Annotated in this window: 57 protein-coding genes and 2 pseudogenes (1 of these 59 running past the window's edge); 21 read left to right on the top strand and 38 right to left on the bottom strand. The window is 61.9% G+C overall.

The window, feature by feature from the left end:
• The 7 genes from EAV90_RS40900 to EAV90_RS30100 form a co-directional block, all read right to left on the bottom strand.
• A protein-coding gene (locus EAV90_RS40900; protein ID WP_245163123.1) for a hypothetical protein crosses the window boundary here: on the bottom strand, positions 1 to 176 show its 5' portion. 28 nt of this gene lie to the left of the window's left edge; the window shows 176 of its 204 coding nt (coding positions 1-176); it begins with the start codon at positions 174 to 176; its stop codon lies beyond the left edge, outside the window.
• 513 nt (positions 177 to 689) lie between these two features.
• The gene (locus EAV90_RS39770; RefSeq protein ID WP_164937168.1) at positions 690 to 836 is read right to left on the bottom strand and encodes a hypothetical protein; all 147 of its coding nucleotides are present in this window, start codon (positions 834 to 836) and stop codon (positions 690 to 692) included.
• 72 nt (positions 837 to 908) lie between these two features.
• Complete coding sequence (locus EAV90_RS41975; RefSeq protein WP_488226163.1) at positions 909 to 1,469, bottom strand: hypothetical protein; 561 nt, start codon at positions 1,467 to 1,469, stop codon at positions 909 to 911.
• Positions 1,470 to 1,547: 78 nt separating this feature from the next.
• Positions 1,548 to 2,270, bottom strand: coding sequence for an HlyD family secretion protein (locus EAV90_RS41540; protein WP_312016199.1), 723 nt, complete (start codon positions 2,268 to 2,270; stop codon positions 1,548 to 1,550).
• A gap of 9 nt (positions 2,271 to 2,279) precedes the next feature.
• On the bottom strand, positions 2,280 to 2,483 hold the full coding sequence (locus EAV90_RS30110; protein ID WP_129145532.1) for a DUF1656 domain-containing protein: 204 nt from the start codon (positions 2,481 to 2,483) through the stop codon (positions 2,280 to 2,282).
• A gap of 98 nt (positions 2,484 to 2,581) precedes the next feature.
• On the bottom strand, positions 2,582 to 2,791 hold the full coding sequence (locus EAV90_RS30105) for a hypothetical protein (RefSeq protein WP_129145531.1): 210 nt from the start codon (positions 2,789 to 2,791) through the stop codon (positions 2,582 to 2,584).
• 133 nt (positions 2,792 to 2,924) lie between these two features.
• Entirely contained in the window at positions 2,925 to 5,774 is a 2,850-nt protein-coding gene (locus EAV90_RS30100) for an ATP-binding protein (RefSeq protein WP_129145530.1), read from the bottom strand.
• A gap of 197 nt (positions 5,775 to 5,971) precedes the next feature.
• On the opposite strand from EAV90_RS30100, the gene EAV90_RS30095 reads away from it, so the two are divergent.
• From EAV90_RS30095 to EAV90_RS30070, 5 genes are all read left to right on the top strand, one after another.
• The gene (locus EAV90_RS30095; protein ID WP_129145529.1) at positions 5,972 to 6,391 is read left to right on the top strand and encodes an organic hydroperoxide resistance protein; all 420 of its coding nucleotides are present in this window, start codon (positions 5,972 to 5,974) and stop codon (positions 6,389 to 6,391) included.
• 31 nt (positions 6,392 to 6,422) lie between these two features.
• Complete coding sequence (locus tag EAV90_RS30090) at positions 6,423 to 7,451, top strand: alpha/beta fold hydrolase (protein ID WP_129145528.1); 1,029 nt, start codon at positions 6,423 to 6,425, stop codon at positions 7,449 to 7,451.
• A 72-nt stretch (positions 7,452 to 7,523) separates the two neighbouring features.
• Positions 7,524 to 8,081, top strand: coding sequence for a cytochrome P460 family protein (locus EAV90_RS30085; RefSeq protein WP_122404505.1), 558 nt, complete (start codon positions 7,524 to 7,526; stop codon positions 8,079 to 8,081).
• A 648-nt stretch (positions 8,082 to 8,729) separates the two neighbouring features.
• On the top strand, positions 8,730 to 8,954 hold the full coding sequence (locus EAV90_RS41535) for a helix-turn-helix transcriptional regulator (protein WP_312016198.1): 225 nt from the start codon (positions 8,730 to 8,732) through the stop codon (positions 8,952 to 8,954).
• A 532-nt stretch (positions 8,955 to 9,486) separates the two neighbouring features.
• Positions 9,487 to 9,786 carry a hypothetical protein gene (locus tag EAV90_RS30070; protein ID WP_129145527.1) on the top strand — a complete coding sequence of 100 codons (300 nt, stop codon included), beginning with the start codon at positions 9,487 to 9,489 and terminating at the stop codon, positions 9,784 to 9,786.
• A gap of 1,095 nt (positions 9,787 to 10,881) precedes the next feature.
• Here the strand turns inward: EAV90_RS30070 and EAV90_RS39765 are convergent.
• Positions 10,882 to 11,058 carry a hypothetical protein gene (locus EAV90_RS39765; protein WP_164937167.1) on the bottom strand — a complete coding sequence of 59 codons (177 nt, stop codon included), beginning with the start codon at positions 11,056 to 11,058 and terminating at the stop codon, positions 10,882 to 10,884.
• Positions 11,059 to 11,396: 338 nt separating this feature from the next.
• Between EAV90_RS39765 and EAV90_RS30060 the strand changes: the two genes are divergently transcribed.
• The gene (locus EAV90_RS30060) at positions 11,397 to 11,621 is read left to right on the top strand and encodes a hypothetical protein (protein WP_122404508.1); all 225 of its coding nucleotides are present in this window, start codon (positions 11,397 to 11,399) and stop codon (positions 11,619 to 11,621) included.
• Positions 11,622 to 12,240: 619 nt separating this feature from the next.
• Positions 12,241 to 12,459, top strand: a complete 219-nt coding sequence (locus EAV90_RS30055; RefSeq protein ID WP_129145526.1) for a hypothetical protein — start codon at positions 12,241 to 12,243, stop codon at positions 12,457 to 12,459.
• Positions 12,460 to 12,563: 104 nt separating this feature from the next.
• Here EAV90_RS30055 and EAV90_RS30050 read toward each other — a convergent pair whose 3' ends face one another.
• The 4 genes and pseudogenes from EAV90_RS30050 to EAV90_RS30035 form a co-directional block, all read right to left on the bottom strand.
• On the bottom strand, positions 12,564 to 12,776 hold the full coding sequence (locus tag EAV90_RS30050) for a hypothetical protein (protein WP_122404510.1): 213 nt from the start codon (positions 12,774 to 12,776) through the stop codon (positions 12,564 to 12,566).
• A 111-nt stretch (positions 12,777 to 12,887) separates the two neighbouring features.
• The gene (locus EAV90_RS30045; RefSeq protein ID WP_244607706.1) at positions 12,888 to 13,781 is read right to left on the bottom strand and encodes a helix-turn-helix domain-containing protein; all 894 of its coding nucleotides are present in this window, start codon (positions 13,779 to 13,781) and stop codon (positions 12,888 to 12,890) included.
• A gap of 185 nt (positions 13,782 to 13,966) precedes the next feature.
• Positions 13,967 to 14,856, bottom strand: a pseudogene (gene ku / locus EAV90_RS30040) (non-homologous end joining protein Ku).
• Positions 14,857 to 14,929: 73 nt separating this feature from the next.
• A complete protein-coding gene (locus tag EAV90_RS30035) occupies positions 14,930 to 15,145 on the bottom strand; it encodes a hypothetical protein (RefSeq protein ID WP_122404511.1) in 216 nt (71 codons plus the stop codon).
• A gap of 91 nt (positions 15,146 to 15,236) precedes the next feature.
• Here EAV90_RS30035 and EAV90_RS30030 point away from each other — a divergent pair, with 91 nt between their 5' ends.
• From EAV90_RS30030 to EAV90_RS30000, 4 genes are all read left to right on the top strand, one after another.
• Entirely contained in the window at positions 15,237 to 15,467 is a 231-nt protein-coding gene (locus tag EAV90_RS30030) for a hypothetical protein (protein WP_122404512.1), read from the top strand.
• Positions 15,460 to 15,708 (top strand): hypothetical protein, encoded by a 249-nt coding sequence (locus EAV90_RS30025; protein WP_129145525.1) that lies wholly within the window; start codon positions 15,460 to 15,462, stop codon positions 15,706 to 15,708. Before EAV90_RS30030 ends, EAV90_RS30025 begins: the two co-directional genes overlap by 8 nt.
• 135 nt (positions 15,709 to 15,843) lie before the next feature.
• Entirely contained in the window at positions 15,844 to 16,524 is a 681-nt protein-coding gene (locus EAV90_RS30020) for an isochorismatase family protein (RefSeq protein WP_129145524.1), read from the top strand.
• Positions 16,525 to 17,699: 1,175 nt separating this feature from the next.
• Positions 17,700 to 17,894: a hypothetical protein gene (locus EAV90_RS30000; protein WP_122404516.1), complete on the top strand. Its 195-nt coding sequence runs from the start codon at positions 17,700 to 17,702 to the stop codon at positions 17,892 to 17,894.
• Between the two features lie 334 nt (positions 17,895 to 18,228).
• Here the strand turns inward: EAV90_RS30000 and EAV90_RS29995 are convergent, their stop codons facing one another.
• A complete protein-coding gene (locus EAV90_RS29995; RefSeq protein WP_122404517.1) occupies positions 18,229 to 18,429 on the bottom strand; it encodes a hypothetical protein in 201 nt (66 codons plus the stop codon).
• 180 nt (positions 18,430 to 18,609) lie between these two features.
• On the opposite strand from EAV90_RS29995, the gene ligD reads away from it, so the two are divergent.
• Both ligD and EAV90_RS39760 read left to right on the top strand, forming a co-directional pair.
• Positions 18,610 to 20,433 (top strand): DNA ligase D, encoded by a 1,824-nt coding sequence (ligD, locus tag EAV90_RS29990; protein WP_129145523.1) that lies wholly within the window; start codon positions 18,610 to 18,612, stop codon positions 20,431 to 20,433.
• Positions 20,434 to 20,907: 474 nt separating this feature from the next.
• Positions 20,908 to 21,078, top strand: a complete 171-nt coding sequence (locus EAV90_RS39760; RefSeq protein WP_164937166.1) for a hypothetical protein — start codon at positions 20,908 to 20,910, stop codon at positions 21,076 to 21,078.
• Here the strand turns inward: EAV90_RS39760 and EAV90_RS29980 are convergent.
• From EAV90_RS29980 to EAV90_RS29950, 7 genes are all read right to left on the bottom strand, one after another.
• Positions 21,075 to 22,460 carry an MFS transporter gene (locus tag EAV90_RS29980; RefSeq protein WP_129145538.1) on the bottom strand — a complete coding sequence of 462 codons (1,386 nt, stop codon included), beginning with the start codon at positions 22,458 to 22,460 and terminating at the stop codon, positions 21,075 to 21,077. The two genes, EAV90_RS39760 and EAV90_RS29980, sit on opposite strands and share 4 nt — an antisense overlap.
• Positions 22,461 to 22,509: 49 nt before the next feature.
• Positions 22,510 to 23,451 carry a hydroxymethylglutaryl-CoA lyase gene (locus EAV90_RS29975; RefSeq protein ID WP_122404520.1) on the bottom strand — a complete coding sequence of 314 codons (942 nt, stop codon included), beginning with the start codon at positions 23,449 to 23,451 and terminating at the stop codon, positions 22,510 to 22,512.
• Complete coding sequence (locus EAV90_RS29970) at positions 23,448 to 24,641, bottom strand: CaiB/BaiF CoA transferase family protein (RefSeq protein ID WP_129145522.1); 1,194 nt, start codon at positions 24,639 to 24,641, stop codon at positions 23,448 to 23,450. The genes EAV90_RS29975 and EAV90_RS29970 overlap by 4 nt, the downstream gene beginning before the upstream one ends.
• 108 nt (positions 24,642 to 24,749) lie before the next feature.
• Positions 24,750 to 25,706: a LysR family transcriptional regulator gene (locus tag EAV90_RS29965; RefSeq protein ID WP_244607708.1), complete on the bottom strand. Its 957-nt coding sequence runs from the start codon at positions 25,704 to 25,706 to the stop codon at positions 24,750 to 24,752.
• Positions 25,707 to 26,615: 909 nt separating this feature from the next.
• A complete protein-coding gene (locus EAV90_RS29960) occupies positions 26,616 to 27,161 on the bottom strand; it encodes a 4-hydroxylaminobenzoate lyase (protein WP_129145521.1) in 546 nt (181 codons plus the stop codon).
• A gap of 14 nt (positions 27,162 to 27,175) precedes the next feature.
• Positions 27,176 to 27,874, bottom strand: a complete 699-nt coding sequence (locus EAV90_RS29955) for a nitroreductase (RefSeq protein WP_122406786.1) — start codon at positions 27,872 to 27,874, stop codon at positions 27,176 to 27,178.
• Between the two features lie 5 nt (positions 27,875 to 27,879).
• Positions 27,880 to 29,109: an ABC transporter substrate-binding protein gene (locus EAV90_RS29950; RefSeq protein WP_245509654.1), complete on the bottom strand. Its 1,230-nt coding sequence runs from the start codon at positions 29,107 to 29,109 to the stop codon at positions 27,880 to 27,882.
• 74 nt (positions 29,110 to 29,183) lie between these two features.
• On the opposite strand from EAV90_RS29950, the gene EAV90_RS29945 reads away from it, so the two are divergent.
• From EAV90_RS29945 to EAV90_RS29930, 4 genes are all read left to right on the top strand, one after another.
• Positions 29,184 to 30,314, top strand: coding sequence for a LysR family transcriptional regulator (locus tag EAV90_RS29945; RefSeq protein ID WP_244607711.1), 1,131 nt, complete (start codon positions 29,184 to 29,186; stop codon positions 30,312 to 30,314).
• 263 nt (positions 30,315 to 30,577) lie between these two features.
• Positions 30,578 to 30,874 carry an ATP dependent DNA ligase gene (locus EAV90_RS29940; protein WP_244607712.1) on the top strand — a complete coding sequence of 99 codons (297 nt, stop codon included), beginning with the start codon at positions 30,578 to 30,580 and terminating at the stop codon, positions 30,872 to 30,874.
• A 34-nt stretch (positions 30,875 to 30,908) separates the two neighbouring features.
• Entirely contained in the window at positions 30,909 to 31,208 is a 300-nt protein-coding gene (locus EAV90_RS29935; protein ID WP_129145520.1) for a hypothetical protein, read from the top strand.
• A 323-nt stretch (positions 31,209 to 31,531) separates the two neighbouring features.
• On the top strand, positions 31,532 to 31,705 hold the full coding sequence (locus EAV90_RS29930; protein WP_122406789.1) for a DUF3606 domain-containing protein: 174 nt from the start codon (positions 31,532 to 31,534) through the stop codon (positions 31,703 to 31,705).
• Between the two features lie 223 nt (positions 31,706 to 31,928).
• Here the strand turns inward: EAV90_RS29930 and EAV90_RS29925 are convergent, their stop codons facing one another.
• Complete coding sequence (locus EAV90_RS29925) at positions 31,929 to 33,605, bottom strand: amidohydrolase (RefSeq protein ID WP_347338824.1); 1,677 nt, start codon at positions 33,603 to 33,605, stop codon at positions 31,929 to 31,931.
• 364 nt (positions 33,606 to 33,969) lie between these two features.
• Positions 33,970 to 35,154: an ABC transporter substrate-binding protein gene (locus EAV90_RS29920; RefSeq protein ID WP_129145518.1), complete on the bottom strand. Its 1,185-nt coding sequence runs from the start codon at positions 35,152 to 35,154 to the stop codon at positions 33,970 to 33,972.
• A gap of 219 nt (positions 35,155 to 35,373) precedes the next feature.
• Between EAV90_RS29920 and EAV90_RS29915 the strand changes: the two genes are divergently transcribed.
• Positions 35,374 to 35,967 carry a MarR family winged helix-turn-helix transcriptional regulator gene (locus EAV90_RS29915; RefSeq protein WP_160118850.1) on the top strand — a complete coding sequence of 198 codons (594 nt, stop codon included), beginning with the start codon at positions 35,374 to 35,376 and terminating at the stop codon, positions 35,965 to 35,967.
• A gap of 12 nt (positions 35,968 to 35,979) precedes the next feature.
• Here EAV90_RS29915 and EAV90_RS29910 read toward each other — a convergent pair whose 3' ends face one another.
• From EAV90_RS29910 to EAV90_RS29900, 3 genes are all read right to left on the bottom strand, one after another.
• A complete protein-coding gene (locus tag EAV90_RS29910; protein ID WP_122404529.1) occupies positions 35,980 to 37,218 on the bottom strand; it encodes an NAD(P)/FAD-dependent oxidoreductase in 1,239 nt (412 codons plus the stop codon).
• The gene (locus EAV90_RS29905) at positions 37,215 to 37,571 is read right to left on the bottom strand and encodes a Rieske (2Fe-2S) protein (RefSeq protein WP_122404530.1); all 357 of its coding nucleotides are present in this window, start codon (positions 37,569 to 37,571) and stop codon (positions 37,215 to 37,217) included. Before EAV90_RS29905 ends, EAV90_RS29910 begins: the two co-directional genes overlap by 4 nt.
• A 71-nt stretch (positions 37,572 to 37,642) precedes the next feature.
• Entirely contained in the window at positions 37,643 to 38,866 is a 1,224-nt protein-coding gene (locus EAV90_RS29900; RefSeq protein ID WP_122404531.1) for a Rieske 2Fe-2S domain-containing protein, read from the bottom strand.
• 102 nt (positions 38,867 to 38,968) lie between these two features.
• On the opposite strand from EAV90_RS29900, the gene EAV90_RS29895 reads away from it, so the two are divergent.
• Positions 38,969 to 39,844 (top strand): SDR family NAD(P)-dependent oxidoreductase, encoded by an 876-nt coding sequence (locus EAV90_RS29895; protein WP_129145517.1) that lies wholly within the window; start codon positions 38,969 to 38,971, stop codon positions 39,842 to 39,844.
• A 14-nt stretch (positions 39,845 to 39,858) separates the two neighbouring features.
• Positions 39,859 to 40,370 (top strand): annotated as a pseudogene (locus tag EAV90_RS29890) (cupin domain-containing protein).
• Between the two features lie 249 nt (positions 40,371 to 40,619).
• On the opposite strand, the gene EAV90_RS29885 reads toward EAV90_RS29890, so the two are convergent.
• The 13 genes from EAV90_RS29885 to pdxR form a co-directional block, all read right to left on the bottom strand.
• Positions 40,620 to 41,165, bottom strand: a complete 546-nt coding sequence (locus EAV90_RS29885) for a 4-hydroxylaminobenzoate lyase (protein ID WP_129145516.1) — start codon at positions 41,163 to 41,165, stop codon at positions 40,620 to 40,622.
• 22 nt (positions 41,166 to 41,187) lie between these two features.
• Entirely contained in the window at positions 41,188 to 41,937 is a 750-nt protein-coding gene (locus EAV90_RS29880; RefSeq protein ID WP_244607714.1) for a nitroreductase family protein, read from the bottom strand.
• A 31-nt stretch (positions 41,938 to 41,968) separates the two neighbouring features.
• A complete protein-coding gene (locus tag EAV90_RS29875) occupies positions 41,969 to 42,610 on the bottom strand; it encodes an HD domain-containing protein (protein WP_122404534.1) in 642 nt (213 codons plus the stop codon).
• A 184-nt stretch (positions 42,611 to 42,794) separates the two neighbouring features.
• Complete coding sequence (locus tag EAV90_RS29870; protein ID WP_122404535.1) at positions 42,795 to 43,769, bottom strand: GlxA family transcriptional regulator; 975 nt, start codon at positions 43,767 to 43,769, stop codon at positions 42,795 to 42,797.
• Positions 43,770 to 43,991: 222 nt separating this feature from the next.
• Positions 43,992 to 44,414, bottom strand: coding sequence for a cupin domain-containing protein (locus EAV90_RS29865; protein ID WP_162500623.1), 423 nt, complete (start codon positions 44,412 to 44,414; stop codon positions 43,992 to 43,994).
• Between the two features lie 149 nt (positions 44,415 to 44,563).
• Positions 44,564 to 45,832, bottom strand: coding sequence for an MFS transporter (locus tag EAV90_RS29860; protein ID WP_122404536.1), 1,269 nt, complete (start codon positions 45,830 to 45,832; stop codon positions 44,564 to 44,566).
• Positions 45,825 to 46,496 (bottom strand): HD domain-containing protein, encoded by a 672-nt coding sequence (locus EAV90_RS29855; protein WP_122404537.1) that lies wholly within the window; start codon positions 46,494 to 46,496, stop codon positions 45,825 to 45,827. Before EAV90_RS29855 ends, EAV90_RS29860 begins: the two co-directional genes overlap by 8 nt.
• A 71-nt stretch (positions 46,497 to 46,567) precedes the next feature.
• Positions 46,568 to 47,554 (bottom strand): NADP-dependent oxidoreductase, encoded by a 987-nt coding sequence (locus EAV90_RS29850; protein ID WP_129145515.1) that lies wholly within the window; start codon positions 47,552 to 47,554, stop codon positions 46,568 to 46,570.
• 114 nt (positions 47,555 to 47,668) lie between these two features.
• Positions 47,669 to 49,147 (bottom strand): metal ABC transporter permease, encoded by a 1,479-nt coding sequence (locus tag EAV90_RS29845; protein ID WP_164937165.1) that lies wholly within the window; start codon positions 49,145 to 49,147, stop codon positions 47,669 to 47,671.
• Between the two features lie 31 nt (positions 49,148 to 49,178).
• A complete protein-coding gene (locus tag EAV90_RS29840; protein ID WP_164937164.1) occupies positions 49,179 to 50,066 on the bottom strand; it encodes a metal ABC transporter substrate-binding protein in 888 nt (295 codons plus the stop codon).
• Between the two features lie 62 nt (positions 50,067 to 50,128).
• Entirely contained in the window at positions 50,129 to 51,469 is a 1,341-nt protein-coding gene (locus EAV90_RS29835; RefSeq protein ID WP_122404541.1) for an acetamidase/formamidase family protein, read from the bottom strand.
• A gap of 155 nt (positions 51,470 to 51,624) precedes the next feature.
• Complete coding sequence (locus tag EAV90_RS29830; RefSeq protein ID WP_245509656.1) at positions 51,625 to 52,152, bottom strand: cupin domain-containing protein; 528 nt, start codon at positions 52,150 to 52,152, stop codon at positions 51,625 to 51,627.
• Positions 52,153 to 52,420: 268 nt separating this feature from the next.
• On the bottom strand, positions 52,421 to 53,920 hold the full coding sequence (pdxR, locus tag EAV90_RS29825; RefSeq protein ID WP_129145535.1) for a MocR-like pyridoxine biosynthesis transcription factor PdxR: 1,500 nt from the start codon (positions 53,918 to 53,920) through the stop codon (positions 52,421 to 52,423).
• 365 nt (positions 53,921 to 54,285) lie between these two features.
• On the opposite strand from pdxR, the gene EAV90_RS29820 reads away from it, so the two are divergent.
• Positions 54,286 to 54,861 (top strand): LysR substrate-binding domain-containing protein, encoded by a 576-nt coding sequence (locus EAV90_RS29820; protein ID WP_129145512.1) that lies wholly within the window; start codon positions 54,286 to 54,288, stop codon positions 54,859 to 54,861.
• Positions 54,862 to 54,965 lie beyond the last annotated feature (104 nt).

Raw genomic sequence — 54,965 nt, 5'->3', positions numbered from 1 at the left:
CCAAGCTGCGCCAGGTAATCCTGCAGCGGCTTCGGTAGCCGGTTAAACCAATCGGCCTCTTCACGCGGCTGCGGCAGCACGTGACCGTATTCCAGCATATCCGTCGGCTCCAGATTGCAGAGGTAAACCCAGATCTCCTCCTCCTTTGCATTGGTGATCCGCGCAACCTCCTTCATTATGCGCAACATCATCGCCTTCCGCTGAGCTTGGGTTCGGCCAGCTCGGATATCGCCTCGGATCCAGATCTGTCCTGCGGCGCGCGAACCGCCAAGGAAACGATCAGCAGGTTTCTTTTCCTCGATGACGACCTGTACAAAGTAACTTGGCGCGCCGGTCTCCTCTGTGAATCCGTGTCACGGCCTCGGCGATCGCGGCTTTTTGGCTGTCGTTCACGAAGCCTTCCGCGAGTGAGCACACATATGTTGGCATTTTGGCCTCCTTGCTGGCTTGCTTCATCATCCCAATGCGGGTCGCCACGACGGACTTGGTTGATACGAACCCGCGTCAAATAAAAGAGCCGAACCGACCGGGATCAGAACGCGTCCTGGGCGATCCCCTGGGCAAGCGATCAGTTTCCTTCGCCACTTCGGCCATATCGATGACGATGCCTAAGATGCGTTCATAACTTCCGCTTGTGCGCTCATGCAGAGCATTTCCACGAGTTCTCGTGACGAGAAGAGACTCCTGCGTTATGCAGCAAACGTCGTACGCGGAATCATCCATGTCGAAACCGTTCGCCAGACGCCATCGCCGAAATGTAGCTGATAGGCAATGAAGTCGCTATCCTCACCGTGCACCAGCTCGTAGCGATGGGACTTGGCAAGTTGCGTGGTCATCGGGTTCTCCTTTGTCGAACATGCTGACTAATCATTTGGTTGCGAAGCCTCGTTCGATCAATGCAATGACGATCATAATTTCATCAAGTTTACGAGAGGGCCGGCGCACAGAGATCGGCCTGCCGGGTCAGCTGATCCAGAAAGACGTGGAGAAACGTCAATACCCGGAGCGAGGCCAGGTTCGACCGTTTCCGGAGACGGTACAGGAGCCACCTTCGAGTACGGAATTGCGTCCACTTCACCGGACGCACTGGACCCAGATCGAAGGCAATCTGTCCGCGCAATGCGAGCTTCGCCCGACAACTCTGTTAGCGGACTAAGGATAATAGCCCGCGCTCGCCCGAACAAATCCGCGCGATCCTCGGGGGTCGAATCCAAAACCGTAACGGTGGCCGTCATACCGGAGATGAGCGGTACACCTTCGGGGACCTGGTCGATGGCAACGCGGACCGGTACTCGCTGTGCTAGGCGTACCCACGTGTAGATCGGGTCTACGTTCGGCAATCCCTGCGGTCCGCTTGCCGCATTCGAAACGCTGATACCTCGAGTGATGGTCTTCACATGACCCAGAATCGGCTGCGCGTATCCCATAAGGTGAGCTTCTAGCCGCTCCCCGATGCAGACACGTGCCATCTTCGTCTCTTCGAAATAGCCGTCTATCCAAAAGCTGTTCGCATCGATCACCGAGATATTGCTTGCGCCGGCGACTGCCTAGTCTCCGGCCCGCAGCAGGAGGTTGGTGACATAGCCGTCGACGGGACTCAGCACTTTAGTACGTCGGAGGTTCAGTTCTGCCTGGGCCAACTGGTGCTGAGCGGCGTCGTACGCCGCCTTTGCCTCCGCTGCACTCCCCGCATAGATCTGCTGCTGCTCAGGCGTCGTGGCCAAGCTCGACAGATTTTGCCGTCTGGCTGCTTCTGCCTGTTTGACTTCTAGGTCCGCAGCTCTTTGTTCAACCAATGACCGGGTCGTGCGCACGGCTATGTCGAAATCGAAAGGATCGATGACGTAAAGAACGTCACCTCGGTGGACGAACTGGTTATCTGCCACCTGGACTGAGACGATTTTCCCAGAGATCTGCGGCGCCACGTTTGCGACTTGGACGCGGACGCTTCCGTTTCGGGTCCAAGGAGCGGTCACGTAGTAGTGCCATGCGACTAAAGAGATAAAGATTGCGATCAACACCAATATGAACGTGGCTACTCGCCTACATGCTGAGACGAAGATCCGTCTGACCTCGTCGTGCAGCATGGGCTCGGCATCCACCACTCGCCAAGTTTCATTCTCGCTCTCAGCGCACAGATTGATGCCATCCCGCGTCGCAGCTGGCGACATGTCAGGATCCGGACCTGTTTCCGTGGGACCGTTGAAAGAGCCGGCTCGGCGATCCTCGTCGCGAGGGCTGTCGGGTTTTTTAGGAGCAGCAGCTTCCATGGAGATTTCCTAGAAGAACAGCACAAGCAATCCGAACATCGTGATGTATAGACAGAACTCGGCGAGTGGCGGATTGCTGAATAGCCGTTCAAATCCCAGCCCGGATAATAGCGGCCGCAATAGCAGCAAAAGCAGCAGCGCCATTACTCCGAACGCGACGATAGGCGAGATCAACAAGCAGCCTACTATGAAATCGCGGTGTACGTGAGTCATAGCCGAGCAGAATCTTGATCATCTGGATGCAGCCGTAGGCACGACGCACCCGCGGCTCCTCGCCGGGCGAAGCCGGCTCCCGCCAAGCCCTGTAGCAACTATTTCGCGGTCAGCGCGTCGATCCGGCGAATTCCGATCGTCTCGCGAATGATCTTCAGCCAGTCCTGGTATGAGCTTTGGGTGTTCTCCTGAACGTCCGCGAAACCGCTCTCCGGGTCTGACTCGTACATGAGATGCGCAAAGGCGCGCTCGATATCAGCCTTATTGCCGAGCTGCGATCGCGTGCAGACCACGACTAGCGCCTGCATCAATTTTGTTGATCGCTTGAGGCTGCCCGAGCCACGCCGAGCATCGAGGCGCTGCCGCTTTCGGCCATGCCAGGCTGAGCGGTGATCGTCCCCGCGCACATCGTGGCGGCTGGGCCAACGACGAGGCGCTTCACTACTCCCGCGCCAGCCTGCCCAGCAGGTCAGCGGCGCTCCTGATATCCGCCGTGTCCGATCCTTCGGCAAAGCCCTCCAGCGCTGATTCGAGCAATAGCCTTGCGTTCCTGCTACGACGCCGTTCAGCGAGAAGCTGCGCAAGATCAATCGCCGACCGCAGTTCCCACCCTTTCGCGCCCTTGTTGCGACTCAGCTTCAGTGATTGCAGTAGACAAGCTTCCGCGTCATCGATCCGCGGCTCCGGCATATGCAATTGGACGTTGCCCTTCATTCGCAGCAGCTCGGGCATGTAGATGTGATCACCGCTTTGCTCGACCAGGCGAATAGCATCATCGACTAGGATTGCGCTCTGCTCTATTTGTCCAAGCTTCAACAAGCCCTGAGCCAACGCGATGTTGAAGGTCGTGGTCAGCAGCTCGTAGCCAGCCTCGTGGAGTTCGCGGAGGGAAGCCTTGATCGTCTCGACCCCGCCTGCGGCATCGCCGCGCCGGATCGCGAGCTCGCCTTTGACGCCCCGGCCGACGGCGAGATAAGGTCCCATCGAGCGCGATTGGGCATGTGCAATGAAGCGGTCGATGTTTTCTTCCGCGCCCTCGAGATCACCGCTCCACAGATCGATCGATACCGCCCAGATCAGCGCAATACAGAGCGTGATTGGGTGGTCCATTTGCGCGGCTTCCGCAACAGTTTGTCGCGCCAGTGTCAGCGCGTCCGCTGGACTGCCCTGCAGCCAAAGCTCGCGCGCAAGCGTGATGCCCGCGCGGTTGCGATGATCGAAGCCATATACCGTGCTGACCCGTTCCGTTCCCGGACCGTTCCAGGCGAGCTCGACCACCTTCAGCGCATCGCGGTGCTCGCCGGCCAGATGCAGCGAGACGCCGAGGAGCGAATGGGCGAGCGCGATCGAGGCAGCATCGCCCAGCGACTTGGCGACCGAGACGCTCTGCTGCGCGTAGTTGAGCGCAGCATCGAACTCGCCCATCCGTTCATGGAAGATATGCATACGCCCGAGCAGCTGGAGCTGGTTGATCTCATCGTCTCGAGCCCTCGCGATGGCAAGGCTGCGGCTCAAGGCGCTGCGCGCCGCTTCGCTGCCGCCCCGCGTGAACATCAGGGTCAGGCCGAGGGCGGCCTGCAGGTGCATCTCCTCGCCGCTGTCGCGTGAGGCCCGATCGATCGCAACCAGCGCCCGTTCCGACCAGCGCCGGCATTCAATCAGCAGGGACATCGCGAGGAAGATCGGCGCCGCCGCAGCGGCGAGCGCGACGCCAATGCTGGCATCTCCGCCCGCGCCGAAGCACCACTCCAGCGCCGCGCGCACGTTGTGAAGCGCGGAGAAATGGACGGCGCGTTCGTCGGCGTTTGGCACGATTGCCCATGTCGTGCCGGCCCGTTCCAGCCAGCGCTGATAGTAAAGTGCGTGACGCGCGGCGAGTGCCGCGTCATAGGGTTCGAGCTCGAGCAGATACGCGCGCGTGGTGTCGAGCAGCCGATAACGCATCATGGCGCCGATCGGCCGTGGTGCGACCATCGATTTGGCGACGAGGCTGTCGACGGCATCGAACAGCCTGCCGCGACCAACATGCTCGTCTGGCACCACTTCGAGCGCTGCGTCGACGGTGAAATGCCCGGCGAAGACGGCGAGCCGGCGCAGCACGAGCCGTTCAACATCCGACAGCAGTCCGTAGCTCCAGTCGAGCGTGGCCTGCAACGTCTTCTGCCTGGGCGGCGCCGTGCGCTGTCCGTGCCAGAGCAGATTCAGGCGGTCGTCGAGCAGGGCGGCCGTCTGCGCCAGGCCGTAGGCCTCGACCCTGCCGGCGGCGAGCTCGATTGCCAATGCCATGCCGTCGAGCTTGCGGCAGATCTGCGCGACGATCGCGGCATTGGCATCGTCGAGCACGATCCGCGCGCCGCCGGCTGAAGCGCGTTCGAGGAAGAGCTGGAGCGCGGGATAGCTCTGCGCTGCAGCAGCCGTCAATCTAGAGTCCTCGGGCGGAACGGCGAGCGGCGCCAATCGATAGACCTGCTCGCCCTCGACGCGCAGGGCTTCGCGACTGGTGGCGAGGATATGGACGTGCGGCGCGGCATGGAAGATCTCCACAGCCAGCGACGCCGCCGCTCCGATCACATGCTCGCAATTGTCAAGGATCAGCAGCATCCGCTTGTCGCGCAGATGCGCCAGTAGCGCGGGCAGTGGATCGTCGCTCTGGGCCGGCAGCCCCAGCATCAGCAGGATCGACGTGATCACGAGATCGGGATCGCTGAGCGCGGCGAGATCGACGAAATGTGCGGCATCGGAGAAGGTTTCGAGCAGGTCGTGCGCGATCGCGATCGCAACTGCGGTCTTGCCGACGCCCCCAGCACCGATGATCGTGACGAAGCGCGAGGTGAGAAGCTTGTCGGAGATGGCGGCAACCACCTCGTCGCGTCCGATCATGCGCTGCAGCCGGTTCGGCAGCTTGACGGGCGGCAGCTCCATCGCTGGCGCGGGGCGCCGCAGGGCCAGAATGTCTCCGCGCGAGATCGGGGCCACGAAGCAATAGCCGCGGCCGGACAGCGTGGTGATGTAGCGGGCACCATCCTTGCCGTCGCCGAGCGCCTTGCGCAGTGCTGCGACATGAAAGCGCAGGTTGGCTTCATCGACGTTCATGCCGGGCCAAACCTGCGCGATCAGATCCCATTTACTGACGACCTCGTTCGGTCGCGACATCAGCGCGATCAGCGCGTCGAAAGCCTTCGCGCCCAGCGGCACCGTAACACCGTCTCGCGTCACTAGCCTTTCATGCGGCGTCACGGTGAACGGCCCAAACGATAATGTGGGGGTGGCAGCGCCGGCTGGCTCGGTCATGGCAAGATCTTAGGTTTCTCCGACAGGATCCGATAACCAGCTGATTGTGGTCCGGCAAGGCCATCCCGGTCGCGACCGCCGGGTCGCATGGGGCCGTTGTGAGACTTGCAAAGCTGGACCTCACAAATTCTCACAAGTCCAAACGGGTGCCTTGTGCGCGCCGCTGCTAGTCGGCTCGCGACGGCAAGGAGACCACAATGACGCAAACGGCTAAACTACTCTACACGGCCAGGACCCACACCTGCGGTGGGCGACACGACGGCACATCGCGCAGTTCCGACGGTCGCCTCGACATCATGCTGTCGCCGCGGGGCGGCGCAGGCATCGGCACCAATCCGGAGCAATTATTCGCGGCTGGCTGGTCGGCGTGTTTCGAAGGCGCGATGGAAATCGCGGCGAGCAAGCGGAAGATCGAGCTTCCGAGGAAGAGCGCGATCGATGCGGAGATCGATCTCGTGCTCGACGAAGGTGCTTACTTGCTTCGGGCGCGCCTCAACGTCAGCCTGCCGGGTCTCGATCCCGAGATCGCGCACACCATCATCGATGAAGCACACCAGACCTGCCCCTATTCCAAGGCCGTCCGCGGCAATATCGACGTCACGGTCGCGCTGATCTGACGCACCACTAACAATCTCAGGGACCCTGCACATGAAGCAGATCATCGACCAGCACCGCCGCAAGTTCTTCGGCATCGCCGCGGGAAGCCTCGCCATCGGCCTCGGCGCCGTCGGCCTCGCTCGCGCCCAATCGGGGGCATCGCGATCGTCCGCATCGAATGCGTCCTTCGGACCGATCAAGCAGATCGACGCCGGCGTTCTCAACGTCGGTTATGCCGAGGCGGGCCCCGCGAACGGTCCCGTGGCCATCCTGCTGCACGGCTGGCCCTATGACATTCACGCCTTCGTCGATGTCGCGCCGATCTTGGCCAAGGTCGGGTACCGCGTCATCATACCGTATCTGCGCGGCTATGGCTCCACGCATTTTCTCTCCAGCGAGACGCTGCGCAACGGCGAGCCGGCCGCGATGGCGCTCGATATCATCGCGTTGATGGACAAGCTCGACATCAAGCAGGCGGTGGTCGCCGGCTTCGACTGGGGCGCGCGCACCGCCGACATCATCGCTGCGCTGTGGCCGGAGCGTTGCCGCGCGCTGGTCTCGGTGAGCGGCTATCTGATCTCGAGCCAGGCCGCCGGCAGCGCGCCGCTGCCGCCGCAGGACGAGCTGCAATGGTGGTACCAGTTTTATTTCGCCACCGAGCGCGGCCGCGCCGGATACGAGAAATATACGCATGACTTCGCCAGGCTGATCTGGAACCTCGCCTCGCCGCAATGGAACTTCGACGATACCACCTTCGCCCGCAGCGCGGCGGCGCTCGATAACAAGGATCATGTCGCGATTACGATCCACAACTACCGCTGGCGGCTCGGTCTTGCCCAGGGCGAGGCGAAATACGAGCATCTCGAAAAGAAGCTGGCGGCGACGCCGGTCATCGACGTGCCGACGATCACGATGGAAGGCGATGCGAACGGCGCGCCGCATCCCGAGCCGGGCGCCTATGCCAAGAAGTTCTCGGGCCGCTACGAGTTTCGTCTCATCACCGGCGGCGTCGGGCACAATCTGCCGCAGGAAGCGCCGCAAGCCTTTGCCAAGGCTGTGATCGAGGCTGACGGCGCCTGAGCATCGCTTGACTTCCTCGGTTCAGCCCCGCTGGCCGAGGATCGTTTTCTGCTCCCAGCCCGGTGAAGAATCATGAATTCGACTGAAACTAACAAGAAGACGTCCCCACTTGCCACGGCCATCGTACTCGCCGTGATTGTCCTTGCCGTTCTCCTGACCTGCGCGCCCTACTTCGTCGCGATCGCGCTCGCGGAGGGACCGACAGAGCACGCCGATGCCTCGCCAATCTTCGGCGTCACCATTCCGCCCAGCTACAAGCAGTGGGAGCTGATCGCCCCTGCCGAGGAGGCGGCTCCGCTTGACGAGCTTCGCGCCGTCGTCGGCAACCAGATCGCCATCGACACCTATAAGGCCGGCAAGCTGCCTTTCCCGGACGGCACCGTTCTGGTCAAGCGCGCCTGGAAGCGAAAGCAATCGCCGGAGTTCGCGTCCGCCACGATTCCCGGCTCGGCCACGACGGTTCAGGTGATGGTTAAGGATTCCAAAAAATATGTCGCGACCGGCGGCTGGGGCTTTGGCCGCTTTGTCGACGGCAAGCCGGTCGACGAGGCCCAGCATCGCACTTGCTTTGCCTGTCACGAAGCTCGCGCAAAGAGCCAAGACTACGTCTTCACGCGGCTCGCACCTTGAGGCGATCTGGAGAACACGTAGTGAGACAAGGAGCACCGACGATGTCGCTGCAGAGGTCATACTCGCAAAACAATCATGTCACCGCCGCAACAGACGTCTTGTCACGTCGCAGCCCGAGATCACCGGATCCGCGTTCGGGGGCCGAGGCAATGATGTTCTCCCTTGTGCATCTTGATGTTTCCCTAGCCATCGAGCCGCCCGCGCCCGATATGCGCACATCTGTCCTCGGCGAGCCGAGCTTCAGGGTATCCGCCAAGCCTCTTGCGCGAGCAGCCATTTGTTCTGATCGGGGCACTGCCGGCGAGGAGATCACAGACCCGGTGATGCAGCGCCTGTCTGATGCGCTCGCGGCAACGAGAGCCATGCACCATCCCGATTACGCCATCCTTCTCGACGCGTTGCGTCTAGCCATGCTGACCCGCAAGGCCAGCTGGGGGACGGTTGTCAGTCGGCCCCGGGACACGCGAGCCCCGGGAGACCGAGAAGGACAAGCCGCTCGGAGAGTGCGGTCGCTGCAGAAATGGCGTCTGAAGCGCGTGCTCGAACATATTGAAGACAATCTGGACGCTAAGGTCACCTTGCAGCATCTGGCCGCTGTGGCTGGCTTGAGCCGGATGTATTTTGCCGCGCAGTTCCGCGGCCGTGGGCATGAGGCCGCACGACTACTTCCTGAAGCGGCGGATCGACCGAGCGAAGGAGTTGATGCAGCGGGCCGACGTGTCGCTCATCGACATCGCCTTGGCCGTGGGGTTTCAGACCCAGGCTCACTTCACGACGGTATTCAAGCGCTTTACCGGCGAAACGCCATATCGATGGAGAAGCGCTCATCTCCTACAAGCCTTTCCGCTGCCGCGGGCCGATGGGAGGCCGTGATGAGCAACCCTGACATTCACTCGTTGCTGCCGCATATAGTTGGCATCAAGCCGGCCGTGGCACACGACGAGATACTGGGATTGTTAGAGATCGTTCGGGGTCTCGGCGCTTCGTATCGTTTCGCATCCGCGGAGCCCGGAGCAGGCGGCTTCCACGGGTGTGTAACGCTAAGGTTTTGTCGGCTTATGGCTGCCAGCATCCCGCATTGCCTAGCTAAGCAGTGTTTGGTTGCTCGAGTCCCGGTACCAAGCGCGACAGTATCGATCTCAGCGCCATCCTTCGTCCGCGTCAGCGTCTTCGAGCACCAGCGGGTGTCGAAACAGATTCTCTGTGTTACCGAAAGGAGCGCCGCCTAGTCCGCCTCCGACGGCTCGGTCATTATGTCCCGCACGGCCCTGCAGCAGAGGAGTAATAGGGCAAGTATCTATCGACGATATCGTTGGGACGTTGTGCGCCTTGGATGAGGGCTCCCGGGGTTTGGCCCGCGCCAAGCCCGTACAGGTCGAACGTGCTGCGGCCTAGGAGGAGGACGATGCAGACGATCGAGTCACACGGAGTGACTCCGGACGCTTTGGAGCGCGATCTCGCGCGCAAGCTGCAGGAGCAGGTCGTCGAATGGAAGACGATGCGGTTGCCGGCGCTGTCGCGCACGGCCGCGGGCGTGCCGGTCAAGCGGCGCTTCACCCGGCGGACCTGCCGGGTCACCCTTCCACCTGATAGAGGCGCAAGCGGCCGGGATCGTGTCGATGGCCTTGGCGGTGCTGCGAATGTCCTGGGCAGACCACAGCAGGGCGCCGGCCTGAGACTTTGCATTGGCGCCCCGCGGGGATAGGAATGTTTCCCACGGGAAAAGCTATGGACGATCTGTGGTTATATTTTCGACCCATGAATCTCAAGCACGATCCCGAGTGCGAGGCGGTCGCGGCGATGTAGCTCGCTGCGGAAGCCAGCGGCGACAAGCGGCTGAACTGGATCCGGGCCGCTTTAGCGTGGACCGAGCTTACGGGTTTGAGAGCCACCGCCGTCCGTGAACTCTGCAGGTCGAGCGAGCCCGCCTAATTGCCCTCTGGCGGGCACTCCGGACAGGTGTCGCCAATCGAGTTCAGCGCATCGCGCACCTCGGCCATGGCCGCTTCCGGAGGGACGTCCGCCTAATAGGGAAAGCGATTACCTTTGAGGTCTATTCGCATCAAGAGGTGCCGGAACCCGCGTCGGGCATAGGAATGCCAGGTACTCCGACTGCGCCGGGAGTCGCTCGAGGTCGAATGGTCGGATTCCAAACTCACACCTCGGGCGACGACTTCATCACCGATTTCAAGTTCATCCTTCTCTCGAAGCCAAGCGACGGTCTTCAGAAGACCGATCGCATCCCTCGGGACGACGCGACAGAGCCTCTTAAATCATTCTTTGCGGATGAATTGGGATAGCCGCAGGCCTGCGGGTCCATCCCGTCGTCGCGCGGGACGAAACGCAGGACCGTGGGCGCAAAGTCGTTTCGTTGCGGGTAGCTCCAAGACACACTTAGTCGCGTCGCCGGCGACGACGAGAACTGGCGGCGTGATGCAGTTCCATCTTGGAGGAAGCCGAAATGACGAAATGGAGACGTCGGATCGCGGCGGTCGTCGCTGCCGGGAGTATGGTCGGATCCCGGACTCATGCAGCTCCAGCCAGCCTCGCTCCTGCGCCGACGCGATTGCGCTACGGAATTTTTCGCCAGTCCCGCCCTGCTTCAAGAAAGGGACATTGATCAGCTCGATGAAGACCCGTCCGTCCTGCACGGGTTGAATGCCGCTGGCAATCTCGATTAGCTTTCGGGCGCCAGTCTCGGGGTCGGCTAAGGGGCCAGCAGATGTGTATTTCATGGTGGCGAGAGATACATTGAGTCGCCGTGCCGACCAACCAAGTGGGCGTCTTGGCTTCTATGAAGTTACTTCGGCTCTTGCCTGCCATCCAATTCGCGCGCGGCCAAGCTAAGCTCCAGCTCTCTGAGCTGTTCGAGCAAATGTTCTACGATCTCCTCGTAGTCAGATGGCGTGAGGGAATGCACGCCGCGCAACGTCAGTTGATTGTGGAGGATTGTCGCCATCATGGCTTTAACGCTCATGACCTCTCGCTAAAAGCTAATCGTCAATAAAAACAATCGGAAGAGTAGGCGCCAAACACTACGGGTGCGCAATGTCGTAGGATTACGGGCATGACGGACTTTTTGCAGTGCAAATGATGCATGCTCGACAAGAACGCTTTGCTCGCGGGGGCCGATCATTGATCGCCGAATGAATGTACTGGATTGCGCCGATTGTGATCGATGCGCGATTTGCAGGCGCAACGAACGCCGAATCGCGCTTCGTGGAGTTAAATTTGGTTCTGAGTCATAACTATAATGACTCCGACGCAAAAATAGAAAATAGGGTGCAAAAAACAAAAAAAGAGTGGGAGGAGTAGATGGATACTGTGTGTCGCCTGCGCGCGATGGCATCGCTGTGCCGTCAGACCGCCGCGCGTAATCCCGATAGAAGTTGGAAACTGCTCGCCGAAGCTGAGTATTGGGAGCATTTAGCGAACGGTGCGCTGCGCGATCACTTCAAACCGTGCACATCTGGCTTCTCGCTCCGAGCAATCGGAGATGATGCGAGCACCACGCAATCGGCGCACGGTATGGCGGCATGAGCGCTTTCGGTGCTCAAGTCGCTCGACGAAACACAGCTCTCACTTTTAAAAGCGTTCTGTTCTGGACGGAGGAGGTCTCGAACTTCCTCGCGGGGTACGAGCGAGTCAGCGGTTGGAATAGCAGAGTACATCACGAAATAAGCTGAACTATTTTTTGGCGGGGGTTGGGTTCATGGATAGCGTAGAGCGGTGCTTCGCCGCAGTGACGGCAATCGGTTTCTTTGTGACCGTCATCGGAGTGATATTGTTGCAAACGATGTGAGTTCTGCTTGGCCAACTCGCGACGAAGGCTCCGCGCAGCGGCAACGCGCCTGCTTCAGCAAGGTGGTGCAGCGATGCGCGGTTGAGGGAAAAGCCTCTAACAAAAAGTAAGGCCGCCTCCAGAGCGGCCTTAACTGTCTCCCTCATCCTTGCCCGCCTAGTCGCGGTCGTCGACAAGCAGCGGGCGAGGACCGGACGTTCGGCTCGTTCCGGCCTGTCATAGGATTGTGGCATAGCCGTTGCATAATAAACGGCAACTGGGATTTCAGTGCTCAGTTTGAAAATAGGCGCTGCCGAGACACGTATTTTGAGCTCGGCACCGCTGTTTTGCTGGTTCTCTTAATTCGGAGCCTCGGCTATGGCCTACGATGCCGTCACGGTGCAAATGCTTCGCGACGTTCTTGATGAGGTTCTTTCCAGCCCGCCATTCACGCTCCAGCAGCAGCGGTCGGCGTTGGAGGTCGCTGAGCGCATTCTCAAGCTCACCCAAGGCGAGCGTCGGCCGGACAATATTAAGCAACACTTGCGTAACGAGTTTTTCACGTCGGAGCTGACCGGCATCGAAATGGAAGACTAGCGCTGACTGCCAGACCGTAGCATCAGAGTCGAATATCCGCGCTATGGGCCGCGATGATTTGCGGACCCTGCCCCTCCACATGCGGAAGGCGAACCTTGCAGCAGCTACTGGCGCGCCGGCCGGACGGCATCAGCGCAAACCCGTCGTGCCTTCGACACGGCGGGCTTGCTTTCGGATGCGGTTCGCGCGGCAGCTTGCGGCACGGCCGCCAGGGATGCCGCTCCCCCGACGGTCAGCAGGAGCGAACGGCGTGATACCCCGCCCGACGTTTCTTCTGTCTCGACGGCGCCGTCGATGAACGGCTCATGGTTGGTCATGGTGGTCTGCCATCCCTCGGATAAGCCTGCAAATGGGCATGTTCCCAAGAGAAGTACCGTTCGGATATTGCGGCGGCTATCGCACTCTTGCGATAAATTGCCGCCGGGCGCTTACAGCGCTCGCCGGAATGCGGAAGGGGTTACTCCCACCCTCCTTCGGAAAGTCGCAGCGAAAGCCGATGGAGTTTCGTAACCGACTGCAAGCGCGACCTCTGTGACGCTCAGCCTCGAGTGGGCGAGAAGTTCGCGCGCGCATTTCATTCGTTGCCCGGTCAACCATGCATGCGGGGTTTGGCCGGTCGACTGCCGAAAGGCTGTGCAGAAGTGAAACCGGCTGAGACCGACGAGGGCGGCGAGTTCATCAAGCCCGACGTGGCGGTTGAGATTCTCCTCGATGAATGCGGTGACGCGCTTCACCTGCCAATCGGCGAGCCCACCCCTTCTGTCCTGAGCAGGCAACCCGCCAAAAGACGAATGCTCCTGGACCAGCCGCAAGCACAGGAGGTCGATCGCTTGCTCCACGAACAGGCGGGACGAGGCGCTGTCCCGCTCCGCCTCATGGCTCAGGACATCGAGCAACCCCGCCGCCGCGGGATCGGCGAAAGCCACACGCGGCAGAAGTTCGACGCGCCTTCCGCCCGCGATCTCATCCGCGCACGCCTGAAGGCGTTCTTGCGTGAGGTACACGTGCGAAACCACGACGGGCCCTGCGATGTTCCAGTGGCCATCTACGCCTTGCGGAATGAAAGTGAACGCTCTCGGGTTTGTCCTGGAGTCCAGGAGTTTGTTCTCGACCCGCCAGGATATCCGATGCTGCCCTTCGTAGCAGCCGACCGCGATGTGTCCGGTCACGCCGCGCATGTAATCCTCTTTCAGGCCTCCGTGCGCCCACTTCGGCGTCAGGCGCGCATCGCCCTTCAGAACCTCGGACAGCAATATGGGCGGCTCGTCCAAGATACGCGCCATCTCGGCGGCCGCATCGGGGCCGAGGTGGTCGGCTTCCACCCGGGACAGGCCAGACGGATTCGCAGTATTGCTTCGGGAACGGAGCAATCGCTGATCCAAACTGACGCCCTCATCTCGGTTGAGTGCTGAACTATGCAAGAGAGACGCCATTATGCAGAAAAAGGTTCGCGACGCCACAAGGGCAGCGCCCGACCAACATGGCAGCCTTCAAATTGATCAGCCGATCATTGGTCGTGGCGTACGCTTTGCGAATATTTTGGGCTATGCGGACTTCCGCTGCGGCCTCCGGCGGACGCCTTCTTCGGCTTCTTGGCCGGCTTGGTCGCCTTCGCCGGCGCGGTCTCCTGACCGACAGACCGGCGCAGCGCTTCCATCAGGTCGACGACGTTCGTCGCAGCGGGCTTGGATTTGGGTGTGATCGGCTTGCCGGCGCGCTTCTGGTTGATGAGGTCGATCAGCGCAGTCTCGTAGTGGTCTTCGAACTTATCGGGATCGAAGCGCCCCGCCTTTTGATTCATGATGTGCTTGCGAGATCCAGCATGTCCTTCGTGACTTTCACGTCTTGGATGTCGTCGAAACACTCCTGCTCGCTGCGCACCTCGTAAGGGTAGCGCAGCAGCGTGCCGACGAGCCCCTTGTTCAGCGGCTCGAGCCCGATGATGTGCTCGCGGTTGGTCAGCACCACCCGACCGATCGCGACCTTGTTCATTTCGCGGATGGTCTCGCGGATCACCGCGAAGGCGTCGTGCCCGACCTTGCCGTCCGGCCTGATGTAGTACGGGCGGATCAAATAGCGCGGGTCGATGTCCGCCTTGTCCACGAACTCGTCGATCTCGATGGTGCGCGTCGACTCAAGCGCGATCTTCTCGAGCTCCTCCTTCGAGACCTCGATGAACTGGTCCTTCTCGAGTTGGTAGCCCTTGACGATGTCCTCGTTCGGCACCTCGTCGCCCGTATCGGCGTCGACCTTCAGGTACATGATGCGATGGCCGATCTGCCGGTTGAGCTGGTTGAACGAGATCTTCTCGGATTCGGAGGTGGCCGGGTAGAGCGCCACGGGACAGGTGACCAGCGAGAGACGGAGGAAGCCTTTCCAGTTGGCGCGGGGTGCCATGTACGCAGAACTCCGTTGGGCCTCGATTCAAGACGAACGGGACGCCTAGGTTCCGACATCTCGCGACGGCCTTCTAGGCATCGATTTCCCGGCGGATCAGATCGCGGTGTCCGATGTGCGAGGCCAGCAGCATCCGGAACGTGCCGAGCACGTCATTGGCCAGCCCAGCCGGATGTCCGGCCCGTTCCAATTCTTCCACGATTGCGAGCTGCCGGGCGACATGGTCCTCCGCAAGCGCGACGTGACGCTCCGCTTCCGCAAGGTGCCGGTGCGCCATCAGCGGGTCCATCCGCGCAGTCTACTCCAACGGCAAGCTGGTCCGGCATTAAAACCCAAGCGAGGCCGCTTGACTCCACGTGAACAAAAAGGGAACATAGCGCATGCCCGCTGCGCCAGAAGCCACAACGCGCGTCGAGGGGGACGTGGAGCTCGCCGCCGACCAGGCGATCACGGCCTGCGGCGGCGATGCGCACAAAGCCGTGAAGGCCCTGATCGTCGCCAACGACTTCCTCGAGGCCCAGCTCGACGAGCTCCGGACGAAGGTGTCGACCGGCTACTCGCGGGGACGGCTCCCAGGAGCCCGAGAACGCAAAGACGAGGCAAATGGCTGATGTGACCTACTATGTCGCTCTACCGTTCGTTTTCTCCGACGAGGGCCTGGCCGCCAGCGAGGCGACGGAGTGCCTCAGCGCCAACGCCGCAGTCATGCGGGCGGAGGCGCTGTCCCGGAAGCCCGGTCACGCCGGCGCAATTGCGTTCAGTCGGACCGGAGACCCCTCTAGCGGCGACTTCAGGCACGCCAAGCTGATCCGGAAGTGCGGCGAGGTGCCCGACGACCTCAGCGCGCTGTGAGGGCCTACGTCTGACGTCGTGCTCCTTCATGATCTGGCCGACGTCCGGCTCGTCGACCGTGGAAGCTCGCGCATCAGCAGATCTTCCTGATATAGATTTGGCGGATCCTTCACTTCCATTCGAAAGAGGAACAACGTGGCAAAGACCCAGCCCGAACCTGTCCGCGATCCGAAGGCCGATCATCTTCTGACCCCGCAAAACTGCGTTCTGGTCCTGATCGACTACCAGCCTGAGCAGTATTCCAGCGTGACTTCATCCTCCCGTGAGGAGATCACCCTCAATGCGGTTGCGCTGTGCAAACTCGCTCAGGCCTACGGCATCCCTGTGGTGCTCTCGACGGTGGCGGTCGATATGGGCGTGAACGAAGGCACGATTCCGGAGATCCGCGCGGCTCTGCCGGGAGTGGAAGAAATCGACCGCACGGGCGTCAATGCATGGGAAGACGATGACTTCCGCAAGGCGGTCCAGGACACCGGGCGACGCAAGGTGGTCATCGGAGCGCTCTGGACCGAGGTCTGCCTCGCCTTTCCGATGCTCGACATGCTGGCCGAAGGCTACGAGGTCTATCCGGTCGCCGACGCGGTGGGCGGCATCTCGCCGGCCGCGTGCCGCGCGTTCGACCGAATGATCCAGGCCGGGGCAAGGCCGATCACGGCGATCTCCTTCGGTTGCGAGATCATGCGCAACTGGGCGCGGGGAGATTCCGACAAGCTGCGAGAAGTCATGCGATGGTATTTCCCTCAGCATCGACGTCTGCACAAGTCGCTTGATGGATCAGGCGGAGCGCCGATCTCGACCGGGCTGACTGCTGCTTAAACCTCCGAGGAGCTTGCCGGTCGTGCTGTTGACGAAGTGAAGCGCCATGCAGGCGGGACACCGCACGGGCATGTAGGTGTTTTGCGGCGGCGCCTCCGGCCGATCGTCTTCCAGCCGCTACTGCACGTTCATGCCGGTGCGCGGACACTTGAACAAAACCTGGCGCTCCATGAAGCGAGCATGCGCCCGCTCGCGAGCCTGCGAAATTGCGGTCGACTACCTAAGGTCCTCCCCTAAGGAAGCGGGACTGGGTTTTGAGATGGCTCAAGGCGCCTAGCCGTCTCTCCCCTAGGATTTGTGCACGCTGGCGCGAAGCGCGCTGGCGCCGTGACGAGCGGAGCCCGGACTCCTAGGCGCTCCGGACCCCGCTTCGCATCAGGGCACCGACCGCGAGGACGGGCCGGCTCCGGAGAGCGGCTCGCCGGCAGTTCGATGGAACGAAGGCCGGGACCGCGGGTTGGAGGGTCACAGCCCCTGGCTAGAAAAGCGGACAATTGGCCCCGGCGATCCTTTGGACGCCGGGGCTGATTTCCGTCAGGGCGCCGAGGAAGGAGCGCTAGAGGAGAGCCGAGATGTCGCCGAACATACCGTCGGATGACCTGGCTGCGCTCGTGCACTACGCGCTCCACACCACGCGCGCCACCACGGTCTGCCCCTCCACGACGACGTCACCATCCGCGTCGGCGACGATGCAGCCGAGAGCCACGCGCTCGAGCGCGCCAAGCGCATCGTCAAAAGCGACGGGACGAGCTGCGAGCCAGAGGTACTCAGGGAGGAAATCGGCCGCCAGCTCTCGCTCACCGCCGATGGGCGATGCCCAAAGTGCGACCGGACTGGTCCGGACTAGGACTCGTTCGGCGGCTTCAGGGGGCCTTCGATCCAGCCACGAACCGTCGGCGAACGCATCGGGTCGCCATCGCAAGTCACGCAAACATACCGCTGCAGCCCCGCTTACCGTCCGCGACAGCCGTCATCGGTTTGCCGCACGTCGGGCACAGCTTCCGGTTCGGAAAGAGCACAGTCATCGGATTTTCCCTGCCGGCTACAGCGTAGTTCCATCCGACCCGCGGGCGCAACAGCGTCGCGGAAAGTTGTACGCGACTGCCGAAGTCCTTGACCTCACCGCCGCCGAATAATGAAATGCAGTTTTCAGTGATTGTTGCGGGGGTGGCGTCGTGGAAGAGTTCTACAGGGGCTTCGCGCAGCGGGCGCGCGATCTGGCGGAGAAAGCGGATCCATTCACCAAGCGGCGGCTGCTCGATTTGGCCAAGCGGTACGAACTCAAGAGCAGCGGATCAAGCTACGGACGCACGCCGCCGCCGCGCGCAACGCCGCCGAACGTGCTGTTCTCCGGCTCGGGCGAAGCATGAGCACCGGCCAGGTCGGCGAGATCAGGTGCGAGGCTTGCAACGGCACCGGCTCCGCCGCCGGTACGCCAGCCGGCGCCGGGCCGCAAGATCTATGCCGGCAAGTGCACGACTTGCAGAGGCGAGGGACGGAGACTCCGCCCCCATGAGCCAACTTTCCTCCGCCGAATAGGAGCCGACGGCACGCACTTGCGTTGCCAGCGATGCGACGACGTCGGATCGTTCTCGGAGGTGAATTCAGGCTGGCTCTGATACTGATCGCAGTCGGACTTCTCCTGATGGCCTCCGGCGGAAGGGCGCTCGCCCATGACCAGTGACGAGCGCCGATCATGGCTCATCACCGCCACATCTTCGGCGCGTCGCTGAGCGCCTTCCGGCCGACCTGCATCAAGCTGTCCGCCGTCGCCTCGCCCTGCCTGGCCGCTTCGAGGATCTTCGCGGCTACGTGCGTGCGGGTGCCGGTTTCGTAACGCGACACGGTTTGACAGACATCGTCGAGGACCGCGCGCAGCAGCGCGGTGGTCTGGGCGTCGAACATCGGAGAGAGCCCCTCAGTCGTTGGAGAATGAGGATAACCGGCGCCGCGCGTTCCCGGATTCAGGAAAATTAAGATGCATCGCAAAAACTTAGCGAGCGCGCCGGCCCAAGAACGAGGCGGAAGCAGGCTCACCAGCGACTGGCGTGAGGGAACGATTCAGGCCTGCCAGGTTGAATCCGCATGTGTGCCGTGGCGTTGCGTCAGTCTCGTTCGGAAGTATCGCGCGTCACCGCCGCCCGCAAAACCGCTATTCCAGGTTACATCGAGCCGTGCGACCCCACGCTGCGCGAGAAACCGCCCCCTGGGGAGGGTTGGGTCTACGAAATCAAAGCGGACGGATATCGCGCACAGCTGCATCTCCATGATGGCGATATCACAGTCTATTCGCGGACGGGGCTCGACTGGACGGAGCAGTTCTCCTCGATTGCAGCCTCGGCTCATAAGGTGAACGCGAAGAGCGCGATCATCGACGGCGAGGCCGTCGTGTACGGCAGCGGCGGGCTGCCCGACTTCCAGCGGCTCCGGCGCGAGCTCGGCCGCAAGCAGAGCGAGCGTGTGCGCTACCACGCCTTCGATCTCCTGTACCTCGACGGCTACGACCTACGTGGCGCGGCCTATGAGGATCGCAAGCGTCTGCTGCAGCAGCTCCTCGCGAACGCACCGGAAACCTTCGTCTATGTCGAGGCTCTCGAGGCGGACGGCGATGAGATCTTCGCGAAGGCCTGTCAGCTCGGACTGGAAGGGCTGGTCGCCAAACGGCTCGGCCGCCCATACCGCTCGGGCCGGCAGGAGACCTGGATCAAGCTGAAGTGCAAGAAGAGCGAGACCTTTCCGATCGTCGCCTTCGTGGAAAAGCTGGGAGCCCATCCGCGCAAGATCGCCTCGCTCTATGTGGGCCGCCACAAGGACGGCAAGCTCGTGTATGCCGGCAAAGTTCGGACCGGATACACTGAGACGACCGCGCGCGAGTTGCGCGAGCGGCTGGATCCGCTGATCCGACGAACCTCCCCGCTCGACGTCCGGATCAGGAAGCCGAAGGCGACATGGGTCGAACCGGCCGTCGAAGCTGAGGTGGAGTATGGTGCGCTGACGGACGACGGCCTGCTGCGGGAAGCGGTGTTCAAAGGTCTTCGGGGCGACCTAGCAGTGCGGACGGTGAAGGCGCCGCGGTCGGCGCCATCCTCCGCCGGATGGCCGAAGCTCGGGGTGCCCAAGGAAAACATCCTCCAGCTTCTTCCCGACGCGGTCGTCCCTTCCAAGGAAGAACTTGCGAACTATTGGAGGCGGGTATGGAACAAGGCGCTGCCGCACCTCGGCCACCGGCCCCTCAAGCTGGTGCGGCACGTGCACGGCACCACCTTCTACCACAAGGGGCCGCTTCCGAAGGACGTCCCGGAAGCCGTGCACCAGCTCCGCATCCAGAAGCGCGATGGCGGGCAAGGGACGCGCCTCTGGGTCGACAGTCTTGATGGCCTTCTCGGCCTCGTGCGGATCGGAACCGTCGAGCTGCACCCCTGGAATTCGACGGTCGAGGACTTCGAGCATGCCGACCGCATCGTGATCGACCTCGATCCGGGCGAAGGCGTGGAGTGGCAGGAGGTCGCCGACACCGCGCTCGAGCTTCGTGCCCTGTTGAAGCGAGAAGGGCTCGACCCCTGGCCGAAGCTGACCGGTGGCAAGGGCGTTCATCTGATGGCGCCGCTCGATGAGCCGATGCTGCACGATCGGGCGCACCGGATCACGCGCGGACTGTGCTCCGAGTTCGCCGCGCGCAATCCCGATCGCTACATCCTCTCAGCGCAGGCAAGGCGCGCTCGGCGGATCTTCCTCGACTATCTGCGCAACGGACGCGGCACGACGGCCGTCGGCACCTATTCGCCGCGGGCGCGGGAAGGATTTCCGATCGCCGCACCCGTGAGCTGGGCGAGCCTGGAGAAGGGCATCAGGCCGGACGCGTTCACGATGGATAGCCCGTTTCGGGTAAAGCAAAGGAGGCCCCCATGACGGACGCGTTCGACCGTTGGATCGAATGGGCCAAGAAACCGCCCGGCGAAAGACCCGGGCTTCCGTCCGAAATCCACGCCACCCTTCGATCGCTCCCGCGAGAGGATCGCGCCGATCGGCAGAAGGTCAATGCCGCAGTTGAACATCGGGCTGAGCTGAGTCGGACCCGAAGGACGGCGTGGGTTTATCTCAACGACTACGAGAGTGGAAAACAGCGGAACGTCGGCGACCAGGAATGGGTAAAGGTGTTTGCGTCCGCAGAGGCGGCCGATAGATGGTTCGACAAGCACGATCCCGAGGGCGTTGCGTGGGAATACGAGATCGAAGGCGGGCAGCGGCAAACTTCCGTTTGGATCTATCTCGCCGATGAGAATTCCAGAGCGATCGGCGACACTTCCTGGGCCAGGCTCTTCGCCTCCAAGCAGGCCGCCGACAAGTGGCTCCAGCACAATGCTCCCAACGATGGCGGAGGCCTTGAGCCGGTCGGCGGACTACAGGGTGCTGCGTCGCCCGGTGCCGCGGTCCGCATCCCAGCGGACCGTCGGGCAGGATTGCAGGACCGGCATCCTTCTGGACACCGAGACGACCAGCCTCGATCACGCCAAGGACGAGATCATCGGGCTCGGGATGGTCAAGTTCGACTAGGATGGTCGGATCGTCGGCGTCCGTGACACGTTCTCGGCCTTCAACGGGCCGAGTGCGCCCGCGTCCGCTTCGGGCAGATCGTTCGCCCTCAACCCGCGCGGCAGCGAGGTCAGCAGCAGGATCGCGCAGAGCACGCAGACGCTACCGATCGCGTAAAGCGCAGGTGTGGTGCTGCCGGTCCAGTCCTTGACCGAGCCGACCATCACCGGGCTCACGATTCCGCCGACTTGGCCGAGCGTGTTGATCAGTGCGATGCCGCTCGCTGCGCCCGCTCCCGTCAGGATCTTTGGCGGCAGGGTCCAAAACGTTGGGATCGCTGCAACCACGCCGGCGCCGAGGACGGCAAGCGCCCCCACCAGCGTCACGACATTCTTGTCGAAGGCTCCGCTGGCGAAGAAGCCGAATCCTGCGGCCAGGATCAAGGCGGCCACGAACTTCGGACGTTCGCCCGAGGCATCGGACATCCGCCCGACCACCAACATGCTGATGGCACCGCACACATAGGGAGCGGCCGTCAGGAAACCGATCGCCGCCGCGCTGCCAACGCCCGCGGCCTTGATCAGATCCGGCGCCCAGAAATTCAGCCCGTAGGATGCGACCTGGATCAGGAAGTAGATGAAGCCCAGCAGCAGCACGCCCGGCATCAGCAGCGAGCGCCACGCCGAGCGCTCGTCGACCTCGCTCTTCTGCCGGTCGAGCTGCACCGAGATGATACGACGTTCGTCGTCGCTCAGCCACTTCGCCTGCTCGATGCCGTCATCGAAGCGGAACAGGACGACCAGGCCGAGCGCAACGCACGGCAGACCGCCAGCCACGAACAGCCATTGCCAGCCGGCGAGACCATGCAGTCCGTTGAGATAGTTGAGAATGAGGCCGGAGATCGGCGCACCGATGATCCCTGAGAAGGCGGTCGCGAGGAAGAATACCGACGTCATGCGCCCACGGTGCGACTTCGGAAACCAAAGTGTCAGATAGTAGAGAATGCCGGGTGCAAATCCTGCTTCCATGGCGCCGATCACAAACCGCAGTGAGTAGAACTGCCATTCGCTGCGCACGAACACCATGGCCGCGGTGGCGATGCCCCAGGAGATCATGATGCGGGCGATCCAGCGCCGCGCGCCGAAGCGATACAGCAGCATGTTGCTCGGCACTTCCAGCAGGACGTAGCCGACGACGAACAGGCTTGCGCCCAACCCATAAGCCGTGTTGCTGAGCCCGAGATCGGCTTGGAGCGCGGCTTTGGCGAAGCTGATGTTGACGCGGTCGAAGAACGCGAAGAAGTAGCAGACTATGATCAGCGGCATCAGCCGCCAGGCAATCTTCCTGATGACCCGATGTTCGGAGATCCCGGTGTCCACATGCCCGATGGCCGCCGCTGTCATGGTCATGGTTTCCTCCTTATGTTATTTGAGATTCTGAGTTGTTGGATGTTCAGCCCGAGTGCCGCAATCGCTCCGGAAGCGGATGCAGGTCCGAGGCGGGGCCGGCCTTGGCGACCTGACCGGGCACGTCATGCCCGACCAGTCCGGTCAAACGGCATGACACGTCAATCAGGCCTCGCAGATCGAGGCCGGTCGCGAGGCCCATCTCCTGGCAGAGATTGACAAGATCTTCGGTACAGACATTGCCGGTAGCCCCGGGTGCAAATGGGCATCCGCCCAAGCCGCCGAGCGCCGCATCGAAGCGTCGCGCTCCAGCATCATGAGCGGCGAGCACATTGACTAGCCCCAGGCCGCGGGTGTTGTGGAAGTGAAGCGTCAGCTTGTCCGCGGGCACCAGCAGCAAGGTCCTGGCCACTAGTTGAGAGACCTGGTTCGGATTGGCCATGCCGGTCGTATCGGCGAGCGTGATGCCGTCGGCGCCGAGAGCGAGATAGCGGCTGACGATGTCCAGCACCTTGTTGATCGGCTGCGCCCCCTCGAACGGGCAACCGAACGCCGTCGCGACGGTGGCGTTGAGCAGAGCGCCAGCTTCGTGTGCGGGCCCTGAGATTTCGGCGAGCGACGCCAGCGAGCGCGCATGCGTCATGTTCATGTTCGCGCGGTTATGGGTCTCGCTCGCCGACATCACGAAGTTGAGCTCGTCGGCGCGTGCCGCCAGCGCCAGCTCGGCGCCGCGCCGGTTCGGGATCAATGCGGTGTAGACCGTACCCGGCCGCCGCGTGATGCCGGCGAAAACCTCGGCAGCGTCGCGCAGCGACGGAACGGCCGCTGGCGAGACGAAGGACGACACCTCGATGCGGGCGAAGCCGATCGCGGACAGGGAATCGATCAGCTTGATCTTGTCGGGCGTCCCGACCCATTTCGGCTCGATCTGCAATCCGTCGCGCGGCGCAACCTCCTGAATGACGATGGCGGGTAGTGCGGCGGTCATTGCACCGCTCCAGTGCGGCGCAGCCGCGCGATGTCAGCCTCCTCGAGACCGAGACCCGACAGAACCTCGTCCGTATGCTGACCGAGGGTGGGGCCTGACCATCTGACGGCGCCTGGCGTGTCGGAGAACTTTGGCGTAATCCCCGGCATCTTTACGGTGACATCACCCGGCAGCTCGGTCGGCAGGATCATCTCGCGCGCCGCATAATGGGGATCGCTGACGATGTCTGCGACCGAGTAGATCCGTCCTGCGGGAACGTCGGCGCCGTCCAAGACCGCCAGAATCTCCTCCATCATCCGCGTCGTCGTCCACGCGGTGATGGCGGCGTCCAGGATGGCGTTGCGGCGAACGCGCCCGTCATTGCTGGCGAGCGATGGATCGTCGGCGAGATCCGGCCGGCCGACGACCTGCATCAGGCGCCGGAAAATCGCATCGCTATTGCCGGCGATGACGACGTGCTGACCGTCCGAACTCGGATAGGTGTTGGAGGGGCTGATACCCGGGAGAGCGCCACCGGTGCGGGTCCTGACATGCCCCATGAGGTCATATTCGGGGACGAGACTCTCCATCAGATTGAACACGCTCTCGTAGAGCGAGACGTCGACCACCTGGCCACGCCCCTGGCCGGTCTTGACCCGCAGCAGCGACAGCAGAGCGCCGATCACGCCGTGGAGCGAAGCAAGGCTGTCGCCGATGCTGATGCCGACACGAGCCGGCGGACGTTCCGGATCGCCCGTGGTGAAGCGGAGGCCCCCCATGGCCTCGCCGATCGCGCCGAAGCCGGACCTGTCGCGGTAAGGGCCGGTCTGGCCGTAACCGGAGATCCGCACCAGCGTCAGGTCGGGATTGAGCCTGGACAGCACATCCCAGCCGAGGCCAAGCTTCTCGAGGTTGCCCGGCTTGAAGTTCTCGATCACGACATCTGCCTGAGCCGCAAGGCGAAGCGCCACTTCGCGGCCTTCTGGCGACTTCAGATCGATCGCGATCGACTTCTTGTTGCGCGATTGCAGGTACCACCAAAGCGAGGTGCCCTGATGCAGCTTTCGCCAGCTGCGCAGCGGATCACCGGTGCCGGGCTGCTCGATCTTGACCACCTCGGCGCCGAACTCGGCGAGCAGCCGCGCGGCAAACGGCGCGGCAATCAAAGTTCCGAGTTCGACGACTCGAATTCCGGACAGCGGTCCATCCATGGCAGGCGCTCCTCGACAATCTGTTTCGTCGAGATGTCGCCGACCAGGAGGTGTTGAGTCCAATAGTCGTTGATGAAGGAGCGTTCGCGGATGACGAACGCCGCAAAATTAGTGGGCGCTGACCGATGGAGAGCGCAGATGCGCGAGCATCAGATGGCTCGTTGCCGACAAGCCCGCAGGATCTCTCGCAACCAGCACCAGTTCGCGGTCGGCCCAGTCGTCGCGCAACGGAACCGCCGCCAGACCCATGCCGTGGCTCAGCACCTCGAACGCACGATCCGGAATGAGACCGATGCCCATGCCTGCCTGCACCATGCGGCAAACCGCATCGAAGCCGGGGACATGAACACGCAGTCTGATCGATTTGCCGATCTGCTGCGCGGTGTATTGCGAGCGCAGATAGATCGAGCTGGTCGCGAACAGGCCGACATGATCGTAGTCCAGCGTATCGGCAAAGGTGACCTTGCCGGACCTCGTCAACGGGTGATCGGACCGCACCACGATGACGAGGCGATCCCTGCGGTATGAGAAGCGTTCCAGCCCGCGGGTCGACACATCCGCTGAGCAGATGCCGATCTCGGCTACGCCCTCCTCGACACCGCGAACCACCTCGGCGCTTGCCCGCTCCTGCAAATCGAGGCGCACCATCTCGTGCGACCGAAAGAATCCCGGCAGATCGTCGGGAAGGAATTCGACGATCGAGGACAGATTGGCCAGCATCCGCACGTGTCCGCGCACGCCTCGGGCGTGCTCGGCCATGTCGACCGCGATCTTCTCGACGTTGAGCAGGGTGACGCGCGCATGATGCAGCAGCGATTCTCCCGCAGGCGTCAGAGCCATCCCGGTCGGGTGCCGCTCGAACAGGGCAACCTCGAGCGCCTCCTCGAGATCATGCATGCGCTTGCTAACTGCGGATGCGGCAATCGCCTCCCGTTGCGAGGCGCGCGTCAGATTACCCTCTTCGCAGATGGCGATGAACAGCCGCAAGGTGGTGAGGTCGATGCGCCGAACGAGATCAATCCTGTGTGACGACGTTGATCGCGGCGGCATTGTTTTCTGTTGCATGGTCGGCTTTCCCAACCTGCAAGATAAGCCCTCCAATGTGGAGCGTTTTCTCAAACTTCACGGCGCCATCGAGCAAAATTAGGATAGAATCTCAAAATGCGTCCAAAAATCTATTTTTTATTTCAACCGAGTTGGTGCCGCTGTGCAGCGCGCATTTAATCCGCATCCACTCAGCTGCGCTGCATCACCCGAGCTGCCGTTGAGGTCATGCCTTAGAACCAGCGCCTGATTCGCGAGGGCGAACAGTTCCGCGCTCTCAATCTTCGCGCTCGCAATCTGCCGAGCTTGCCCGCCCTGTTTCCGGCCTCCGATCGTCCGCAATTAGCCCGAAAGACAAAATCGCGACGGTCTAATTTGGCATGCCCCGTCCGCTGACGCGTCATGAACAGAGATGGCAACCCGCAGCACTCGCGGTAATTAGCTCGATACGATCCTGTATAACGTACGACAAGGCAGCGATCGCATTCCACATGAAATCGGCAATAGTTCAGATTGACATCTCCGCATAAGCGTGTTGCCGGTCGTGAAAGTTGGACCGCGCCTTGCAACGGACAGGCGACTGCGCCAAATCGCGGGCAAGGTCGACACTCCGCTGACCGCGCGAAAGCATTTAGTTCGATTTATGTACTTTGGTTCCGCTCAAATTCCTTATGCCGCTCGTCAAACCAGAGACGAAAGACCGCGTCCTGCATTGACCCCGCCCTGATAGCGAACGCATTGCTTGCGGCCTGATATCGTTCCTGGCGCGTCGGATACTTCTCAAAGATGCCTTTCAATTTATTCTCAGCCTCACGATTGTTTTGCATTAGTCATTACATATCTATCATCGGACGGCTAGGTAGTCCCTATTACGTGGAGCAGCTGGGCTCCAAGTCAAACGCCTTCAGATGACGCGCCCGCGATGCGAACTCAGCGATCGGACGGAGCTTTGAAGTCATACGAGATGCGTCCGGCGGGCAGATAGAACAGGGCAATCACCGCGCCGCCCCTCACCTCCGGATAGTGCCGGCTGCCGGGATCCGGCGCTGTCCAGCCTGGCCCCTGCCAGCCCTGCAATCCCCTCAGCTGCGCCCCCTTGTCGAGAGGAACGACGAGGTTTAGCTCGCCATAAGGATGGCCGTGATATTGCCCGCGCAGCACGTCGTGATCGTCCTCGTCCTTGAAGCGGCGCGGATCGGCACTGTTCATGTAGACTGCGGTGATGCTGAACTGAAACGTCTCGGGGACCGGCTCGAGGATGCGGCTGCGTCGATAGTTCGGTCCGTCCACCTCCTGGTTCGCCGCCCAACCCTCCTCGACTCCAATTTTAATGAGACGAGCGAGATCCTGGTAGAGCGCGCTGTGCTCTCCATAAGTCTCGTTGAGCCATCGCTCCATCGCCGCGCTCGGCGTCATATCCTTCACCTCGCGCAGAAAAGGAATGCTGCGCTCGATCAGCTGTTCACGGCTTCCCATGACTTTCTCCTGTTTTAGTCCTCGAAACCCTTGAAGGAGGCGAATGCCTCCACATCCGCGCGTGGCATCAGCCGCCCGCTCGCCTGCTCCCTGGGGTGCCCGATCGAGATCCCGCAGACCACCATTTGCTCGGGAGGGATGGACAGCAGCGGACGCAAAATCCGGTGAAATTTGGCGAAGGTTTCTTGCGGACAGGATTGCAGCCCACGTCCTACCGCCGCCAGCATCACGTTCTGGATGAACATGCCGAGATCGAGCCAGCTTCCCATGGCCAGGCGCCGATCGATGGTGACGATCAATCCAACCGGGGCGCCGAAGAACGTGTAGTTCTTTGCGGTCTGCCGACTCCTCCCGGCAGCATCGAACTGACCGATCCCGAGCGAGGAATAAAACAATCGCCCGAACTCCTGGCGACGGCCGAGATAGGGCTCAGGCAATGCGGTGGCGTAGTATTGATATTCGGAGAAGTGCTCGTTCGGCTCGTTCTCATACGCATGCAGAAGCGCGGCCGACACTTCGGACCTAGCGGCGCCTGCCAGCACGTAAACGTGCCAGGGCTGGATGTTAGCGCCACTCGGCGCGAACCGCGCCACGCGCAGGATCTGCTCGACGGTCGTCCGCGAGACGGGTCGACCGGAGAACTCGCGACACGAGAGCCGACCGGCGATTACCTCGTCGATCGGATTACGCGCGACTCCGTACGCTGGGTCCATGTCGATCACGACTTCTTCACGAGCGAGCATCCGCCGTCCTCCATCGGTCTGAAAGCCTCGTCCCCCGGGATGGTGGCCAGGAGTTCGTAGTAGTCGAACTGGTACTTGGACTCCTCCGGTGACTTGACGCGAAACAGATACATGTCGCGAACCAGCCGACCGTCCTGCCGGATCCTGCCGTTGCGGGTCATGAAATCGTTCACGGGCAATCCACGCATCTGGGCCGCCACAATCGGTCCATCGAGCGTGCCTGCGGCTTCGACCGCCTTGAGATAATGCATCACCGCGCCATACGTGCCGGCGTGGATCATGGTAGGCACCTTCTTTGTCTTCTCGATGAACCGCTTAGACCACGCGCGCGTCTCGTCGTTGAGGTCCCAGTAGAAAGCCGAACTCAGCATTAGGCCTTGCGCGCTCTGCAGCCCGAGGCTGTGAATGTCGGCGATAAAGACGATCAAGCCGGCAAGCTTTTGCCTGCGCGTCACACCGAACTCGCCGGCTTGCTTGACGGCATTAATGAAGTCGCCGCCGGCATCGGCCAGCGCGATCACGTCGGCTTTGGAGGCCTGCGCCTGCAGCAGGAAGGACGAGAAATCGGGCGTATTGATCGGATGCTTCACTGCACCAACGACCTTGCCGCCGGTGGCGTCGATCACCTTCCGGCTGTCGGCTTCGAGCTGCGCACCGAGCGAATAGTCCGCAGAAAGGAAGAACCAGGACTTGGCGCCGAGACGCGAAATCGCCCTCGTCGTCCCCTGCGACAGTGCGTAGGTGTCGTAGGTCCAATGGATCCCGGTGGGCGAGCACTCGTCACCAGTCAACCGGGACGTAGCGGCCCCGGTGGCAAGAAACACCTTTTTCTTGTCTCGCGTGATGCCCTGCACGGCCAGCGCGACCGCGGAGTTCGGGACGTCCAGGATGGCCTCGACATTGTCGTTCTCCAGCCAACGCCGGGCAATCGCCGCGCCGATATCCGCCTTGTTCTGATGATCGCCGGCGACGATCTCGATCGGGCGCCCGAGGACCTTGCCGTTGAAATCGTCCACCGCCATTTGCGCCGCGACGACCGAGCCCCGGCCGCCATTGTCCGCGTAGAGCGACGACATGTCCGTCAGCACGCCGAGCCTGATCGGGCCGTTTTGTGCAATCGCCGAGGTCGCGAGCGCCACGAGCGCCGCGGCCAGTCCAACAGATTTGTGTACGCGGCTTCGAGCCGATCTCACCCAGGCCATCATCGTTTTTCTCCTCCCAACCCGGTACCGACAATCTTGACCAGGACGGCGCGTTACGGAAGTGAAAGTCTTTCAGGATGATCCTGAACCGGCTTCAGATGGCCGGTGGCGCCACAGCAATACGCCCATGGCTTATCCAATCGGTTGCATCCGCCGAACGTCTGGCCTTAACTGCGTTCAGTCGCAAAACCCTGCCACGGCTGCGATCCGCTACAGAGAGGGCTCCCGGCGTGCCGGTTTCCTTCAAGACATTGGACCTGAACCTGCTTAAGGTTTTCGACGCCGTCATGGAGGAGCGGAGCGTTCTGCGCGCCAGCCAGAAGGTCGCGTTGAGTCAGTCCGCCGTCAGCCACTCGCTGGCGCGGTTGCGCGAGATGTTGGAGGACGAACTGTTCGTCCGCACCGCCGCCGGGATGCAGCCGACGGCGCGGGCGCTGACGATGGCGCCGCAGGTTCGCGAGGCGCTGCGATCGCTCGAGGCTGCGGTCGAGCTGCCGACCTTCGCTCCGGCGGTATCCACCAAGCCGTTCACGCTTGCCGCCAATGACTTCACGACGATGGCGCTTGCGCCGCCGCTGCTGAAGATATTGAGCCGGGAGGCTCCGTCGATCGACCTCACAATCAAGCCCGTAACGCGGATCGATCTCGCCCAGCAGATCGACCTAGGACGCATCGACGTCGCCATCGGCGTGTTCTCGTCTCCGCCGAATCGCTTCCGCACAGCTTTCTTGTTCGAGTATGACGATGTGCTGATCGTCGGCGGAAAGCGTAAGCTCGGCCGGCTCGACAACGCGAAGCTCGCCGCCCTTCCGCTAGTCGTCGTCTCCTTCGGAGGAGAGCAGGAAGGCGCGATCGGTGGTTTCATCTCAGAGCGCGGGCTGGCCAGGCGGTCGGAGATGTATGACCGCGCCGCGCTTGAACGGGCGTTGTCCGAGACCGACCGGCCCCCGCGAATCGCGGTTTCGCTGCCGCACTTCCTTGCCTTGCCCGCGCTCCTGGCCGAATCCGAGCTGGCGGCCATCGTTCCGCGGCCGTTGGCGCGTGCCTTCGAGCAAGCGCATGCGATCACGATTTATGAACTACCCTACAGCACGACCCCTGTGGAGGTGCGGATGCTGTGGCACGAGCGAATCGCGGACGAGCCATCGCACGAATGGCTTCACGAGGTACTCCGCCGCGCGACCGAGGAGCTGAGGCGCGCGCGTTAGTTGGCCTTAGCGCATCAGTTGCCGTCACCGGATGTCGCGTCGTCGCACGGCTATGCGCCTGCGCAAGGTACCTAGTTGGTTGCCGACCGTTACTGTGCGGGTAATCGTCGCTTTTTTAGCCACCTTGCGTTCCTGGCAATTCTTGCACGGATCAGTGCGCTGTTGGTGCAAATGGCGATCGGGCGCCTCTCGTCCCGCGCAGTGGAGAACCCGTCAGAGGACGGGATCGCCCTTGGGCCCGTGCCTTCGCGAGATTTAACAAAATGGTTAAGCAGCTCGCTCCTACTAGCGAGGACGCGTCACCTTACGACGTTCCGGACCTCGTCTACATGGGCAAGGTCGGTACGGGATGGAGCCGGACGACCTCAGCGCAGATCCGCAAGGCGCTCGACACCGTAGTTAGTCCGAAGCAGAGGCTGACGAGGACCATCAGGAAGCCGAAGGCAACATGGGTCGAACCCAAGTTCTATGCCGACATCGAGTACCGCGACATCACCTCCGAAGGCCTCCTGCGGGCCAGCTCGTTCAAGGGGCTGAGCAGAGGAACACGCCGTTCATAGCCGCGTTTTCCCGAGAGTATGTGGAGTACCGGCCATGGATCCGGAACGGCGAGTTGCGAAGGCCTTGGCTCAGGGCATTCTGGCCCGATATGTCGAGCCCGGCCACAGAGATTGCGAGCAAACCATAAATCAGCTGCTTGACGTGCTCGACGACGAGACCGTCGTGCAGGCGCTCAAGGAATCAAAGATGGAAAAACCGACTGCAGAGCAAATAGCCGAGCTCAAGAGGCTCAGTGCGATCGCACGGGTCCCGGACGAATCGGAGATCGTGACTTCGAAGGAAGAAGCCGAGATCCGGATCCGCGACCTGAAAGACAAGGCGCGGATTGAATGATGCCCGAACCGAAGAAAACGCCAAAGGACGTCGACCCCGCGCATCCCGCATGAATTCGATGGCCACGTTCGATCCCGATGTGTCGCGTTCACGCTGGACTCAACGACCAGATCATCAAATGGAGCCCTCAGTGAGCTGCGTTGTACCGAGAGCACGCGTCGGAATGGGGATGACGGCGTCGTAACCTGGGACGGCCTGTTGCTCGATGGATGGACTCCCATCGTCTCTCGCCATTCCTATGGCCTCTGAGTCGCGTACTGCAGCTGACGCGGAACCCGCGATTCCTTGCGGCGTTGCATCGCCATAAGCAACAGGAGGAGCCGATGGCCGCAACGAAGAAGAAAACAGCGCGTGGACGCAAACAGGACCGGGCCCGAGTGGCCACGGGACAGGACTACGAAGTCCGGTATGAAGCGAAGAAAACCGGCCGCTCGGCATCGGCCGTCAAGAAGGTCGGGAATTCCCGCAAGCGCGTCGAGAAGCGTCTCGGCCGCTAGGTCCCTCACACTAGCAATTTCGCTATCTATCGGAGTCTATCGACTGGATGGCGCGCCACCAACACTGACAGTGTGCTCGACTGACACAACTCTTCAAATACCGTCAGATGTCAGGAACACACTTCCGTCGCCAGAGCCCGCTCCCCGCCGTCCTCCGACCCAAGCGTCGGCGATTGCTGGCGACGTCGACATTGCACGCTTCGGCGTTCGTCTCCTCTCTGGGTCAGCGTTGAAAGACGAGTTTGCCTCCGACCAGCGTGATGTCCGCCTTGATGTCTTTGATCTGCTCTTCCGGAATGGCCATGTAGTCCGCGGAAAGGACCGCGAGGTCTGCAAGCTTGCCCGGCTGTATCGTACCCTTGCGTGCTTCGTCGAACGTGTAGCGCGAAGCTGCCGACGTGTAGAGACGGAGCGCCTGTTCGCGACTGATAGCTTCCGTGGCGCCGTACACGCTTCCATTGGGATCTTTCCGCGTCACCATGATGTACATGTTGAGGAACGGGTTGATCGGGTTGACGGGGAAGTCGGTTCCGGCGCCGAGGCTGTCCAGCCCCATTTTTTCGATCAAGGTCTTGGTCGGCACGGCGCGATCGGCGGTCGGCCGTCCCAGGAAGCGCTCGACGGTCGCGGCCTTATCCCACATGAAGACGTTCTGGAAATCGACCCTGACCCCCAGCTTGCGAGCGCGCTCCATCTGCTCGGGCCTGATCAGACTCGCGTGAATGAGAACGAAACGACGGTCCCGGATGGACCTTTCCTTGTCGGCAGCTTCGAAAGCATCGAGTACCTGGTCGATGCCGAGATCGCCGACGACGTGCACACCTACACGCCAACCGTAGCGATTGCAGATCGAGACGAGTTGCATGAGCCGTTCGGGCGTTTGCTGGGCCATGCCATGGTAGTCATCGTGCGAGTCCGGATAGACATCTCGCATTAGCGCCGTCTTCAGGGTCATGCCGCCATCGTAGAAGATCTTGATGCCGGCGAACTTGACCCAGTCGTCGCCAAAGCCTGACGAAGCTCCGTTGCCCGACATGATCGCCTCCCAAGCGGTCAGCTCGGCGGGCGGCTCGGGTCTGAACATCAATCCCGTCCGCAACGTCGCCTGTCCGGACGCGGCGATCTTCTGCAGTGTGCGGACGTCGCGCGCTTCCGTGGCGCCCTCGACTGCGCTCGTGATCCCGAAAGTGTTCAGTGCCCCCTCCGCGAGCGTGAACTGCCTGATTTCGTCGTCTTCGGTCCACGGCGGAACAGCCTGCTCGACCCGGTCGATCGCCGTCTCGGAGAGGACGCCGGTCAGTTCCCCGGCGGCGTCGCGCTCGAAGGAACCGCCGCTCGGGTTCGCGGTGGTCTTGTCGACGCCTACCTTCTGCAGCGCCATCGTGTTCGCCATGGAGAAATGACCGACGGTCCGCAGATAGACCGGATTGTCGGGGGCGACGCGGTCGATCTCCTGCCTCGTTAGATACCGTTTCTCGGCGAGTTGCGACGGCGGGTGCCACGCGCCGCCCACAATCCAGTCGCCCGGCTTCTTCTTGGCCACGAACGTCTTGATCGCCTCGAGCGCTTCGGCGACCGTCTTGGCGCGGCTCATGTTGACGACATAATCAGCGAGACCGGCCGCCTTGAAGTGAGCGTGAGTATCGATCAGGCCGGGAATCACGGTCTTGCCGGACACGTCGAGCACTTGCGTGCGCGCTCCGGCGAGCGCCCGGATGGATGCGCTGCTACCGGTCGCAAGAATTTTTCCGTCTCGAACGGCGATCGCCTCGGTCACGCTGGATCGTTCGTCGAGGGTCAGAACTTTTCCGTTGACGAGGACGAGATCGGGCGAGTTGACATCTCCTTGCTGGGCAGCAGCGGGCGCTGCGCCCGCGAATAGAACTCCTGCACCGAGCATCGCGAGCGCCGCCGACCTGCAGATCATTCCAACCTCCCGATCGTTGTGTTCAATAGACGAACATCTTCCCTTTTCTCGATGATACCCCGCCTGTCAAAGCGGTCCACCGATTCAGGGTCGTGCACGCCGCGATCGTTGCACCCCATCAACGACGACGATCGAACCGGTCGAGAAGGGATTGCAGGCGAGAAAGTGGACCGCGTTCGCGATGTCCAATGACTCGCCCAAGGTTCGGCTGCCTTGGCACCGCGTCGAGAACGAGCACTTGGCACGAATGGCTTCACGAGGTGCTCCGCCGCGCCACCAGAGAGCTCAGGCACGGCCGCTAGTGGCCGGCCCCGCTTCGCCACACTATCGGCGGCCCTCATTGCGCGGCCATTGTACCGGACATCGGAACCCAGCGCTCGCCGTCGAAACGCTGCGGGCGCAGCGACGTGATCAGGCGATAATCATCCGGGCTGGTATTGACGGTGATGCCCGGGATCAGGCCCGGCAGCGCCACGTTCTTCAGCGCAGTGGCCTGCTTCATGATGTTCTGCCGGGACAGATCGTTACCGCAGGCCTCGATGACCTTGGTCATGAGAACAGCGACGTTCCATCCGGTGAAGTTGAGCTGATCCTCGATATCGCCCTCGGGATAATACTTCCTCATGAAAGCCAGCCACTCCAGATATGCGGGATCGTTGGCCCATTCGGGATCGCCGACCGACTTGGTCGGCGTCGCCGAGATCGCCCCCTTGGCGTTGTCGAGCCCGGCCGGCTTGAGGATCGTCGGCACGAAGTTGCTGCCGATCGGCAGGAACTGCTGCGCGCGCCAGCCGAGCTCGCCCGCTTTGCGGATCGCCTGCGAGGTAAATTTGCCGGTCGACGCATTGAGGAAGACGTTCGCGTTGGTGCTCGCCAGCGCCACGACCTGCGAATCGACCGTGGGCGACGTGACTTCGTAAGGCGACGCCGCGACAATCTCGGCCTTGGGATCGAGCCGGGCCAGTTCGGTTTTGAAGCTGCGACGATATTCGCGGCCGTAGTCGTCGTTCTGGTACAACACGGCCACGCGCGCACCGGGCGTGTGCTCGGCCACCAACCGCGCGTAGATCGCAGCCTCGGTGCTGAACAGCGTCATCCCCGAGATCGTATAGGGACTGGTCTTCGGATCGGCAAAGCGCTCGCTGGCCGCGAACACGAACAGCTGAGGGATCTTCTTGGCGTTGAGATATTTCTGGACCGCAGCGTTCTGTGCGGTTCCCATGCTGCCGAAGATCGCGACCGCCTCGTCATTTTCAATCAGCCGGCGCGTCTGCTCTACCGCCTTCGGCGGACTATAGCCATCGTCAAGCGAGATCAGCTTGACCTTGTGGCCATTGATGCCGCCGCGATCGTTGATCATCTGGAAATAGCGGGTCTGCACCTTGCCGACGGCGCTCAGGGCCGATGCCGGCCCGCTATACGGCATGGTCTGCCCGAGAACCAGTTCAGAGTCCGCCGCCCTGGCCGAACCGCAAGCAGCCAGTGCAGCCGCCAACATCAATGTCGCGCAAAGTCCGTGCATTGCGCTCCTCCCTCGATTTTTCTTACCTGGAATATTCTTCCTAGGAAGCTATTTGTCAACCCGCGCTACGCGGCCGCAATTGGCCGCTGCGCCGCGGCCATGCACGGGGCTGGAGCGAGACCAGGAACTTGCGAGGCGACACCTGAATTTGGCGGTGCTAGATTGCTGCGACGCATGATGCCGGCGCAATTGGCCCGCGGTGAAGGGGACTGGAAGGGAATGAAGAAGAGCAGCGTGTCACACCGCGGCGAACCCGCGATCAAGCAGTCGCCATCACCTGACAGCACCCTTTACGACGATATCGAGGCCGCGTGGCTGGAGCAACGGCCCGACCTCGACCTCGCCGCCGCCTGCACCTTGCTGCGGCTGGAGCGCGTCAACCAGCTCCACGAGAGGCGCCTGCAGGACATAGCGAAGGCGGTCGGGCTGCAGACCGGCGAGCTGTATGTGCTGCTGGCGCTGCGGCGCTCGGGCAAACCGTACGAGCTGCGTCCCACCGACCTGTTCCGGGCCCTGCTCGTCACATCGGGCGCGATGACCAAGCGCGTAGCGCGGCTGCAGGAAGGCGGCTTCGTGCTGCGCGTCTCCGCCAACGACGACGGCCGCTCCGAGCTGGTCCGCCTCACCGCCAAGGGTCTCGCGACCGCCGACCGCGGCATCGCCGAGGTGGCAAGGGTCGTCGCGCGCACGATCGAGGCAAGCGGGCTGACCAAGGCGGAGATCGCGATGCTCGACCGCTGCCTGCGCAAGCTGCTGGCGGTGCGGACGGTGAAAACGCCGAAGAAGTCCGGCCGGCTTACGGCGGTGGACTAGCTGCGGCACCTGCTACACGACGGCCCCGACACCCGCCTTCAGCAGCGATCTGAGATCGCATGAACTGTCCTCGGCCTGGCTCGGCGCCGGCGAAATGCCCGCTGCTATCAGGCGCCGCGCCACCATCTGATCCCCGGGATTGTTGATGCTGTCGACGCCGACCAGCCTGCCCTGCCGGTAATTGAACACGGAGAACCGGCCAGCTTCGATCGAGCCGCGGATCACAATGCGGTCCCTGCGCGCGCCATGACCGACGATCTGAAGCTTGAGATCGTGCTGATCCGACCAGAACCGCGGCACGCTGTTGTATGGTTCATGGCTTTCCACGATCGCAAGCCCGACGGTGCGTCCCTGGTCCTGCGCGTGCTGAACCGACTCCAGCCTGATCCAGTCCTCAGCAAACTGGTTGAAGTGCGTGGTGCAGTCGCCCGCGGCGTAGATGCTCTCGCGTGCGGTTCGCCCGTTCTGATCCACCACAATGCCATTAGCGCATCCGAGCCCGGCAGCGGCGGCGAGCTCGTGGTTCGGGATGCCGCCGATGCCGACGACGACCAGGTCCGTGCCGAGGCGGACGCCGCCGTCCAGTTCGACCGCCACCACTCGTCCCCCATCGCCGACCATTGCCGAAACAGATGTGCTGAGCTTCACCGCGACGCCGGCCCGGGTATGGATGTCGAGCAGGAAGCACGACACCACTGGAGACACCGCCCGCTCGAGCAGCCGGGAGGCAGGCTCGATCACGGTAACCCGTTTGCCGAGCTTGGCCGCCGACGAAGCCACCTCGAGCCCGATGAAGCCGCCGCCGACGATCACGATCTCGCTCGCCCGGCCGAGCCGCGCCTTGAGATCGGCGGCATCTCCTACCGATCGGAGATAGCAGACGCCGTCGAGTTCGGCCCCGCGGACCGCTATCCGCCGCGCGCGCGAACCGGTAGCGATGACCAGCCTGTCGAAGTCCAGTACGGCGCCGTCGGCCAGCGCGACTCTTGCTGCATGGCGGTCAATCGCGACAACACGGCGACCCAGCAGCAGTTCAATCCGCTTGCTCGCGAAAACAGCCTCATCGCGCAGAATGAGCCTCTCGGCACTGACCTGATCAAGCAAGAACTCCTTCGAAAGCGGCGGCCGTTGATAGGGCAACGACGTCTCGTCGGCGACCACCGTCACCGGTTCGGCATAGCCGGCGTCCCGCGCCGTGAGCGCGGCCTCAATGCCGGCATAGGATGCGCCGATGACGACAAGTCCGCTCACGGCTTAACGTCCACGCCGCCGTCATCAGCGGCTTGCAGGGCGGCGTCGCCGTCGAGTTCGACATAGACCTCACCGTCACGGATCTCGACCTTGAACGCCTTGATGTCCTTGTAGGCGCCGGACTGGCATTTTCCGTCACGGACATCGAACATCGCCCCATGTAGCGGGCATTCGATCACATGGCCTTCGAGAAAACCCGTCGACAGCAGCGCAAATGCGTGCGAACAGACGTCATCCGTTGCGAAGACCTCGTCGCCGACCTTGAAGAGTGCGATGCGCCGGTCGCTCACCCTGAAGCCCAACGGCTCTCCCTCAGACAGTTTCGCGACGGCGCACAGGCGGTGCCAGATCATGGGACGTCTCCTCGATCAGAGCTGGGGAATCGACGCGGACATGCAGTCCGCGCCCTTTACTTTCGATCCGGTCAACGGGGAATCTGCCGCCAATCCTCGGAGGCGGAGGCGAGCCGACCGCCGACCGCGCGGATGTCCTTGTAGGACATGGTCTCGCTTTGCCCACTCTTCGGCGGCTTTCCCGCCATGAAGCCGCGCACCTCGTCGAGCAGCTGGCGACGCACCCTGACGATCGCCTGGTCCGCCGAGCAAAGATATTCCTGCGAACGGTCGACTATCGGGCCCATGCTGACCATGACCACGAAATCCTCGATGACGATCTCATGGAAGCCGGTGCTGTTGCCGGCATCCATGATCTGGCGGTTCTGGCCCCAATTGTTTGATTGATCGCCCGGCAGGCCGCCGGCCATCGGCCACTGGTTGGCACGCTGCACCTTGCGCCAGGAATCTACCGGCTTCTCCGGATTGTAGAAGATGTACCACTGGATCAGGTTCTCATCGTCGATCGGCACCGCGATGATAGCAGTGCGATCCTGCTGAGGTCCGGAGAAGATCGGCGCGATCAAGCCGTAGTACGGCATAACGAACTCGGTGACGCGGGCGAGGCACGATCCGTCGGGCGCGGTGCGCAATGCCGCAGCACGGAAGCCATAGGGCTTCTTCTCGAACTCGTAGGCGACTTCGGTGTTGACCCGCGTTGCGCCGAAGTCGGTCGACGAGGTCGCGGTCCAGCTCTGGTGCAGCAGCGCGACGTGCGAGGAATCGATGGTGGCCTCGACGCCCTGCAGCCAGTTTGCCTTCAGCTCGATTCCGGCGGCGTAGACCTGGTCCGGCGGCAGATCCATCCATTCAAAGTCCGGCGCGGGCGGCGCGTCGCCTTCGCCGAGCCAGACCCAGATCAAGCCGGCGCCCTCGCGCGTCGGATAGGCTTTTGCTTTGACGGTCTTGGCAAACTCCTTCGGATTGTTCGGCTCGTTGGGAACGTCCAGCACCGCGCCATCGGCGCGGATCTTCCAGCCGTGAAACAGGCAGGTGAGCGAGCAGTCATCGATGCGCGCGAGCGCGAGCGAGGCGCCACGATGCGGACAGGCCTCGTCGAGAAATCCGACCGTGCCGTCCTTGCCCCGGAACGCCACGAAGTTGCGGCCAAACAGCTTGACCCGCACCGGCGCCTCGCCCTTGCGCACTCGCACCGAGAGCACTGCCGGCAGCCAGTAATGCTGGCGCAACATCCGTCCCATCGGCGCGTCGCCCGTGACGCGGCACAGCAATTCGTTCTCTTCCCTCGTGACCATCGCGAACCTCCCTGGTTGACGCCTCCGGCGTTCTTGATCTACTATCTTCCTAGGAAGATTGTTGTCAAGTTGTCTTCCAGGAAAGCCATATCGGGGAATCGCATGACCAAGGGACGGCTTGGGGACTGCATCGCGCTGGTGACAGGAGGAAGCCGGGGGGTCGGCAAGGGTGTTGCCATCGGCCTCGCCGAAGCCGGCGCGACGGTAATCGTCACGGCGCGCACGCGGAATAGCGGCGGATCGGAATGGCCGGGCTCGCTCGACGAGACCATCGCCGCGATCGACACAGCCGGCGGCCGCGGCATCGGCGTCCTGTGCGATCACTCGGACGATGCAGCAGTGCGCGAGGTGTTCGACCTCGTCCGGCGCGACCACGGCCGGCTCGACGTTCTCGTCAACAACGTGTTTGCGGCGCCGAACGCGATGCCGGTCAACGTCCCGTTCTGGCAGGTGCCGGCCTCGCTATGGGACACCATGCATCGCGTCGGCCTGCGCTCGCATTTCGTCGCCAGCCAGTTCGCCGTGCCGCTGATGCTGCCGCAGCGGCGCGGCCTGATCGTCAATACGTCCTCGGGCGGCGGCGTCCGCTACACGTTCAACGTTCCATTCGGCGTGCAGAAATCGGGCGTCGACCGGATGGCGCGCGACATGGCGCATGAGCTGAAGCCGTTCGGCATTGCCGCGGTCTCGATCTGGCCCGGCTACATCAAGAGCGAGAAGCTTGCGGCGCAGCCCGACCGCGTGCCGCCAGCGCTCGCCAAACTGATTGCCGAGCGCGGCGAGACGCCGGTGTTCGCCGGGCGCGCGGTCGCCGCGCTCGCCGCCGATCCCGGCGTGATTGCCAAAAGCGGCCAGATTCTGCTCGCCTCGGAGTTGGCGGCCGAATACGGCTTCACCGATGTCGACGGCAAGGTCCCGCCGCCGCCGAGCCGCGATCCCGCGCCGCTGTCCGTGTTCACGCCAAACGTCAAGACCTGAGGGAGGAGAACCTCATGCGGATCGCAATCGCAGCCCTGGCGCCGTTCGCGGAGCGCGACTGGCGCCCGCTGTTACTGGCCCTTATCAGCGGCTTCGCCTGCGCGGTGGGGATCGCCAAGATCATTGCGCTGACGATGAGCGCAACAACAGCATTCCCGGCGCCCTCTGCGCCGAGATGTCTTCGTCGGGCACGTCGCTCAACAAGGTCGCGGTGATTTCCTCGCACGCGCTTCCGAATTTACCGGGCAAGCGCGTCACGGTGGTGCGCGTCAGCTACGGGCCAGGCGCCTTCACGCCGCCGCACCGCCACGGCGGCTCGGTGACCGCCTGCATCACCAAAGGTCAGGTCCGCTCACAGCTGAGCGGTGGCCCGCTGGAGACGTTCGAGGTAGGGCAATCGTTCTTCGAACCGCCCGGCGCGACGCATCTCGTCTCCGCCAACGCGAGCAACACCGAACCGGCCGAACTGATAGCCGCCTTTGTCGCTGATGAGGGAGCTGAATTGACCACCGTTCTCGAGCCATAGTTCAACGCACCGGCCGGCTTCTGCCGGCCAAGGGGGCCGAAGAACACGTTCTCCCAGTCGCCCTACGGATCGACGTCGAGCTGTGGACGGCAATACCGGACCCGAGCTCCGTGCGGTGACGAGAGTTGCACCGCCTTCCGACGGACAGCTGGGTCGGCATCGGGTCATCGGCTTTGACCGCCTGCGGATACTGGCGCCATGTCCTTTGCTGGCGGAGGAGCCATCGTGTCGAGCCACCTCGGAGTTCCGTTACCGATCAGACGGAGCCTTGAAATCGTATGAAATGCGTCCGGCCGGCAGATAGAACAGCGCGATCACCGCGCCGCCCCTGACCTCGGGATAGTGCCTGCTGCCCGGATCGGGCGCCGTCCAGCCCGGTCCCTGCCAGCCCTGCAATCCCTTCAACTCCGCGCCCTTGTCCAGGGGCACGACGAGGTTGAGCTCGCCATAGGGATGGCCATGGTACTGTCCACGCAACACGTCGTGATCGTCCTCGTCCTTGAAGCGGCGTGGATCGGCGCTGTTCATGTACACGGCGGTGATGCTGAACTGGAACGTTTCGGGAGTCGGCTCCAGGATGCGGCTGCGCCGGTAGTTCGGACCGTCCACCTCCTGGTTCGCCGACCATCCCTCCTCGACCCCGATTTTGACCAGGCGCGCCAGATCCTGGTAGAGCGCGCTGTTTTCGCCATATGTCTCGTTGAGCCAACGTTCCATCTCGGCGCCAGGCGTCATGTCCTTGACTTCCCGGAGAAACGGAATGCTGCGCTGAATCAGTTCTTCCCGGCTTCCCATTGCGATCTCTCCTCTTCGACTACTACGTTTCGAACCCTACGAACGTAGCGAACTCATCAATGTCCGCCCGCGGCATCAATCTACCCGGCCGCTCAACCTTGGCCTTGCCGACGGCGATACCGCACACCACCATCTGCTCCGCCGGAATTGACAGCAGCGGGCGCAAAATTCGATGGTACTTTGCGAACGTTTCCTGCGGGCACGATTGAAGTCCGCGTCCCGCCGCCGCGAGCATCACGTTCTGCACGAACATTCCGAGGTCGAGCCAGCTTCCGACTTCCAGGCGACGGTCGATGGTCACGATCAATCCCACCGGCGCGCCGAAGAATGTGTAGTTCTTCGCGGTTTGTCTGCTCCTCGCCTCGAGATCGATTTGAGCAATTCCGAGCGATCCGTAGAACAACCGACCAAATTCTTGCCGGCGTTTGAGGTACGGGTCCGGTAAATCGCTGGCGTAGTATTTGTATTCCGAGACGTGCTCGTCACGCGAGTTTTCGTGCGCGTCCAACAGCGCGGTCGAGACTCTGTCCTTGGCCGCGCCAGCCAGCACGTAGACGCGCCAAGGCTGGATGTTCGCACCGCTGGGGGCGAACCGCGCAATACGGAGAATCTGCTCAATTGTGCGTCGCGGGACTGGAGTGCTGCAAAACTCGCGGCACGCAAACCGCCCGGCCAAGATCTGATCGATCGGGGTCTGCACAACGACATCTCCCTCACGCGTGCCGATGGCGGCTCGTTCAGGACCGGACATCATCGCATGGCTGGTATCCATCTCGGCCTCCTCGGCTCGGAGCAACGAGCGCTCAGTGCGGCCAGGCTGAGCCAAGGATGATCGAGCAGAAGTTCTGACGGACATAGTTCATGTCCTTCAGCGCCAGGACGTCGGCCTTCACATTTCCGAACGTCGTCAGCGGCTTCTTGATGATACCGCTGGCGAAGTGATCGATGATGTTCTCCTTGAAGTTTGTCTCGCGCGGATGATGGACGCAGACATGGTCGCGCTGTTCATGCGTGAAGTCGTGATAGGCGATGCCGAGCACGTCCATCTCCACACCGGCGGTCACCAGCGCGATGGTCGGGCGCATATGCTCGGGGATCCCCGGCGTGGTGTGGAGCGCGATGGCAGTCCAGACGTCCTCGATGTCACGCTCGGGCACGCCGTAGCTTTTCATGAATTTGCGGGCGGCATTGGCGCCGTCGACCTCGAAGCGCAGATCAGGGCTCGAATATTTCTCGGTGAGGCCCATGTCGTGGAACATGGCGCCGAGGTAAAGCAGCTCCGGATCGTATTTCAGCCCGCGGCGCTCGCCCGTGAGCGCGCCCCACAGGAAGACACGGCGACTATGGTTGTAGAGCAGGTCGTCTTCGGTCTCGCGCACAAGCTGCGTGGCGGCGCGCGCAATGGCGCTGTCAGGCACGCGGATGCCGGCGATGATCTCGGACATCGAGCAATCTCCTCGGTTGGATAACGGACTGGTTGCTTATCGGGATTAGGCAACAGAGCCCTGCTCCGGACAACAAGCGGGATGCTACGGATCAGGACAGCCGTACGTCGTTTCCTGACAAAAGGCCGCTCGGAGCCTTCAGAGCAGTAGGAACCCGCAGTCTCGTGCTCGGGTAGCTCGCGAACTATTCCGGTTCTGCTCGCCGGAAGCTGGCGCGATATTGGACAGGGGTCACGCCGAGACGAGTGCTGAAGACGATCCTCATCCGGTCCGCCGATCCGAAGCCGCAGTCGAAGGCGATAGCCTTCAGCGGTCGGTCGCTCGCTTCCAGCATCATGCGCGCGGCATCAACGCGGGCGCGCTCGATGAATTCGTGCGGCGTGGTTCCGGTCACCTGCCCGAAATGCCGGGCCAGATTCCGGGGGCTCATTCCGACGACAGCGGCAAGCGACTCCAACGTGTGGCGATCCCCAATATTGGCCATGACGTGGTCCTGGATGCGTGCGATCGGCGATTCAGGATCGGCAGGTGCTGTGAGATACGGACTGAACTGCGACTGTCCGCCCTGCCGCTGCGCAACCACGACCAACCGCTTGGCGACCTTGAGCGCCGTTTCGGCACCGTGCCGCTGCCCGACGAGCGCCAGGCCCAGATCTATCCCCGCCGTCACACCGGCCGCGGTGATCAGCCGTCCATCGCGCACATAAATCAGATCCGGTTCGACTTTTGCCTTCGGGAATCTCGCCGCCAGCGCCTGTGCATCCTGCCAATGGGTCGTGACTCGCCGATCATCGAGGAGGCCGGCATAGCCGAGGACAAAAGCCCCTGTGCAGATCGATCCATAGACGCTCGAGCGCCACGGCAGCTCCTTGACCCACTGAAGCAGGCACGGTTCGGGCTCCGCTTCCGGTGGCGTCGGAGTGCCGGCCACCAGAACGATGTCGAAGCCGCCCGCCGCCTCCTCGAAGGTCATGTCGGCGACCATGCGTATGCCGTTCGACGCGCGCAGCGGATCACGGTGAGCAGCAACCAATACAGTTTCGTAGCGATCCGCGCTGCCAAGAAACGTGTTCGCCTCGCTGAACACATCCATCGGCCCCGCCACGTCCAGGGCCTGGACCCCATCACAGACGACGATCGCGACAGCTTGTACCGGCACCTGCTACTGCCTCTCCACCCTGGAGCCTTATTATGCAGGTAGTCCGGACCCTGTAAAAGGCCTGGCGCGATCCGGGAGGCAACAGAACGAACATCCGCGCATCCGGGATCACCAGGGGCTATAGACTTCTAGCGGTTGGTTTCGCTGGCGTAGCCGCCAACCAAGCGGTCCTTGCAGCTCCCCAAAAGGACCGTCGGGGCCAGTGGCGAGCTCCTCGCGCCATTATTGTGATCCAGGCGCCTTGTCCGGCGTCGTCAAGGGCTCGTCCTTGGAATCCACAACGAAGACCGCCAGTAAGCTGGCGGGCTCCTTGTCACTCGCGTTCTCACTGACCCTGTGATGCGAACCGGGCATTTCGTAAAAGCTTTCGCCGGTGTGATAGATCTTCGCGGGTTCGTCGCCGACTTGACTACGGATTGCCCCGGATAGCACGTAGGCGTAGATAAAAGCTGACGCTGCGTGGTGATGAGCCAGTGATTTGGCTCCGGGAGGATAAGTCACCGTCACCGCAACCAGCCTCTTTCCTTCGACATTCGGCAGTGCGTGCGCGAAGGCGACTTTCACCTGCTCCCGGTCCTGCGCGATCGCCTCGGAGGCTCCCAGGACGATCGCTGCTGCTATCAGCGGGACGGCGGCCGTTCGCAGTGCTCCTCTCGCTGCTTTTGCCGACTTACGTCGAGGGTTTGATACAGCACCAATCCGATAGGCAAATCCACTGATCGACATCATCGCATCTCCTCTTCTAACGAGTTCACGCAACTGCCTGAAACCAGGACTCAGGGCCGAACCGATGGTCATGGTGAAGCTTCCGATGAGAAGCCATCGCCGCCGCCATTACCTTCGGCTGATGTGTTGCTGCCGCTGAGCAGCACCGACAACAGAGCTGCCACAGCGAATCCCGCAGCTACCCAGCCGAGCCGCTCCACCGCGCCATTGGCAATGACCACAGCGCCCGCCGCGGCACCCATCGCGCTGCCGAGGTAGATGGCCGAGGAATTCATCGAGAGACTGATCGGCGCCAGTGCCGGAGCCAACGCCACCAGCCGCGCTTGTTGCGCCGTTATCAGCCCCCAACTGGCAAATCCCCAAATCAGGATGGCCGGCAGCAGGACGAGCATTGCCCGCGCCGGCTCGAGAGCCGCGCTGAGCGAGAAGGCAAGATAGGCCAGCAGGGCAAGCCCACCACCAACGATCACGATACTTCGTGCGCCGCAACGGTCCGCCGCGCTGCCGCTGAGCTGGGTGCCGACTGCACTGGCCAGGCCAAAGCCCAGCAGGATCGGCGCCAGTGCCTGCGGACCAAGGCCGCCGACGCCGGCTATGAACACACTGAGATAAGTGTAGACGGTAAAAGTGCCGGCCACGGTCAGCACGCTGGTCACCAGCACGCCCAGGATATCGCGGCGCTTGGCCAGCGCCAGACGCTCACCAAGGCCAGCCGTGACACCGGGCCGTTGGCGCGGCAGCCGGATGAGAATCCCTAACAGCGAGAACACCGCCAGCCCCGCCACGCCGAAGAAGGTGGCGCGCCAGCCGAAGCCCTGCCCCACCAGTACGCCCAATGGCACGCCAGCGATGATCGCCAAGGTCAACCCGGTGGTGACCGTGGACAGGGCACGGCCACGCCGCTCCGGACCGCCCAGCGCGGCGGCATATCCGCTGGCTGCCGGCATGAAGCTTGCTGCGGACAGGGCCAACAGCAGCCGCGCGGCCAACAGCCCGGCATAGCTCGGCGCCAGCGCGGCGAGCAGGTTGCCCAGGGCGAAGCCGCCCATGGCGACGACCAGCAGCCGACGTCGCTCCAGCCCGGCCGTCAACACGGCCATGACCGGCGCGCCGATGGCATAAGCGAGGGAGAAGGCGGTGACCAGATGACCGGCGGCTGGCAGACCGACGTTCAGGTCTCGCGCCAGCGCCGGGAGCAGCCCGGCGATCATGAACCCCTCGGTGCCGATGGCAAAAGCGCCGAGGGTTAGCCAGATGAGAGAGGCCAGCGAGTCGGCGCTGGTAGCTTGCGCGCGACCGGGATTGAGTTCCTGGAGCACAGGATAGGTCCTAGTCATGATGGTGAGCCTTGTGCTGGGAATCCGGGAAGGGCGACGCAGCGATCAGGTCGCAGGCGTTGGGGCTCTTGAACCCCGGGATGAAACGTTCGCAGACGGCGGCGTTGACGGTGCCATACGTCGTCGCCGGCTTGTGCGCAAAACCGGCGAAATACTCCTGAATGAAGCCTTCTTTGAAGTTCGTGCGCGGGTACTTGGCGACAATTTCCTCGCGCAGCTCCGCGGGAAATTGGTCGAACCCCACCCCGATGACATCGAGAAGCACGCCGGAATTGAGGAGCGCGACCTCGGGACCCATGTGCTTCGGGATGCCGGGGGTGGTGTGCAGCGCGATTGCTTCCCAGACGGTCTGGACCTGATCTTCAGCGATGTTGTGGGTGCTAAGAAACTGCCGTGCGGCATTTGCGCCATCGACCTCGAAGCGCTCGTCTGGGCTCGAGAATTTCTTGATCAGGCCGAGATCGTGAAATGCCGCGGCGACATAAAGGAGCTCACGGTCGAAGCGCAGATTCCTCTGACGACCCTGTTCAGCAGCGAACAGGTAGACGCGGATCGAGTGATTAAACAGCAGATCGGTGGAATGTTCCCGCAGGATCTCTGTCGCCTCTTTCGCGAGTAAGGAATCGGGAATGACGAGAGCCTGGGCGAGATTTCGGGTTGTCATCGTTGTGTCCTTTCAAGAGTTAGTGGCTTGGCTGCGCGTTGCGCGCGAGCGCAACGACGAAATGATCCTGATCACCTTGCTCCGACGTCGAGCACGATCTTTCCTTTCGGCTGAGGCCGCACGCGCTCCAGCATCAAATGCGCCTCGCGCGCATCGGCGAGGGGTAAGACCGCCCCCACCTTTGTCCGTAGTTTTCCACCATCGACCAGGCGAGCGATCTCCCTGAGATACTGGTCCGTGACGTTGACCAGAAAGAAGCTGGCGTCGACACCATAGCGCGTAGCTAGATCCTGATCCGGACGGGACACTGCGGAGACCAGCTTGCCACCGCGACGAAGGACCTGAAACGAGCGGGTTTGGGTTTCGCCGCCGACCAGATCAATAACGGCGTCCGCATCGCGTACTACCTCTTCAAAGCGCTGAGTCCGATAATCAATGACGGTGTTTGCGCCGAGGTTGCGCGCGGCGGAAATGTCCCCCGTCGATACGGTTGCGATGGTTTGCACCCCTGCCTGACGAGCCAGTTGAACCGCATAGGATCCTACGTTACCGGCCGCGCCGTGAATGACCACCGTTTGACCTGCCTTGAGATGGGCATGATCAAACAACGCCTGCCATGCAGTCACCGAAACGACAGGAAGGGAAGCAGCTTCAACGTGGGTTAGCGAGGTTGGCTTGTTCGAGACCATGCCCGCGGAGGCTAGAGCGTACTCGGCGTAGGCCCCGACAAACTGCGGATTCGTAACACCATACACCTGATCTCCCACACGTAGTTCGGTGACTCCGGGCCCCATCGCGACGATTTCGCCGGACAGATCCGAGCCCAGTGTGAGGGGGAGCGGTTGCGGCAAAGCGCTCTTGCCGGACCTGATCCACCCATCCCATGGGCCAACTCCAGCGGCCGCAACCTTGACCAGGACCTCGCCGGGACCTGGCTCGGGTCGTGGCACGCGCTCGAACTTCATGGTCTCCGGTGACCCAAACTCGTGCACGCGCCAGGCCATCATTGTTGAATGAGTTCGCTCTTCACCAACTTGAACGATGCTACTGGGGGTCATCTCATGCTCCTTGCGCTCAGTTCGTCATGCTTGCCGTCGACCGTTCAGGGCGATTGATGGGACGGGCTCATCCGTATGTCGCAAGGAGTCGTGCCCGGGACAACGAGCAGGATCCTACGGATCAGGACAGCCGTACGTCGTTTTCTGACAACGACCCGTCAGAGCCTTAGGGCCGGCAGACACAGTGCCGCCGTTGATGCTGCGACGGATCATAGCGTCTCCTGCCGACTCGGTCTTCTCTCCACCTAGACGCCGAACAAAATCAGCAACGTGCAGGAAAGCTCGCAGGAACGTCAGGCACGCGGTCCGCGAACGAGCAGGATCGGCACGCCATTTGTCGGGCAGCAGGGTCAGGAGTCCGAGGAGGCTAGTTATCAGCAAAGGTAGCCCGACGTACCAGCGCTCGCGCTCGCGAGCACGGCCGGACAGCGACTTGACCACAAAATCATCGCCACGCGCCATCTCGTTGAAGGTCTGCTGGAAGGAGCCGATGCGGCGCACCTCCGTATCGGAAAGGCCGCCCCCCTGCCATCGGGACTGCTGTTCCAACGCGGTCAGCTGACTTTCCTGCGAGCGCCGGTAGCCCGCGTCTTTTAGCGCATCAGCGTAGACCGCTCGATCCTGCACCGCCAGGAATGTCGCTGGACCGATGCCGGTAGCGGACTGTAGCAGATCAAACATCGGCTGATCAGCACGCGGCATGATCATGAGCCAAATAGCGGATAGCAACACAGTCATGAAAATCATTGCAGAAGCCGCGCGAAGGAAAATGCGAATGCAGATCCGTCGGCCGCCTGCGGGGGCGAATATCAGTCCACGCAGCACGGCCCCGATCACGAGCATCAGCGTGAAAGCGAGGGCCATTGCAGCGCCCGTCGGCAGTTCGAATTCGAATGACGCGGCCAGACCGACGGCGCTGGCCGCGACGCCTCCAAGCCAACCGATGCCAAGCGCGTAGGTGATGCGGCGCGTGAACAACGACCCAATGATTGCCGGGATAATCAAGAAGCAGAAGACTAGAAGCACTCCTGCAGTCGCTACCGAGCTCGTGACGACCACGCTGAAGGACGAATAGAAGACAAAATCCCAGAGCAGCGAGCGACGCGTCTTGCTATGTACTGCCTCACTAACTGCCAAGAGCGGGCGCCGGGCCAGCCAATGAATGGCCCCGATGAACGCATAGAGAACCGCAAACTTAGGCAGGTCGCTTGCAGAGACGGCGAGGATGCTACCGACGAGTATTTGTTTCACATGTTCCGCTCCCTGCGGCGAGCGGTCGACGACAACGATAGTCGTTGCGGTAGCCACAACGTAGATGATGCCGATATAAGCTTCCGGTTGAACCTCTTTTGGCATGACCCGGGAAGCCGTCAACAGTGCGGCGCCGATGGCGGCGAACAGAAAGGTGTAGGCGATTCCCGCGGCGCTCGTCGGAGCGTGCCCAGCCGCATATGCGACGGTAGCTCCAAGCGCTGACATCTGCGCCAGAGCAAGATCGGCGAACACGATGCCACGCCTCAAAACGTGCAGGCCGAAGTTGGTATGTATGGCTACGAATAGTGCGCTGGCTGCGAAAGGCGCCGCGAGTAGCATGATAATATCATGAGACATCGCCGCGGCCGGATCAGTGGCTGCCCGTCGCAAGCGTGCGTGCGAGAGCACCAACATTGAAGTCCATGAGACTCAGGTAGTCTCTTGCCTCCGGAACGCTGCCTACTGTTGGCGCGAGCACGACAAGAGGTGCGCCGGTGCGTGCCGACAACATTTCGGAGAAGTTCTTCGGCTCATATGCCTCTTGCAGGATGGCGCGCACGCCGTTTTGCCCCATTTCTGCAATTAACGAGGAGAGATGCGCGACGCTCGGCGCGACTCCTTCCTTCGTCTCAATGAAGCCGACAAGGTTCAAATGAAAGCGGCGCGCGAAATACGGCCAGCTGTTATGATAGGCGACCAGGGACGCGCCGCGGTAGGGCGCCAGCCGCTGCATCCAGGCCACAATGCGCTCGTGCAGTGTCGCGAGAAATCGATTCCGGTTGGCCACGATGGTGTCACGAGCGGCGGGCATGAGCCGAATGATCCTCTCCGCTATGGTCGCCGTCACGGTCTCCGCATTGGCCGGATCAAGCCAGTAGTGCGGATTGCCTAGACCGTGCGCATGACCATCCTCAGTGACGGGGGTTCGGCCTCTCGCTTCCAGCAGCGGGACCCCGATCGACGCATCCACCAAGCGCCCGCCCCCCGCTTGGAATTCCGGGCGATGCAGTTGAATTATCAACTTGTCAATCCAGAGATCATAGCCCAAGCCGACCCGAACAATGAGATCGGCATCGCTTAGCGTCGAGAGATCGCTCACCCGAGGTTCGAATGCCTCCGGATCGGTCCCCGGCGGCACAATGGTCTTGACCTCAATGACGTCACCACCGACTGCGGAAGCGAGGCTTGCAACATCGCTTGTTGTAGCCACCACGACTATCCGCGTGGAGGCAAAAGCTGCATGCATCGATGCGGTCATAACGCAGAGCGCCACAATTGCGATTAGTCGTGCTCGGCTCGCCATAACCATGAGCGGGCTCGCTAGTGCTTCGCCCACAGGCTTTTTGGCATCAGACAGTGCACTTCGCGGTCGGAACCTTCAGGAGAACCAAGCCGACAGTCCATGGCTATGCTCGCGAGCGAATAGGCGTCAAGTGGTGTTAGATGCTTCTCGGTTGCCAGCTTGTCGACCATGGCCATTGAAGACGTATCCATCGCCTTGTTCAAATCAGTATCTTTGGCATACGTGACAAGGTAGTCCGGGTTGTCGTCGCGGGGCAGCTGTGGCGCCGGTACGTTCGTCGCCTTGGGAATCATGCAGTATGTCCCTTTGAGAACATTGATAACTTCGGAAATGCGACAGTCCCAATTTGCTAACATGAGCTTTCGCGCAACCTCGGACGACACTTTGCTCTGTTCAGCGATAAGTTCGGTCGTTTGCTCCTGCAGCAAATTAAACGCGACGTTGAGATCCCGGTCGTATCCGATAGCGATCCAATGCGTGGGTGTCTCAATGCGAGGCCAAGTCAGCTTGATGTCTTTGAGCACCGAAATCGTGAGATCGAGCTCCTTGAACGCGGTCTCGATGGCTGTCAGATTGATCTCGCCGTTACCCTGCCCCGCGTGAGAATCCCCCGACCAAAGCAACGCTCCATCTACGAATACCGGGAGGTAGAGCGTCGTACCTGAGACCATCTCGTTGATATCGAGATTCCCACCAAAGGGGCCCGGAGGCACAGTGCTGTAGGGGCCAGGTGCCGCGCGAGCAACGGCGATGATGCCAGGAAATGGTCGCAACGGAACGAAGATGCCGGGCGCGAATTCCAGCTGCTGCTTGGCAATATCCAAATAAAAATATTTTACCTGACCTTGAGAGAACCGGCTGGGAAACGCGCCTCCAAAGCCAGGATAATTGAAATTCAAGGCGTATGACGTCGGCACTATTCGACCGATATGGACCTTCAGGGTATCGCCGGGTTTGGCGCCTTCGACATAAATCGGCCCGGTAATTGAGTGAGGGCCTCGACCCGGCGATTCCGCCTGTTCCGATTTCGCGCGCTGCGTCATTTGCTCGATCGAGAGGTCCAGCATGACTTGCTGATGCCCGTGGATCAACGTCTCCATTGCTACCGTATCGCCCGATCGGATGCGGAGCACTGGACGCTGGGCGTTGTCATACCATCCGAACTGAGTCGTATCAGCTGTCCCGGGAAGCCTTATCGCTGCACCGCCGGTTGAACGCGGCGCGGACGCTGTAGCATCGCCGGCCGGCGTGATCGACCCGGCGCTCTGCGCGGCAGCACCAGACGACGCGAGTCCTACAACGATCAGCATTGGTGCCGCGTGCGCCACCAGCCTGGCCGCAAGAGTGCCATAAGTCATCCCTTTCCCCCTATATAGCTGTGCTTATCTTTCTGAGTTCTCGGCCGTTGGCGATACGTCGCACCGCCAAGAATAACGAACGCGCTCCTTCCAAAAGCTGCTGGAACCTCTGGTCCTGCGGTCGAAAGCAATTCGAAAGACCTGATCCGCACTTGCTATTTGTCGAATGTTGTTAGCTCGGCGCCGTCATTCGCCACGAAAACAACCAACATGCTCGCTGGCTCGGTCTTGCTTGCGTTCTCGCTAATCACGTGGTGTTCGCCTGGAGGCTCGAACACGCTTTCGCCGGCGTGATAGATCTTCGCGTCTTCCCCTTCGACTTGCGACCGGATTTCACCGGAGAGTACGTAGGCGAAGACATCCGCGTCATGGTGATGCGCCTTGGAAGCGCCGCCGGGAGGGTAATTGACAACGACGGCGGTCAGAACCTTGTTTTTGATGTCTGGCAGCTTTTCGGTGCGCACCTGCGTGACCGAGCGCCCCCGAGCTGGCGTGTTCGCGTTTTGCGACAACGCGGCGGTTGCCGCGAGAACGATTACCGTCGTAAGACCGGCAAGGTGAATCTTCTTAGGAAGAGAAAATGATAACATCGTCGGCTTTCTCTCAAACTGGGTGTAGGGCCGAGCGACCGCACGCCAGGCGCAGATCGTTGCGGCTTGACCGGTAGGTTCGCTTCTCAGCACGATGCGCAAAGCACGCTGAACGCATTTTGCGAGAACCTCATGGACGTCTGAGGTTTAGTACTGCCTGCAACGCAGGCCATGGCCAAGAATGACCAAAAGAACCAGACCAAGTGCTCACTGGCTCGCTTGGTACACGACGGCGCAGACTGACAATCGTTCAGTCCACGCAACAACATTTCCAAAATAGCAATGGGCGCCGCGACAGCAGGTCCAATCTATTTGCAACACCAGCGAACTATGATCGCGTCGGCGGTTGGGCCTGGCCAACTTATGTCGGATAAGGAGACGCAATCGGCGTTGCTATGCGATTGGAGGGGGACGCGTGGCCGTGAGGCGGCCTCCGCACGTCCGACGTGAAAAGGGCGCGTTTCAATCGTTGGGTCGCTTCTTGGGCTATGTCGGCGGGGACATTTGTGAACCCCAACAGCAAGCCCGGACCAGTCCTGGTGCGTAAACCCATTGGGGATAGCGCGTTTATCGCCAATCCCAGCGCTCGGGCCCGATTGGCTAAAGCAACGTCATCAGTATCTGCAGGCAGATGCAACACCAGGTGAGTGCTTCCCGTTTCCGCTACGTGAATCGAATCGCCTAGGACGTTTTTCAACGCTTCGACGAGGGTAAGCTTCCGCTCGCTATACAATCTTCGCATCCGCGCCAGATGGCGGCCCAGGTGGCCCTGAGTGATGAAATCCGAGACGACCATCTGATCAAGTAGCGACTGCTGCGTAGGCCACAGTGCTGATGCACTCTCGAACTCGCCGATCAGCGAAATCGGCGCGACCAGGTAGCCCAACCGCAGTCCGGGAAATAGAAGGTTGCTAAACGAACCGACATGCAGCGCCCGCTCGGCTCGATCGTGATGCTTGAGCACGGGCAGCGAGCGATCCGATTGACTGAAGTCGCCGTCATAGTCGTCGTTGACAATCCAAGCCTTCGCTGCGGTGGCCCAAGAGACCAACTGTGACCATCGATCGGCCGACAGTGCGATTCCTAGCGGAAACTGGGCTGCCGGCGTGACAAGAGCGAGGCGAGCTGCCGGAGCAAGTGCGATCCCGGCCGAAACGTCAATCCCATCGCCGTCAACAGGAACCGGAACGAGATCGACGCCGGCTAGTTCTAATGCATGACGCGCCGGCGGAAATCCCGGGTCTTCGACCCACATCTTATCGCCGGCCGCAAGCAAAGTCCGCCCGATCAATGTCAAGGCGCCCAGGAATCCCGCGGTGATAAACACCTGGGTTTCGCTGCATGAGATGCCGCGAGAGATCGTCAAGCGATTCGCTATTGCCTGCCGCAAGGGCGGATAGCCGCTTGCACCCTGGTAGACCATCTTGGAAAACGAGAGAGATCGCGCATGACTCGCCGCCAGTCGTGACCACAGCTTGCGTGGAAATGCATCGAGTGCCGGCAGGCCCATCTGGAAAAGGCGCGGGGCTTGAGCAGCTTCCGAGGCTAACCCGGGCAGCAACGGGCGCGGCAACCGAGGCGACTGCCGTGGAGTTTGGCCGACAGGACAGGATCCAACCCGCGTGCCTGCGGCGCCTCGGCGGATCACGAGCCCTTCGCTGGCCAGGATCCCGTAGGCAAGTTCGACGGTGGCGCGAGAAATGAAGAGCTGAGACGCCAAGCTACGTGAGGATGGGAGTTGCGTTCCCGGTGGCAGAGACCCCGACGCAATAGCTTGTTTAATCCGGTCACAGAGTTGTTTGTGAAGGGGCCTATTTTTTTGAGGATCTACCCGAAGGCTTGCGAACCTCGGCTCCAGCATGCGACTGCCCATGGACTGCTCGCTTTGAGTTGCTTTTGGTCCGTGTAAACACGGAAATAGCCCGATATATGCATCATAATGCAAGATTATCAGGTGACATGCAATATTATGCAATAGCCCCTCATGGCCGGCGCTAAGCGAAGTCCCGTCAAAGATTTCATGGACTTACAGACCAATCCCTCCCCAAGTCCCGATAGCCGGCATCGACCAGCGTTACCTACCGGTCGTAAGAGCGAGCTTTCCGATCCCATCTTCCGGTCCTATCCGGCCGCAAAAAATTCCAGGATCGGCTCATCGCGGAATTGCGCGAGCTGACAGGAGTCGCGATTCCTGGCGGACGCGTACATTGGTCAGTCGGATAGAGCATGGGCGACCCAAGGGAAGTCACGATCAAACTCGACGATTCGTTCACCGGGTCCGTGTGCGACCACAGCCTGGGCTTCGTCAATTTTCGCAAGCGGGAGGTCACCGAGCCGGGGCGGCTCTTCTACGAACAGTCGATCCAGGTGCTCGCGCGTGTCGAAGAGATGCGCACGATGATGAAGCGCACGCTCAAGATCGAGAAGAGACGGCTCACTATTGGATTCGTGGGCTCGGTGCTCTACGGGCACCTGCCCGAACTGATCCGGGAGTTCCGCCGCGCGGCGCCGGAGGTCGAGCTCCATCTGGTCGAACTCGTCACTCTTGAACAGATCGCCGCCCTCAAGGAAGGCCGCATCGACATTGGCTTTGGACGCGTGCGCTTCGACGATGACGAGGTTCGTCGCATCATCTTGCGCGAAGAGCAGTTGGTGGCGGCCCTGCCGATGGATCACCCGTTGGATAAGCAGAGCGGTCCTGTGTCGCTCGAGCAACTCGCCGAAGAGCGCCTCATTCTCTATCCCCGCGCGCCCCGCCCGGGCTACGCCGATCAGGTCATGAGCGGCCCGAGACATAGGTGACAGAACGTACCGGGCACATGGGTTACACTTTCCGCTTTTGTTCTGCGGGAGGTGTGGATGCCGTGGAAAGCGAGTTCGGTAATGGAGGAGCGCCTTCGCTTTGT

Source organism: Bradyrhizobium vignae (assembly GCF_004114425.1).
In the GTDB taxonomy this organism is placed as follows: Bacteria; Pseudomonadota; Alphaproteobacteria; order Rhizobiales; family Xanthobacteraceae; genus Bradyrhizobium; species Bradyrhizobium vignae.
The sequence above is the reverse complement of the archived record's forward strand: the minus strand, read 5'-3'. Positions and strand labels throughout refer to the sequence as shown.

Excerpts from the sequence above, each read along its gene's own strand:
- EAV90_RS29885 (WP_129145516.1), bottom strand. The coding sequence starts at position 41,165 with ATGGGAAGCCGGGAAGAACTGATTCAGCGCAGCATTCCGTTTCTCCGG.
- EAV90_RS30105 (WP_129145531.1), bottom strand. The coding sequence starts at position 2,791 with ATGCAGGCGCTAGTCGTGGTCTGCACGCGATCGCAGCTCGGCAATAAG.
- EAV90_RS39770 (WP_164937168.1), bottom strand. The coding sequence starts at position 836 with ATGACCACGCAACTTGCCAAGTCCCATCGCTACGAGCTGGTGCACGGT.
- EAV90_RS29955 (WP_122406786.1), bottom strand. The coding sequence starts at position 27,874 with ATGGACCCAGCGTACGGAGTCGCGCGTAATCCGATCGACGAGGTAATC.
- EAV90_RS29940 (WP_244607712.1), top strand. The coding sequence starts at position 30,578 with ATGGTTAAGCAGCTCGCTCCTACTAGCGAGGACGCGTCACCTTACGAC.
- EAV90_RS29820 (WP_129145512.1), top strand. The coding sequence starts at position 54,286 with ATGGGCGACCCAAGGGAAGTCACGATCAAACTCGACGATTCGTTCACC.
- EAV90_RS29875 (WP_122404534.1), bottom strand. The coding sequence starts at position 42,610 with ATGTCCGAGATCATCGCCGGCATCCGCGTGCCTGACAGCGCCATTGCG.
- EAV90_RS30050 (WP_122404510.1), bottom strand. The coding sequence starts at position 12,776 with ATGACCAACCATGAGCCGTTCATCGACGGCGCCGTCGAGACAGAAGAA.
- EAV90_RS29970 (WP_129145522.1), bottom strand. The coding sequence starts at position 24,641 with ATGGATGGACCGCTGTCCGGAATTCGAGTCGTCGAACTCGGAACTTTG.
- EAV90_RS29935 (WP_129145520.1), top strand. The coding sequence starts at position 30,909 with ATGGATCCGGAACGGCGAGTTGCGAAGGCCTTGGCTCAGGGCATTCTG.
- EAV90_RS29950 (WP_245509654.1), bottom strand. The coding sequence starts at position 29,109 with ATGATGGCCTGGGTGAGATCGGCTCGAAGCCGCGTACACAAATCTGTT.
- EAV90_RS41535 (WP_312016198.1), top strand. The coding sequence starts at position 8,730 with ATGAGGCCGCACGACTACTTCCTGAAGCGGCGGATCGACCGAGCGAAG.
- EAV90_RS29980 (WP_129145538.1), bottom strand. The coding sequence starts at position 22,460 with ATGACAGCGGCGGCCATCGGGCATGTGGACACCGGGATCTCCGAACAT.
- EAV90_RS30110 (WP_129145532.1), bottom strand. The coding sequence starts at position 2,483 with ATGACTCACGTACACCGCGATTTCATAGTAGGCTGCTTGTTGATCTCG.
- EAV90_RS29880 (WP_244607714.1), bottom strand. The coding sequence starts at position 41,937 with ATGGATACCAGCCATGCGATGATGTCCGGTCCTGAACGAGCCGCCATC.
- EAV90_RS30060 (WP_122404508.1), top strand. The coding sequence starts at position 11,397 with ATGGATACTGTGTGTCGCCTGCGCGCGATGGCATCGCTGTGCCGTCAG.
- EAV90_RS29850 (WP_129145515.1), bottom strand. The coding sequence starts at position 47,554 with ATGACCCCCAGTAGCATCGTTCAAGTTGGTGAAGAGCGAACTCATTCA.
- EAV90_RS30100 (WP_129145530.1), bottom strand. The coding sequence starts at position 5,774 with ATGACCGAGCCAGCCGGCGCTGCCACCCCCACATTATCGTTTGGGCCG.
- pdxR (WP_129145535.1), bottom strand. The coding sequence starts at position 53,920 with ATGCTGGAGCCGAGGTTCGCAAGCCTTCGGGTAGATCCTCAAAAAAAT.
- EAV90_RS29960 (WP_129145521.1), bottom strand. The coding sequence starts at position 27,161 with ATGGGAAGCCGTGAACAGCTGATCGAGCGCAGCATTCCTTTTCTGCGC.
- EAV90_RS30090 (WP_129145528.1), top strand. The coding sequence starts at position 6,423 with ATGAAGCAGATCATCGACCAGCACCGCCGCAAGTTCTTCGGCATCGCC.
- EAV90_RS29915 (WP_160118850.1), top strand. The coding sequence starts at position 35,374 with ATGAAGAAGAGCAGCGTGTCACACCGCGGCGAACCCGCGATCAAGCAG.
- EAV90_RS29845 (WP_164937165.1), bottom strand. The coding sequence starts at position 49,147 with ATGCTACTCGCGGCGCCTTTCGCAGCCAGCGCACTATTCGTAGCCATA.
- EAV90_RS30030 (WP_122404512.1), top strand. The coding sequence starts at position 15,237 with ATGCCCGCTGCGCCAGAAGCCACAACGCGCGTCGAGGGGGACGTGGAG.
- EAV90_RS29930 (WP_122406789.1), top strand. The coding sequence starts at position 31,532 with ATGGCCGCAACGAAGAAGAAAACAGCGCGTGGACGCAAACAGGACCGG.
- EAV90_RS29920 (WP_129145518.1), bottom strand. The coding sequence starts at position 35,154 with ATGCACGGACTTTGCGCGACATTGATGTTGGCGGCTGCACTGGCTGCT.
- EAV90_RS29925 (WP_347338824.1), bottom strand. The coding sequence starts at position 33,605 with ATGCTCGGTGCAGGAGTTCTATTCGCGGGCGCAGCGCCCGCTGCTGCC.
- EAV90_RS29945 (WP_244607711.1), top strand. The coding sequence starts at position 29,184 with ATGATCCTGAACCGGCTTCAGATGGCCGGTGGCGCCACAGCAATACGC.
- EAV90_RS29995 (WP_122404517.1), bottom strand. The coding sequence starts at position 18,429 with ATGTTCGACGCCCAGACCACCGCGCTGCTGCGCGCGGTCCTCGACGAT.
- EAV90_RS29965 (WP_244607708.1), bottom strand. The coding sequence starts at position 25,706 with ATGCAACAGAAAACAATGCCGCCGCGATCAACGTCGTCACACAGGATT.
- EAV90_RS30055 (WP_129145526.1), top strand. The coding sequence starts at position 12,241 with ATGGCCTACGATGCCGTCACGGTGCAAATGCTTCGCGACGTTCTTGAT.
- EAV90_RS29905 (WP_122404530.1), bottom strand. The coding sequence starts at position 37,571 with ATGATCTGGCACCGCCTGTGCGCCGTCGCGAAACTGTCTGAGGGAGAG.
- EAV90_RS29840 (WP_164937164.1), bottom strand. The coding sequence starts at position 50,066 with ATGACCGCATCGATGCATGCAGCTTTTGCCTCCACGCGGATAGTCGTG.
- EAV90_RS41540 (WP_312016199.1), bottom strand. The coding sequence starts at position 2,270 with ATGGAAGCTGCTGCTCCTAAAAAACCCGACAGCCCTCGCGACGAGGAT.
- ligD (WP_129145523.1), top strand. The coding sequence starts at position 18,610 with ATGTGTGCCGTGGCGTTGCGTCAGTCTCGTTCGGAAGTATCGCGCGTC.
- EAV90_RS29895 (WP_129145517.1), top strand. The coding sequence starts at position 38,969 with ATGACCAAGGGACGGCTTGGGGACTGCATCGCGCTGGTGACAGGAGGA.
- EAV90_RS39765 (WP_164937167.1), bottom strand. The coding sequence starts at position 11,058 with ATGAGCGTTAAAGCCATGATGGCGACAATCCTCCACAATCAACTGACG.
- EAV90_RS30035 (WP_122404511.1), bottom strand. The coding sequence starts at position 15,145 with ATGGACCCGCTGATGGCGCACCGGCACCTTGCGGAAGCGGAGCGTCAC.
- EAV90_RS30085 (WP_122404505.1), top strand. The coding sequence starts at position 7,524 with ATGAATTCGACTGAAACTAACAAGAAGACGTCCCCACTTGCCACGGCC.
- EAV90_RS29835 (WP_122404541.1), bottom strand. The coding sequence starts at position 51,469 with ATGACTTATGGCACTCTTGCGGCCAGGCTGGTGGCGCACGCGGCACCA.
- EAV90_RS41975 (WP_488226163.1), bottom strand. The coding sequence starts at position 1,469 with ATGGCACGTGTCTGCATCGGGGAGCGGCTAGAAGCTCACCTTATGGGA.
- EAV90_RS29855 (WP_122404537.1), bottom strand. The coding sequence starts at position 46,496 with ATGACAACCCGAAATCTCGCCCAGGCTCTCGTCATTCCCGATTCCTTA.
- EAV90_RS29900 (WP_122404531.1), bottom strand. The coding sequence starts at position 38,866 with ATGGTCACGAGGGAAGAGAACGAATTGCTGTGCCGCGTCACGGGCGAC.
- EAV90_RS30070 (WP_129145527.1), top strand. The coding sequence starts at position 9,487 with ATGCAGACGATCGAGTCACACGGAGTGACTCCGGACGCTTTGGAGCGC.
- EAV90_RS30095 (WP_129145529.1), top strand. The coding sequence starts at position 5,972 with ATGACGCAAACGGCTAAACTACTCTACACGGCCAGGACCCACACCTGC.
- EAV90_RS30025 (WP_129145525.1), top strand. The coding sequence starts at position 15,460 with ATGGCTGATGTGACCTACTATGTCGCTCTACCGTTCGTTTTCTCCGAC.
- EAV90_RS29860 (WP_122404536.1), bottom strand. The coding sequence starts at position 45,832 with ATGACTAGGACCTATCCTGTGCTCCAGGAACTCAATCCCGGTCGCGCG.
- EAV90_RS29975 (WP_122404520.1), bottom strand. The coding sequence starts at position 23,451 with ATGACCGCCGCACTACCCGCCATCGTCATTCAGGAGGTTGCGCCGCGC.